We start from the raw sequence: 53,417 nt of genomic DNA on the forward strand, positions 1-53,417 counted from the left end.
TCGGTCGACGCAGCCTGCGCCTGCTCGTGGAAGGCGTCCAGATGGCCGCGCAACTGCTAGCCGATTAACGCCCAAAAAAAGCGCCGACCTACCGGCCAGCGCTTTTTAAGATTTGGGTAAGGACAAGAATTATACGGGGCTTTTTTATTGCTCATAAATCAGGGTCCAGCTCACGCACGCGTTCCTCCAGGGCAGCGATAATTTCCACGAGCTGATATTCGAACTTAGCCGGCGGTAGCAGTGGCTGAAGATTGTAGCGAGTAAAAATCTTGTACATCATCACGTCATCGATTGCCTTTGGCTCCACCAGGGGTGGGCCCAGCTGCCGCTCGGGCGGGCCAGCTGCCTGCTCGGTGTCGCCTGCCTCGTCGGGCATGGGCTTGCGGCCGAAGCCGATGGGGGCATCCTTTTTCTTAGCCATAGCAGCAGTCAGGCAAGCTGGGGTAATCGCCGCAAACACCTCAGGGCCGTTCGCCCGAATGTGGAGGTCACACTCCTCCTCTACACCCCAGCCGTATTTCGACGGCCGAGGGCGGACGGCATATTTTTCCCAAGGTGTTTGCTCAGCAAATATAGGGTTGCCGCAACGCAAAACAGCCCGTTTGCATTGGATGCAAACGGGCTGTAACTGCTAGCTCAGCACGGCGGGGAGCTACTACCACGATTCATGGCTGGGGCCTTTCGACTACCCACTCCATCCGCGCTAGCTGGGCAAAGTTAACTGGTGAAATGCCGCCAGAGCCACTGGCACCCAGCGAATAATAAACTTAAGGCAACTGCGCCGAGCAACGTCATCAGCATGACCCCAACTATTCGGTCGCCCAGATTGGGGTCACGGCTGGGATTATAGCGACCCACTTAGAAATCGTCTTTACCAGTGGCTGCATTCATCATTGCCTTCTGCAAGGAGGCCACGATTCCCTTTACCTGCGCGTCCATGCCCTGAAGCACTTTAAGATTGTACTTGGTGCGCTTATCAGCCTTCAAATCAAGGTAGCACTGGTTGTAATCCAGGATGCGTAGCTGCGTAGCATTCGCGCCGCCCAACATGCTGGTATTGACGTTATCGCCCTCAAAATTGTACATGCGGTAGCGGTATTTGCCATCCTTCACATCGAGCGCCAGCGTGAAGCGCATAAGCACTTGCGAAATATTAATGCCGTTTACGAACGAGTATTTATAACGGCCTTTGCCCATCATTTTGCCGTCGGCTTTGTCGTCGAGTTGGAGCACCTCCTTCGCATCGACATAGGTATCGACGAACCAGGTGCGGCCGGTGCGGTACAAGTCAAGCTGCTTAGCGGTCGGGGCGGCGTCCACTACGCCTTCGTAGTAGAGTTTATCCTCCTTGATGGGGAAATCGGTGACCGCAACGTCAGCTGACTTCTGGGCCAGGGCTGAGAAGGAGCAGAAAAGGGTAGTGAGTAAAAGAAGAAGTTTGCTCATATTGAGTATTTGGGGAAAATTAGACATCAAACCTACACAAAAAAGGCTCCTAAATAGGAGCCTTTTGCATGATTGTCAAGTGGATTAGACACTTATTTTTAGTGCCTTAATCAGTCGCGCTCGAAAGCGATAAGCTAGGCCAAGAAGTAATAGTATCAGCACGAGGAGTCCACCGCCAACTAGTGCCCAGATTGGCACGCCGGTGCGGGTAGTGGCCCCGGCTGAGGCACCAGGCGCGGTGGCCAGGGCCCCACCGTGCTGGCCGGCTTTGGTGTAGTCCTGCGCCTGGCTCGTGCCGGTGGCCACCGGCGCCTGGGACTTGGGGGCGTTGACGTTACCGGCGCCTATTTGGATGGTGACGTTGCCTTTAAACTTGACCTTACCCATATGGCGCGCCACCTGACGCTGAATGGTGGTGTCGAGGGGCTGACTGAGCGAGTTAGTTATTGCAGCTGACGTGGCGCAACTGGGCAGCGTGCCCGCCACGAGGGCGGCGCCGGCTAGTAGGGCGAGGAGGCGAATCAGGAAGTTCACTAATTCCAGGGGAGAAAAGGTTGCGGCGCGCGGCGGCGCTCGTGGGCGTGCCGGCGTTGCTGGTGCTGGTAGTAATGGCGCGCCCGGCGCGGGGCCTGGGCACTGGGTTCGAAGGCAGTAGTAGCGCAGCCCGTAAGCAGCGTAGTTAAGAGCAGAAAAATCAAGGCTTTCATGGCAGGTCTCCGTGGGTATAGTGAGGGTTATCGACGACGTTGGCCACGGCGGCTACCAGGCGCTTGAGTCGCCAGTTTTGGTACACGCCCTCGCCTTCGCGCTTCAGGGCGCCGCCGCCCCCGGTGTTGCCGCCCAGCGCGCGCACGCTCGGGCCGGTGCCCCAGGGGCCTACCTGCGTCTCGACGTGGCAGATGTGGGGGTAGCCCCAGGTATAGCCCAGCAGGTCGCCCAGTTGGGGAGGCGGCCGGCCGGCCACTTGCTGGCCGGCCCGCCACACCACGTGGGCCGGGTCGAACCAGCTCTTGGCCTTGCCGAAGCGCGGCACCATAATGCCCGCCTTGCGCAGGATGTAAACTGCTGTCCAGGAGCAGTAGGCATCGCCCACTTTGCCACCGGCATAGTTGATGATGTGCTCGACGGCGGCCCCCGCATTGCGGCCCAGTTCGCGGATGCCCTCCAGGCTCAAGGCGACCCTTACAACCCGGGCGCGGCGGCTGGCACTGCTGTCAGCGCGGCCGTCAGCGCGTGATTGGCCAGCAGCAAGAAGAACAAAAAGGGCGACAAGGCAAAAACGAAGCGAACGCATCTGATAAGAAATTGAAATTGAGCAATGTGACGTTTTTCGGCAACGGCCCGCAAGTCGCAGCTCCGGTCGTTGAATAAGTTTTTAAGCTCGTCCGTAAGATTCGCCAGCAGCTTGTCCGACATGCAGTCGATGGCGTAGGCGTAGAGGTCGGGGAAAATCCAGCGCCAGCTGACGTAAGCCATGCTCAGGGCGGCGAAGTAGTGGAAAGCGCCCAGGGCGGCGGCGTTCACCGTATCGGGGGCAAAGCCGCCCGCGGTGGGGTCAAACCAGCGCAGCACGTGGGGCAGCACGAAGAAGATGGACGAGGCCACCACGGCGAACACGGCGATGCGCCCGCCGGTGGGTAGCGCCGGCAGGGCCGGCAGGGCCGGCAGGTTGAGGGGCGGCACCAGGGGCGAGGTAGCAGCGTCGCCGTAGTAAAAGCGGGCCCCGAAGCCAACGATTCCACTCACCCAGAGCCCGGCTTGCAGGGCAAAGGAGAGGCTGAACAGGTGGCACGAGGAGGCCAGGATGCTGCCGGCAAAGCAGAGCAGCCAGAGGGCCACGGCTGCTCGAACCAAACGAAGAGGGGTAAACATGGGGGAAGTGATTGGGGAAAAAGTGAAGTAGTTGTTAATCGACCAGGGTGGTTTCGGGGGGGGCAGCCTTGAAATTTGGCGGGTGGGGCAGCTTGCCGAGCATGGCCTGGCCGTAGAGCCACTTATCCATCGCGGTGAAGGCCCGCTCCAGGGCGGCGTAGGCTTGCTTGAGCACGCCGGTTTCTTCCTTCAGGTGCTGCACCAGGCCCGCGTAGTCCTTCAACTCACTTTTTACCACGCCTAATTCGGCGCGCAGCAGGGTCGTTTCGGCTTTGCTCGACTGGATAGCATCCTCGATTTGCTTGAGCGTGCGCACCAGAAACCAGGCGAGCAGCAGGAAGAGGCAGGGGCAGACGGTGATGGCCAGCCAGAGCATCAGGGACTGGCCACCCACGGGGGCCGGGGAAGTGGGATAAGGCATGGCTTAGCAGAATTTATACACCTTAGAAATGAGGGTATTGACGACCAAGGCGGGCTGGTCGGGGGCGGTGTAGGCGCTGGAAGCGAAGTAGGTGGGGAAGCGCAGGGCCGAGGCCGTGCGGTCGAGGTAGCTGGTGAGCTGGCGCAGGTAGCGGGACCCACTGATAAGCGCCTCGCTCACTTTGCTTTGCAGCAGCTGGTCGAGGCCGGCGTCGGCCTCCTTGGCGTTGCTGTCGTCGAGGCGGGCAATGGTCAGGTCGATGCCGCCCCCGTTCAGGCTCAGGCCCAGTTCGGGCACCGCGTGGCCGATGGTCAGGCAGGCCAGGGCCGGGTAGACGTAGGTGCGCAGCAGGTTCTCGTTGTCGCTGGTGAGCGCGCGGCTGCGCACCTGGTCTCGCAGTTCGGCCAGGAACTCGGGGCTGAGCACCGGGCCCAGCTCGAAGTTTTCCAGGCGGCGGCGCATGGGGCCGAGGGCCTCGAAGGCCAGGCGCGACGAGCTGATGTTCTCGTACTCCTGGAAGTCGGCCGTGCTGATGAACAGTTCGCGGCGGTGGCGCTGGCCGGCGGGCGAGGCGGCCCAGGCCTGCAACTCGGGCGAGGCCTCGGCGTGGGCTTCCAGCCAGGCTACCAGCGCATCCAACCCGCTGAAGCCGCGTTTGAGAAACTGGGCCTGCACGCGGTCGAGCTGCCACTGAAAGGCCGTTTTGCTGGTGTCGGTGCTGGTGATGTGCACGCCCGTTTCGTCGATGCTCACCTGGTGCACCGTGGTGGCGGTGGCGGTGGCCAGGCGGGCCAACGGGGCCTGCACGGCGCGCAGCAGCTGGGCGGCCAGCCCAGGGCCGGCCGGGTCGAAGTCGGGCGCGTCGTAGGCCGCCTGGAGCCAGGCCAGCAGCGCCGGGCCCAGCAGCGGGGCAATCACGTCGGCCTCCGTCTGCTCCAGCTCCAGGGCGAAGCTGGGCAGGATGCCGGTGGTGTCGACGGGCACGTAGCGCTTGAGCTCGGCAATGGTTTTAAGCAGGGGCATCGGTCGAGGAGCTATTGGCGACTTCCGTGGGGGCGTCGGCCGTGTTGATTTGGGGGTTGAGGAAGCGGAATTCGAGGTCGGGGTCCCAGCCGTTGTAGTCGCGGATGAAGTAGAGCACCTCCAGAATCAGGTCCTGGTGAAAGCTGTGGGTGGCGATGAAGGCGTTGAAGGCCACCCGCTTATCGGAGCCCGAGCCGGCCCCCATGCCCTTGCCGGGGCTGATACCCGACAGGGTGGGGTCCACTTGCAGCGAGGTGTAGATGTGGCTGCTGGCCTCCTGTGAGTCCTCCACGTAGAGGCCCGACTTGATTTTGTCGTCGATGGCCGTGACGGTGAACACTTTGATGGTGCCGCCCGGGTTCTGGGGATCGGGCATGGTCACGGTCATGATGGACTTGCCCGCGCCGGCCGTGCCCGACATCGTGCGCTCGAAAGCGTCCAGCTCCTCGGCAATGATGCTCTTGCGCTCGCCCTCTTTCTTCTCCTTCCAGCTGGGGTATTTCCACTCCCAGTACCGGATATCGACCTCAATCAGGTACTTGATGCTGAGCTGATTGATGAAGAGTTGCTTCTTGAACTCGGGAATGGCCTGCGCCACGTCGAGCCAGCCCGACTTGCGGATGGGGTTCCAGGCGGCCAGCTGGTAGAGGGCCTGGCCGGGGCTGGGCAGCGAGAGCGGGTAGATGTATTTGAAGCCCCGCCGGTCGTTGCGCAGGGCCTCCACCGGGTCGTGGTAGGGGTCGAGCACCGGCACCTGGTAGGTGTAGCTGTCGCCTGGCTGGGCGGCCGGCCAGTTGGCACTGATGTACACCCACTGCGGCACGGCCTGGCCCGCCTGCTGGGCCGAGTAGCGGCAGAAGGCGGCGTCCTGAATGCAGAGGCTGGTAATCAGGCTGCGGTCGTTGCTGATAACCAGCTCCGGAAACGAGTTGGCGAAGTACATCAGCCCCTGGATGCCCTCCTTGCCGTAGCGGTGCATCTTAGAGGCCTTGAAAAAGGCCTCCACCAAGGGGTCTTTCTGACGCTGAAATATCTCCGAACCATCGGGCTTATAGCCCGTTACCTTGCCGTAGATGATACCTTTGCCGTACACGGCGCGGGTTTTCCAGTCCAGCACCGGGCCCAGGATGGTGGACTTGCCGATCTCGGCCATGATAACCTGCGGAAAATCGTTGCCCGGCCCCCAGGGGGCGAGCACGCCCGAGGCGGTCGTCTTATCGACCGGCGAGGAGGGCTGCGCCCCGCCCTGCTGGCCGCGCGGGGCGGCACTCGGGCCAGTGGCTGCGCCAAGCGCGCCGTTCAGGCGCACGGCCGCGTTGAGGCCGCGGTGGTAGGCCAGCCCGTTGCTGGAGTAAACGAGTTGTTCCATTACAGGTAGACTTTGCGGCCCGCCACGTGGGTGAGCAGGTAGATGTGGATTTTGACTAGCAGGCCCGTGCGGGTATCGACCAGGTTGCGGGTGGCGTTAAGCCAGTGGGCGGGGTCCTTCGTGCCGGTGGGCACCGGCACCTGGCCCCCGGCCGCGGCATCGGCGCGGTCGGCCGCCGTTTCCTCCCCCGCGGTGGGCAGGCGCAGGGCCGCGGTGGCCGTGCGGGTGCCGCGGCCGATGCGGCCGGCCGGCAGGTAGCCCAGCTCGCCGGCCGTTTTGCGGCGCACGTCGCACTTGACCCAGCGCACGGCGACCGGCACCGGCCCGTCGAGCAGCTCCAGGGCGTCCTTGAGCCGAAGCATGGCCGTGCTGCCCGGGGTGCTGAGCGCCGTAGGGGCCGCGGCGGCCAGGTGGTTGAAAGGGGGGTTTCGCTTTTCCATTGGTGCAGCGAAGTACCCACCCCACCGAGGCAGGCAAAAGGACACAAAAACGGCCCCCAGAGCCTGGAAAGGGCTTAAAAGTCCAATCTCACTCTAAACCCGCCCAATGCGCCCCAACGCGCTGCAAACGCCGTTTTAGGGCTGATACGACGTTTCAGAGTCTCAGAAGGCGAGGAGATTCCCCCTGCTTGCACTGTCGCCGTCTGGCAATTGCCGGGGGGTGCCTCGGGGATATCTGCCACACCCCCCGCTTCCTGGGCGAGGGGTCGGGCCAGGGGCGTGGGCAAACAAAAAGCCCCGACCAGGCGGTCGGGGCTTGCGGGTGGCTGGGTGGTCGAGGACTACGAGCTGACGATGAGCAGCTGGCTGAAGTCGACGGCCGCGTTGACTATCTCCGTGCCACAGCTAAGGAAGTGCAGGTCCACGTTGTCGGTGAAGTGGGTCGCGTTCTCCTGGGGGAAGTCCTTCTTGCCCTCGCTCTTCTTAACCTTGACGATGCGACCCTTCGAGTCCTGGCTCACGGGGGCCAGCAGCATGGCCGTCACCACGTCCTTACAGTTGACCTTGTTGATGCGAATACGCAGCAGGTTGGGGTTCCTCTCCCCGAGCAGCTCCTGGGCCAGCAGGTAGCGGGTGGGGTGCCCAGGGATGCGGCCCAGGCCGTAGCGCTGGATGCGCCAGTTCTTCTTGCGAAAGGCCGCCATTAGCGTCTCGTTGAGGGTGAACTCGTTATCGACCCGCGTGGCGTTGCCGTACTCCTCGTCGGCCAGGAACTCAATCTCCTTACGCAGGTGACACGAGTAGTAGTTGGTTACCGCCTCGACCAGGTCGTCAATGAAGGCCGGGTGCTTGACGTAGAAGCCTTTGAGCAGGCGGTACTCCTGCTTATCCAGGTGGGGCTGGCCCACGAGCATCGTGGTAATCTTGCCGCCCCAGTCTACGCTGATGCGCAGGGGCTTATGGGAGCGGCAGTCGCTATCGCCCCGGCTATCGGAGAAATCAGCATCACCCAGGAAGCGCGAGCCCCCGGCGGCAATGAGCTTCTTCAGGTTGAGGCCGCCCTTCTTCTCGTCGGTGAGGCCGAGCACGAAGTCGTCGTTGGCGCACTCCACCACGTGGCGGGCCTGGTCGAGCTTCGGGTAGAAACCGCCCTCCACCGTGGTGGGCCGGCGGTTCATCATCTCAATCTGGAACGTGAAGTCCGTCATGAAGGCGCGCTGGTCGAGCATGTACTGCAGGCCCAGGTTCTGGATATTGTCGAACGCGTTAGCCTCCGAGTAGAAGGTGCCCCGGTCGCGCTGCGAGGGGAAGTAGCGCACGGCCTTCATCATCGGCACCACCTGCTCGCGCCAGATGTAGAGCTTCTCCTCGTCGGTTTCCGCGTCCAAAAAGCGCACCTGGGCGTCAATCAGCTCATTCTGGCGCTCCTCCAGGTCCACGCCCTCCTGGGCGTAATACTTAGACTTATCCAGCAGCCAACGCCCGGTATCACCCCAGGGCATGGACGAAAACAAGAATACGCCGTGGTGCATCGGGTTTTTACCGAAATACTGGCCGTTGCCCCGATTGGTGGCCGACAAGTCGGCATCGAGCTTGGTCTTATCGAAAAGCAGGGCCTCATCGCCGATAAAGCCGTCCACGTTCAGGCCCCGCGAGGCCGAGCCACCGGCATCGAGCGACACCAGGTGAAACCCGGTGCCGTTCTTGAAAATAATGAAGTGGTCGTAGCTCAAGGGGCCTTCGAAGGGGCGCTCCCAGCCCAGGGCGGGCGGCGGCTTGCGGCCGATGTAATAATCCCGGTTTAGGCGGTAGCCCAGGCGCTCCAGACCGGCCACGGTCGAGGGCAGCGTGCGGGTAAGCACCTGCTTATAGGTCGAGCCCACAATGACCCAGCAGCTGCGGGGCATGGTCTTCACAATCTGGTGAATATCCCAGGCAATGATGCTCGACTTGCCCGTACCGCGGCCCCAGACGCTGATGCCCTGCTTCTTACCCCGCGCCGTGATGTAGCGCTGCTGCGGCTGATTGAACCGGAGCTGTTCTTGGTTGATAACGGTCATAGCTTGCCGCCTCCTTCTTTGGCCTGGCTGATGAGCAGCTGCATCTGGTCGGCGTTGACCACATTCTCGCTCACAGCCTCCTCAATCAGCTCGTAATCCGCGTCGCTGATTTCTTCGGGCCGGGTAAGGTCAAATTGCCGCGATTTACGGCCCTCCACGGTCAGATTCAGCACGTAGGACGTATTGCCCGTGCCGGTGCCCTCGTCCTCACCGTGGGCATCCGCGCGCCGGAGCCCGGTGATGTCCGCGATGAATTTCATGGCCGCCAGGGCCGATTTCACGTCGGGCGGGCGCATGGTGAGGCTCAGCTGCAGCAGCTTCTGGGCAAACTCCAGCAACACCGTCCGGCGGCCCTCCTTCTTGACCTTTTTAAAGTCGCCGAACAGGTTCTGGGCGTCGCGCAGCCGGCGGTAGCACGTGGGCCGGCTGATAGCGAACTGCTTGGCCAGCAAGGGCCAGGCCTGCTCAAAGGAGTGGTAGTTGAGAATCAGCGCGTAGGCCGCCTCCAGCTGGCTGTGCACCAACTTGTCTTTGCGGCTAAGACCGTCCAGCCCCGGGCCGTTTTCGTCTTGATAGGCCGCAAAAATGCGCTCCACGGCCGTGCTCGTGGGCAGGGGTACCTGCTCGGCCCCGGGCAGGCTACTGAGCGTAGGCAGCGAGTTGGACATCAGTGAGTTCCTCTCCGTTAAGGGTGATGGTAAAGCGGCGCTGGTTGTCGCGCATGAACTGCACGTAGCGGCGCACGTGCACGTCCACGTAGCGCGGGTCGAGCTCGATAACGCGCGCCTGGCGGCCGGTTTTCTCGCACGTGATGAGTACCGAGCCCGACCCGCCGAAGCCGTCGAACACCACCGCGGCCGGCGCGCTGGAGCACTCGACCAGGTACTCCAGGATGTCGAGGGGCTTCATCGTGGGATGGTCGGCATTGCGCCCAGGGCGGTCAAACTTGAGCACCGTGGTCTGCTTGCGGTCCGAGTACCAGGTATGGGCCGCGCCCTCCTTCCACCCGTACAAAATGGGCTCGTGCTGCCAGTGATAGTCCTGGCGGCCCATCACGAAGGCCTGCTTGACCCACACCAGGCACTGGCTCAGCTTCAGCCCGGCGTCCTTGAGGGCCAGGCGGAAGTTGGCCCCTTCCGAATCGGCGTGGAACACGTAGATGGGCGCACCAGGGCGCATAAACGCGTAGCAGTTCGTGTAATAGTCACACAGGAACTGATAGAAGTCCCCATCGCTCATACTGTCGTTTTCAATCTTGAGGGCGTCCTTCGTCTTGCCCTGGTAATCGACGTTGTAGGGCGGGTCGGTGTTGACCAGGTCGATGAGCACGCCCTCACCCACGGCCCGGGCCACCACGTCCGAGTCGGTCGAGGAGCCGCACACCAGGCGGTGGGTAAGACCCAGGCCATCCGAGCTAAACTCGTACACGTCGCCGAGCACCGACACGGGCGTGGCCGGCGGGCTGGGGTCGAACTCGGCCTCCTCGGCCGGCGGAATGACCAGCGCGCTCAGGGCGGCCAGCTGCTCCAGGCCGCCCGTGTCGAGGATGAAATCCAGGTTGAGGTGGCTGAAGTTGTCGAGCAGGGCCTGGTAGTCAAACTGGCCGGCCCCGACGTTGCTGGTCACGTTGTACTCGTCGAGCTCGTCTTTCGTGAGCTGACGATTGGGGGCGCGCACGTCGATTGTTTCGTCGCCGCGGCCGGCATCGAGCAGCATAGCCAGGCGCTGGTGGCCGGCCACGACGACGTTGTCGAGGTTAATGGCGGGTATCTCCACCAGGTTGAACTTGGCCAGCGAGTGGACCAGGCGCGCACGGCCCTCAGGGGTGAGGATGCGCGGGTTGTAGGAGAGCGGCACCAGGTCGCGCACGCGGCGCTGGGTGGTGTGCCAGGCGAGGGGGAGTAGGTCTTCAGACATGACTAAGACGTTAGTTTTGATTGGATTAGCAGGATATCAGCCTCCACAGCGGCTAGGTCGGCCGCGCGGGCGGGGTTGTTTTTGAGCTTGCTGCGCAGGCAGCGCCGGTTGGCCAGGCGGCGGCGCAGCTCCCCGGCATCGGTGAGCTCGTCGGTGGCCACCGGACCGGGTAGCTGGCCGTGGGCCCGCACGTGGGCCTCCAGGGCCTTGAGTTTGGCCTCCTCGCTGGTGAGCACCACGATGCGCAGGGCGACCACGCCGCGGGCCTTTTTGCCCACGTTCTTGCCGGTGAGTTGGGGGTGCAGGTGGCTGCGCTCGTCGCGCACGGCCTTCAGCTGCTGGCGCACCTGCTGCAGCACGGGGTGGGAGTCCAGGACCGGCCCCGCGGCCGGCGCAGCCGGAGCCGGGGCGGTGGCCACCGGCGGGGCCAGGACTACTGGCTCCGCGGCCGGCGCATCCGGCGGCGACGTGGGTACCACCACGGCTGGCTCAGGGGCGGGGGCGGGCACCAGGGCGCGCAACTCGCGCACGAGCACCGCCTGGCTGTACTCGGTGGCTCCCAGCGCGAACAGGCGCTGGTAGGTCTTGCTGGGGGTGCCGGCGTTGTAGAGGGCCGCACCCTGGGCAAAGTCCTGACCCGAGGCCAGCCAGGTGGTGATTTGTTCCGGTTTCATGCCCCGAAGTTGCCGGCAGCCGTCACGGTAAAAAAGGACGCGAAAAAGCCCACTACCGGGTGGGTAGCGGGCTTTTTCGGAACAAATGCCGGAGGGCACCTACGCCTCGCTCGCGGACGTTCTTTTGCGGGTGCGACGTGCGACGAGGTAGGTGAACTGCGGGTCTTTCACCAGCTCGTCGGCGTCGGTCAGGGTAAGCGTGCGCAGGTCAATCGTGCGGCCCAACCGTTGAATTTCGATTCTCGTGGGGACGATGCTGCACTTATACTTCGCCGCGACCTCGGGCTGGAGCTGGTGGGGAGAGGTGGCCATTGGCTAGACTGGCTTCATCAGGACGTCGCCTGCGTAGATGTAGAGACCGTTGGCGTACGCCTCGCCCTTGACGTTGAAGCCCCGGCGGCCGCTCGAGAGCTTGCCCGAGTCGTAGTCGGGGGCCAGCTCTACGGGCAAGCCCTCCGAGCCCACTTGCAGGTAGGTGCCGTCGGCATCGGGCACCAGCATGATAAGGCCCAGGTTTTTCACCACGCGGAAGAATTCCAGGGCCTCGGCCTTGTTGCCAGGGTGAAAGCCTTCGAAGCTCACCTTCAGGCCCCGCCCGTCGCGCTCGCCCGTGATGGCGGCTTTGAGCATGTTGGAGTCGAGGGTGATGTACTGCTTGGTCCAGCCCTTGCCGGGCTTGAAGGCGTGGTCGGCCGCGATGATGGCCGTGTCGCCCGCCTTAACCCCCGTTTTGGGGGCCTTGGCGATGGTAGTGAAGTCGCTCTCGCGGGCCGTGAGGATGTAGCCCAGCAAGCCGGGCGTGTTGTCGTCACCTTCGGGGCCAGCGAGGTTGTTGAGGTCAAACGTATTCATGCTGAATAGCTTAAGCAGGTGATATAATAGGTGAAATCTTCCTGGTAGCTGGCGAGCTAGTCTTTTTCGTCGACCAGCTCCAGCACGCCCGAGCGGCTATCCACGAGTTTGGCCACCAGGGCGGGGTTGCTGGCCAGGTCCGCCCCTTTCACCAGGTTGCCCTCGAAGTGGAACTGCGGCACGAGCACGCGGTAGACCTGGCTCTCGTGGGTCACCACGGTAGTGCCGCCCTGGGCCGCTACTTTCGCGGCACGCTCGCGGGACTCGTGGCCGGCGATGACGTTTTCGTTGGCCTCGGCATCCAGCTCCAACTCGCGCACGCGGGTCACTTTCTCCGACAGGTCGGTTTTGGCCTTGTCGCGGTCAGCGACCGCCTGGTCGCGGTCCTTAACTGCCTTGGCCAGGTCAGCGCCCTGGGTTTTGAGCTGGCCTTTCTGGTCGGCGATGGTGGCTTCGAGCTGGCCCGATTTGGTCTTCAGGTCGGTTACCTGCTTGGTGAGCGCTTCGTTCTGCTGCTCGGGGGTGAGGGCTTCTGCCACGGTAGTAGAGGGTAAATAATTAGAAATGAGAGGATTGGCACCGCCAAAGCCGGCCCCCCAACGGAGAGCCGGCCTTGGCCGAGGTGGGGGTGGCTAGGTGACGGTGTTGCCCAGGTCCAGCTCGTTGGCGAAGACGGCCTCCAGGAGCGGGAAACCCACGCCCTTGTAGTAGTCGGTGAAAATGGCCACTTCGCGCTTGGCGCTTTCCACGCGCACCATTTTCTCGTTTACCGACTTCTTCGAGAGCTTCTTGCGGTTGTCGTCGGGCGTGGCCCAGACTTTCGAGCTGGTGCCCATCGACACCAGGCCGACTACCGTGTGCAAGGTGAACTCAATCGGAATCTGCACGATGGCGTCGCCGTTGCCGGCAAGCAGGGGCTTGGACGTCATGAAATTCATGTCCCGGCCATACTTGATTTGGCGACCACGGGCGTAGCGCTCAGCCAGCGTCGGGTTCATGCACACCTTCATCGGGCGGCCTTTGTAGCGGATGCTGAAGGCGCGGCAGAACGCCTCCACGTACTCGCAGAAGGCAACCGCGTCGCTGGGCAGCGCGCCCAGCGAGATGGGCGTAATCTGCGAGTTGGCAATGCCCTGGTTGATGATGGTGCGGATGCCGTCCATCGCCGTGCCGGCCGCCGAGGGCACGCCCTTGGTGGGGGCCACGAACTTGCCCAGGTACACCTCGTTAAGCTCGAAATCCTCCTGAATCTGGGGCAGAATGTGCGCCTCAATCAACCAGCGGATAACCGGCCACTTGGCGCGGTCGAGGTCGTTGTCGGCCAGGAAGCCGAGCCAGGAAGCCTCGATTTGGTCAGGCGTCAACTCCAGGTCCACCTTCATCGGGAACTGGCTCAGCACCACGGGCGTAACCGCTACCGTGCCCAGGGGCGTCCAGCCGGGCTGGAAGGCCTGCAGGATGCGGCCCAGGTCGGTCTTGGCCATGCGGTACTGCGTGTCGTCGGTCACAATGGAGCCGAAGAGCGACTCCGTCACGCCCGCGATGAAGGCGCGCTGCACCAGACGGGTAGCGTTCTGGCCGGCAGCGATGTAGTAGCTGCCGTACTCGGCCAGCAGGGATTCAATGGTCAAGTCTGCCATCGGTAAGGGAAATTTTTAGAAGTGAAAAGCGGGAGAAAAGCGGGGCGAGCAGGGGCGGGCCCTAGTCTTTGATGCGGGGCCCGAAAAGCGGATTGCCGGCCAGCGCCTGGTTGTGGGGCAGCGCGTCGATGGCCTTCTGGTGCGCGCTGGGCTCACCCAGCTCCACATCGGTCCTGCCAGCTTCCAGGGCCGTGCCGGTGTGGGCCGCGCCGGGGGCCTTATCGAACTTGTCGGCCTTTACCTTGAAGCCGTCGCGCTGGGCAACCAGGGCGGCGATGTCGGTGGCACCGGCAGCAGCCAGGGCAGTGGTCACGAGCTGAAGGCTTGCCTCAGCTGCGGTGGCTCGGCCGGCCGTGGTGGTGAGGTCCTCGAAGGCGGCCTCGGTGATGAGCTGCGCGCCGGTTACCCCGGCGGCCGTGAGTTCGGCATTAGCCGCGGTGGCCTGCTCGGGGGTGATGGCTACGGCGGAAACCAGGGCGTGCGCGGCAGCACCCAGCGTCAGCTTCTTGGCGAAGAGAGACATGGAAGTAGTTGAAGAAGAAGGAGATGAATCAGTAGTGTCGGCCTCGTTGGCGAGTTGCTCAGCCAGGGCGATGGCCTCGTCGAGCGAGCCCATCAGGTCGGCCAGGCCGTTGGCGAGGCAGGCTTCCCCCACGAAGACCATTCCCGAGGTCACGAGCTTGAGCTGCTTGGCGGGAATCTTGTCGCCCCGGTTGGTGCTCACGGTGCTCAGGAACACCTCGTTAAGGGGGTCGAGGATTTCAGCGCGCAGGGGCTCGGGGTCGCCGTCGATGGCGGCCTGGAACGAGGCGTTTTTGTTGGTGCTCTTGGTGGCGTTGACGCGTACCGTCTTGATGCCTAGCTGCTCGAAGTAGCCCGTAAAGTCCAGAAACTCGGCCATCGTGCCGATGGAGCCGCACATGGCCGTGCGGCCGGCCAGCATCACCGCGTTGCCGCCACTGGCGCCCCAGTAGCCGGCCGAGCAGGCCTGCTGCACGTAGCTCACGAAGGGCTTCTGGGTGCCGGCGATGATGCCCGCGAAGTTTTCCAGGCCCATCGTGCTGCCGCCGGGCGTGTTGAACACGCCCACGTGGCCAATGAAGCTGGGGTGGGCATCGGCCTGCTGCACGCGCTGGCCGATGGTGCCGGTGCCGACCGCGTACCACGAGTCAAAGGGCATCATCACCCCGGCGATGCTGTGCACGGCAACCGAGCCGGCGGGCACCTCGTCGAGGGTGGCGTAGCTCTGCACGCCCAGGGCTGCGGCGTGCGGGGTGAAGGCCGAGAAGCCGAGCTGCATTACTGGCCGCTCCTGCTCACTGGCCCCGCCCGAGCGGCCGGCCAGTAGCTGGGCCACCTGGGCGTAAAGCATCTGTACCCCCTGGCCTTCAAGAAGGACCGGGGCTTGCAGCATCGTGGCGAGGGTGGCGTAGGTAAGCATCGACTTTGGGTAAGAATCGATGCAAAGCTGGCCGGCCGCCTAGCGCGCAAAAAGGACAGCAAAAAGCCCCGCCGGGTGGGGCGGGGCTCGGGGTGCTCAGGGGCGCAGGGCCTTGTAAGTGATGCGGGCCAGGGCCAGCTAGTAAGTTATTGGCTTTTCTATCACGCTGTGGTGAGGGTAATACATTGCAGAATGGGCGGCCCGCTGCCCGTGCTGGCAAGAGATAGCGTTATGCCATTGCCGCCGGTTGCCGAAATGATTGCTTGGCTCGCGTAGCTAGCAATATTACTCCCTGCTGTGTACGTATTCACGTTGGCAAGAATGAGCGGCCCGCTAGCATCTAGCCGCACGTCGAAAGTACGCGCACCCCGCAAAGGGCCGTAAGGTTCGCTAAACACCAGACCTAGCCGGTAATTTCCATTGGCTACTGGCAAATTAATGGAAAAATCACTGCCAGTATAGAACACTATATTGTACAACTCCGCATCTACCGTAGCTAGCGGCGGGTACCCAGCTCCGTTATAGTCGAAACGGGGCTGCGAAGCCGGTAGCGGCTGCCAGCTTTTGCCGTTCACGTCAATGTGGGTTTCTGCACCTGCGTAGAAGCGCAACACGTCCGGCAAGGCAAAAGCAACCGCATTAAACAGCGTATCGGACGGGGCACGGCCATACCCTGGCCCCACTTGCCAGCCTAGCTGGCCGATTGGAGAACCGGCCGGGGCGGCTAAGCTAAACACATCGCCAGCCCGTTGCGCGGCCACGGCTGCGCTATAAGACGCGCCGCCGTTCGTGGTGTATCTAACATCAGCCGTTCGTATGTATTGCGGTGCGGTAGCCTTGTATAATTGGCTGCCTAAGTCGCTGACCGGACTGGTGAAACTAGGCCACTTGCCGGCCGGCCCAGCTACGGAATCTGAACGCCTTACGGTTGTGCCGTCTGCTGCAATCTGGCCCGGCAACGGGTCGGCCGAAATGCCATTAAGCAGAAAAGTCCCGCCGCCGGAGAACCGCACAAAGTCAGGCGCATCGTTATATAGTACGTTGGTATGTAGCACCAATGCGTTTGGTGGCGCAATATGCAGCACACTGCCAAACCGCCCGCCTACAAATTCGGTCGGGTTTTGGTCGCTCGGAAACTTGCACTGCATTGTCCCCGATTCCGCCGCGAAATTAAAAAAGCGGCCGGCCTGGTTGTACGAAATCGTTTTTCCATCTAGCCTAATTATGTAGTTATTTCCATTTACTACCGTGCCCGTTGGCAGGGTAATGTTGCGCGCAAGTATGGCAGGCTGACGGTATATGTCAATAAAGGCGTACACGCCGCCGCCGCCCTTCGCGGTTAGCGCGTCGCCGGCATCTGCCAGACTTGCCCCCGTATAAATTACTGGTGCTAAGGCGTTTACAACCACGTTCTGGCGCACCAAAACGCCCGGCAATTGTACTGCGTTATCTACGTAATCTTTTCCGACTAGCAGCAGGTAATTAGTTGCATCCAGCGCCGGGCGCGGCTGGGGCTGCTGGCTCGAAACAGCGCGCAACACAAGATACACCTGGCCTAGGTCCGAAACGAACGTAAGGCCATCCCGTGCCCCCTGCGCCCATTGCGGTGCGCCACCGATACTGCCCCCGCCCACCAGCTTAAAGCCGGCCGGATAGCCAGCCGGCGCGGCATTGGACACCTGAATATCGAGCCGCACCAGGTACACTGATTCGGTGTAGGTAACGAATTGCCCCTTCTTGTAGGCGCTGCCCTGCGTCCATTCCACCGCGCCGCCCGGGCCACCACCCTGCTCAAAGGCCGTAGTGGTATCGGTGGCCAGGTCGTAGTTTACCAGCACTGGCGGCTCCTGCATCAGCCAGCCGGTGGGCTCCAACCTATCGGTACTCAGGGCGCGGATGCGCAGCTCGTCCAGCAATCCATTACTTGCATCGACCCGGTTGAAGACGATGTAGAGGCGCTGGGCTTTGAATCTGCCCCGCAGGGCGAGCAACTCGCTGGCCAGGATGTACTGCGAGGTAGCGTACTCTAACGTCACGGCCGTGCTCAGCCGCCAGGTATCGTCACCGATGGGCGAGCTGGGCGGGGGCAGCAGGCCACTACGCTGAGCCACGAACTGCTGGGTAGGCCCGTAGGTGTACTGTATCAGGTCATTGAGGTGATATTCAGTACCCTCGTCGTAGAATGGCACGTTGGGCGGGCCCTGGGCTACGAAGGTTTGGCGCGCATCCTCGGCAAAGTCCCGAAAGGAGGCCTCCGTAATGTTCTGAAACTCGTTGTCGGCGAAGCGTATGTTAGCGCGCTGGGCAAATTGCTGGGGGGTAAGCACGGGGCGTAGAGGCTAAATAATGGAGTAAGCCACGCGGAACCCCGAGCGCAGTACCACCGTGCGGCCGGCGGGCACAATGGCCAGGAGGTTGCCGCGGGCGTCGCGGATTTCAATGCTGCCGCCACTGCCACCCCCCAGCTCGATGCTGCCCACAAGGCCCACGCCGCTCACCAGCCAGGTGCCCAGGTAGGGCCGGGCCCGGCGCGGCGTTTCGCCCGAGAGGGTCCAGTCGTAGTTGTTGCGGGCAGCCTGGTCGCCCGAGTCGTAGGCGTCGCTCCAGGCCAGGGGCTGCTCGGGCGTGCCCAGCAGCTGCACCTGCCCGTTGTAGTCGCGGTAGAGCACCACGAGCTGCTGGCGCTCCAGGGCTTCGAGGCCCCGCGCCAGCTCGGCCGTGTGCCGGGCCAGCGTGCCCACCACCTTCTGGGTGTGGCTGTCGCCGTGGCGGCCCAGGGCTTTGGGGGTCTGCTTGTAGCGCACGGTGCCGCGGGTGCTCACCAGCTGGTACCAGAACGCGCCGGGCACCAGCTCAAGCTGGGCGATGGGCAAGTCACTGAGCGGATCGAAGTAGAGCAGGTCGGCCGCGCGGGCATACCAGAGCGCCTCCACCCCGCCCAGGTTGTCATCGGGCTCCTGCGCCAGGTTGCGGAAGTCGAAGGCGCTAGGCTGCATTATGAAAGAAGCGTGATTCAAAAAGCGGCAAGGGTAGTTTACTAAGTTCTTGACGCACAGCCTCAAAGGTGGCCTTATGGGACAAAACGCTTGTTTTTTGGGACAAAGCGCTTGTTTTTTGGGACAAAGCGCTTGTTTTTTGGGACACATTCATAGAAAAATTCCCGGTTTTTGGGCCTTTTTCCTTGATTTTTTTTCGCGAAGGCAGTCCGCCATTGCGCTGCACGTTCTTGCGCAGGGTCTCGTAAGCGATGTCCTCCTCGCAGATATCGTAGAAGGCCATGTAGGAGCGGATGGCATCTTTGATGGTGGCTCGGCGCTCGCGGTGCTGACGCACCCACCAGTAGAGCTCCTTCTTGAAGATTTCGTCAACGAGTTGGTTGAATTCGAAAATGGCGTAGGGCGTCAGGTGATTCTGCGCCAGCTCGTAGTAGGAGAAGTTGTAGTTGCGCAAATCGACGCCTAGCATGGCCGTGCACTCCTCGTTGCTACCCTCGTGGCGCGCGCTTTTAACCGACTTGCGTAGCAGCCAGCTTAGGGGCAGGCCGAACTGCTTGTTGGCGCTGCTCAGCACGAAGTCCTCCAGCTTAAGCGGGTCGGTCTCCAGGCGCTTAAGTTCGAGGTGCACCTCCAGATATTTGAGCAGGTAGGGCTTGATAGGGAAGTCGATTCGTTTCACGGGCGCGGGGAGCTTAGGATGCTCAAACCTAGCGGCAGTACCCAGCAGGGGAAAGGACGGGGAAGGTGATGAAAGCAGCGAAGTAGAAGGGGTAGGGGTTAGGGCGGGGTATGTCTTCAGCATGCAGAAAAGGGCAGGGTAAAAAGTCTATTAATCAGTCAGCTAAGCAGGGTAGTAAAGCTAATCTATAAAATAGACATTATCGTTCAGAATGCTGGGCATATTTGTCCAGTAAAATAGCACTCTGGGATAGCGGGAGCGTGTTTTTCGATTAGATAGCAGTGGTCCGGAATCGCGCCGATTCGGGGGGCGTGCGTTGGGAGTGGTCAGCAGTCCCAGCCAGATTTTAGCGGCAGCTCTGTGGAAACACCTTTCCCTTTTCCCATGCTAGCATATACACCATGCTGACAATCAAATCAATACCTCTTAGGGAGTAGGGGAGAAGCGGGGAAAAAGGGGGAAACGGAGGGATTCTTTGGGCCATTTCCCCCCCCCTTATTTGGGGCGTTTCCCCAACTTTCCCCCTCTTTCCCCTTTTTTCCCCGGTACTTTACCGATGTTATAAAATATAAAACAATTGTTTACAGTGTGTTATAAAAAATGAAATTTGTATTAGGGGAAAGAGGAAAGAAATTATTTTATCTACTTAGTTGGCTGAAGAGGTCGGTGCGGCTGAGCACGAAAAAAGGCGCACTAGGCGCCTTTTGACTTTTATTACTATTTCCTCCTTTCCCTGGCTAGAACGGTGTCTTCAGCCGGAAGCGCTGGGCGTCGCTGCTAAACTCCAGCTCGTGCACGGTGCCCACCTCCACATACTGGCGCAGGTGGGCGCGGAAAGCCGGCTCCGACAGGCCTGGCTCCTTATCCTCATTGAACTGGCGCAGGGCGGCCGACACGGCCAGTGTGGTCTCGCTGGCCTGCGCGTCGAGCCAGGCGTGCACCAGCTGCTCGGCATCGTCGCCCAGGCGCACCTTGTGGGCGATGCGCCGGCTGGCGTCGTCTTCGGCAATCATCTCATCGAGCTTCTCGGTGGTGGATAGCTCCACGCCGTCCTCGCGCATGCGGTCGTAGTTGAAGACCATCGCGCTGGTGGCGTTGGGCTCGTCCTTGAACCGCACACCCTTGGTGCGGTCTTCCAGGAAGAAGCGGCTCTTGGTGAGGTAGCTGCGGATAGTAGCGGCCGAGAGCGGCTCCACGCCCTGCCGGGCGGCTGCCTGCAGGTAAAGCGGGTGTACCTGCCGGATGCGCAGGAAGAGCTTGGTGATGCCGTCGTCTTCCTTCCAGAGCTTAAAGTGGCGGCCCTCAAAAATGTCGCGGCCAATCATCGACGAGAGCACCATGAAATACTGCTCCACATCGTCGCTGGTGTGCTGAATCTGAATGACTTCCTGGATGCGCTCCATCAGCTTGCCGAACAGGTCGTCGAGCGCGAAGGGTAGCTTCAGGCCCGCCTCGCTCAGAATCTCGGTGGTGCAGTAGAGGGTGGCGGCGTTCTGCACGGTGCGGTCCTCGGGGTCTTCGATGCCCAGCTGCTCCTGGCAGTAGAGCCGGATGCGCCGGGTCACGTCGGGCTCCCGGCGACGGTAGGTACCCATCACGTCGCGGTACTTCAGCACCTCCTTGGTTACGTGCACCGTAGCCCCACTTTCCTGAAAAGTACGAAGTTCTTCGTAGGAAGTGCGGTCGTTGTGGCGCTTCATTTCTTCCGAGAATTCTAACACTACACTCCTCGAAAGCAGCGCTGGGTCTTTTGTAGGCAGGTCTTGGCCACACACTACGGCCGACGATAATGGCCGCAGGCTCTTGGTTTCGTTGCCGCCAGTAGCCCGGCCCATCAGCTTGCCGGTGCCGTTGGCAATACCCTTGAGCAGCTCGATGGTAGGCATGGGCAGGTAGTTCTTGTACTCGTCGAGCATCATGAGCGAGTTACGGGCCGTGCTCATGTAGCGCTGGATACCGGTGGCGGTGGCCCCGCCGGCCAGGCGCACGGCCGTTTCCTCCGAAAACTGGCCGAAGCACGATATCAGCGCCTCGGCTGCCTTGCTCTTACCCGAGCCCCGCAGGCCGTACATGTGCAGCAGGGGGAAGTAGTTGCCGTTGGCCTTGTAGAGGATATCGCGGAACACCGCGGCCAGGTAAAAGCTAATCATCACCATGCTGTTGCTGCCGTAGGCCTTGGCCAGCAGCGTGCTCCAGTCCTCGAAGCTGATGGCCGCGACCTTAGTAGGCAGCCGGAAGCGGCGCTCGTTTTCGTAGTTGTCGTCGTCGTCGTCGGTCAGTTTGAGGGTGCTGGCGAAGGGTAGGAAGTAGTGCGCCTGGTGCGTTATCTCGCCCTGCTCTACCAGCGCCTCCAGTTTTTCCAGGTCGCCGACCTTCTTGGCCAGCTTCTCTACCGAGTGCAGCACGTGCACGTCTTCGCCCACGCCCACGTGCGCCTCACTGCGCAGCTCGGCCAGCTCCTCCATCGTGGCCACCGCGCGCTCGAGGCGAACGATGCCGTAGCGGTCGGCCGGGAAGAAGCGGTCCTTATAGAGCAGGCCGTTGGCGAAAGTGGTAAAGTCGCCGTTGGGGTTGTAGAGCATCGTGCGGGGCTGCACGGCCTCGGCCACCCCGTTGAAGAGCTTAATCTTCAGCATGTTCAATTGCTCGTCGTTGCCCTCGAATATGAAATTGCCCAACCTGGCTACGCATTTTTTGAACGTGGCCACGCTGGTAAAGTCGTCGGTGGTAACGGCCATCGTACGCGACGTGCCGAACATGTTGGTGAAGTGGCAGACGTACTTCGGCTCGTTGGAGCTGAGCACGAAGTATTGAATGTTGAAGGTGAAGTTGCAAATCCGCACCTCCAGGTTCTTGGCAAAGCAGTAGAAGCAGCCGTTTTTCTCGAAAAAACCAAAGTCGAAGTAGTCGGCCCGGTTGTCGCCCAGGTTGTCGAGGGCCTTCTTATCCAGCCCGTCATTGCCCCGCTTGGTCAGTTTGTAGCTGCGCTTAAAGTCGGGCCAGCGCTCGGCGACGTCGCCGTAGTACACCTGGCGTAGGGTGTCGTTCTCGATTAGCTCCAGCACCTCGCCCAGGCGGCCAATGGCGCCGGCTTTGTCGTGGCCACCGAGGCTGGCATCCTTCTCGCATTCGTCGAGCAGCACGCCGGTGATGTAGGGGGCGGTTTTGCGCTGCCAGGCCTCCAGCTCCTCCTGGGTCTTCACCTTGCGCTTCAGCATGTCGTCGGGGTCGAGGCCCGGCTCCGGCAGCAGCACATCCACGCGGAAGCCCGCGGCTATCAGGTGCTGGGCGTTTTTGTGCAGGGCCTTCATGCCGGCCGGGTCGTTGTCGGGCACCACCACCACGTGCTCGGTGTAGCGCTTCAATAGCTTGATTTGGTGGTCGGTGAGGGCCGTGCCGCAGGGGGCCACGGCGTTGGCCAGGCCCCACTGGTGAAACTGCATCACGTCGATGTTGCCCTCCATCAGGTAAGCCACCTTGGTTTTGCGGATGGCATCGGCTGCCAGGTCGAGGCCGTAGAGGTGGTCGCCCTTCACCCAGACCGTGTCGGGGCTGTTGACGTACTTCCCAGGCTTGTAGGCGGCATCCGGCGCGGGCTCCGTTATCAGCCTGCCAGTGAAGGCGATAACGCGACCCCGCACGTCGCGGATGGGGAACATAATCCGGTCCTGGAAGAAGTCGTAGTACTTCGGCTCCTGGCCCTCCTGCTCTACCTGCCGCACCAGGCCAGCGCGCACCAGCACCTCGGCCGAGTAGCCGTTTTTGATGGCATCCTGGTAGAAGCCGTCTTTGCGCTGCTCGGCGTGGCCCAGCTGGAAGGCCTGCTGCACGGGCTGTTTCAGCTTGCGGGTTTCGGCCCAGCGCTCGGGCAGGGGTGTGCCAGCGAAGTAGCTCAGGGCATACTGGAGCGCAATCAGCACGGCTTCACGCTGGCGCTGCTCCTCCTCGGCCTTGGCCGCGGCTTCGGGCGTTAGCTGCTCGAAGTCCAGCACGATGCTGTGGGCGGCCGCAATTTCCTTCACGGCTTCGATGAAGGTCAGGTTCTGGTGCTTCATCACGAAGCCGATGCCGTCGCCGGCAGCGCCGCACCCGAAGCACTTAAAAATCTGCTTGCCAGGGCTTACGGAAAACGATGGCGTGTTTTCGTTGTGGAAGGGGCAGCAGGCTTCGTGCTTGTGGCCCCGAGATTTCAGCTTAACGTAGGGCTCAACGACGGTGAGGATATCGAGCTGGCGTACTTGGTCAATCGTTGAATCGGATAGTAGCATGAGGTCGGTGGGGTAGCAGAAATTAGGAGCGCGTTTGCCTATGGAGCTATGCAGTGAGGCTACTCTCCGTATTCAGCCTTTAAAAGGGCCAGCGCTTTTTGAGGGCTCCCAATGATGTATTCAATCGCTTGAACGAAGGCTTCAGAATCGGCCTGGGTGCCTCCAATGCCAGTATTTAAGATTTTCTTGCCGTCAGCTTTGACTTTGACTTCTATGCAGACAACGTCGGTATTTTGTGAGGTAGCCATTGAAATTGGTCGTTAGAATTGGATGGGATATTGTCTTTTGCGCCAACTGTAGCGTCGGCTTTGGGCGCGTTGGCGAGCGGTGGCCGGGCGGTCATGATTGAGGTGGCAGCGCTGGCAGAGGGCAGCCAGATTGGTGTCGCTGTGGTCAATCAAACGGTGGTCCAGGTGTGCCACTGTGAGCACTATTTGGTAAGGATTCGGCTTCTTCTTCAACACCTTAGCTAGTGCTGCTTCATCGGCCGGGGCGATGTAGTTGCCTTCCCAATCAGCGATGGTATAAAACTGGCCGCTCGGCACCCGCCATCCCTCCAGGCGGTCGGCTACCCCGCAGAACTTGCAGCAGTGGCCATCGCGCTTGAGGATGCGGGGCCGGATTTCACTGAGCCAGTTCTGCGGGTAGTTGCGGTAGTCAATTGGCATTACTCTTCCTCGTCATCTCCATAACCAGCAGTTACATAGCCACTGCCGCCGCATTCGTCGCAGGTGCCAGAGTCACTACCATAGGACTCCCCACCATATCCACCACAAACCGGGCAGTAGACTTCGCCGTCGTCATCCTCCTCGTCGTAGTCGAGGCGAGCTTCTTCACCGGCTTCCTGCCCCGCCAGTACATCCTCATCGCTCATGCCGTGAGAGTTGCCTTGGCCTGTGCATTCTGGGCAACACCGCATCGGCATATCGGGCATCCATTTCGCCGCAGGCGTGTAGCCAATGCCTTCAGGCACTGCTACTTCAGGATTGAATCGGCGAAGCAGCGTCTGGCCATCCCCTACTACTTCGCAAGCCTTGGCGTACAAATCCAGCGTAGCCTGGTCAGTAGCTGCGTCATAAGGTTTATGACGGGAAATGTTTGTCGAGATATCAGCTAGGTGAGCAGTCAGGTGGCTGAGCTTGGTCAGCACATCCAGTAGGTCTTCTTGTTGGCGCGTAGTCATAGTGTTGATTATTAGGCTAACAGTTTGACGTTGCCAGTTTTCACGCTGTCGTAGAAGGTGGCCCCCGTGTCCTGGCTGTAGTTGAAGGGCAGGAAAACTTGCAGGGCCTCCACCTGCTGAAGCTGAATCATGGCCACCTGTAGCTGCACCCACTCGTGGAGGGTGCGCCAGGCGGTGCGGGCGGCCTGGGCGCGGATACTGATGCGTTTCTCGGTGCTAGGGTTGGCCTTGCCGAGCTTGCTGAGCATGAGCTTGTACACCAGCTCCTCGTTGGCCGGCAGCCGGAATACCAAGCGGGCCGCGCCCACCGGAATCTCAAACATGAAGCCGACCAGGCTCTTTTCGGCATACCACTTGCTCACGGCCGTAGCTCCAGCCTCCACGAGTAGGGCTTCGATAGCGGCCGATGAAAGCATTGACGGCACCGTGGAGGTATAGTTTTTGATGTTCATGGGGGTCAGAGTGAGGGGTTGGCGCTCATTGTATTCGTACTGGCTAGCCGTGCTCCGAGGCCTGGGCAGGCTAGAAAGTCCTCTTCTGAGGGGTCTAGGCACGATACAGGGCTCCTCTCTCAGTCTTCGTGGCGTAGTAGTGCAGCGCCATCAGCAAGCCCAGCTCGAACTGGTCGTCGCCGCTCTCGAGCGAAATCGTGTAGTAGGTAGTGCTGTAGATGTGCCCCATGCAGCCCAGCGATGGCCGGGTGCTCACCACGGCCCCGCCTTTATCAGCCATAGCTGCGAAAAAGGCCTCCAGCATGTAGTGGCCCACGGGCACCTCCACCACGTAGCGCGCGCCCCCCACGGCGCTGGGGGGCGCGGGGTATAAGGGCAGCACGCCCTCCCGCAGTAGCTCCTGCTCCGCGATAGTCCAGCTGGCTTCCGCGAAGGCCAGCGCGCCAGCCAGGGGCACCCGGGGCGATATGGCCAGCAACTGGCGCTCCTTGCTGCTGAAGGTCTCGTGCAGCTCATCCCAGGCCCGGCGGGTTTGGTCCCAGGTAGGTGAGTCTTGAGGGATAGCGTACTGCTGATGAATCAGTTTGCTTAGTTCGTGGCCCAGGTGGTGAATGTCATCGACCAGGCGCTCGGCTTGCTGCTGCTTACCCACGAGCCGAGTCTCCTTCCAAAATAGCCAGCTCCTCAGGCGACAAGCCAACAACTGAAATAACTGCTTCCAGGGCGGCCGCGATGCGCTCCTGGGCTTCGGCTATGCGCAGCTGGATGCTGAGCGCGATAAGGTCGCGGTCGTAGCGGGCGCCACCTTCCGTGAAAACGTAGGCGGGTGGGGTGCCCACCTGCAGGAGCTGGCGCGAAACGTCGGCCAACGGGGTGAATTGGGAATCCATAAATCGTTTAGTAGTAGGGTGGTTAGTTCTGGTGCATCGTGGCCAGGGTCGTGGCCAGGCCCGGGCTGATGCTCACCGATTGCTTTTTGCGCTGCTTGATATCGCCGAGAGGCTTGAGAATCACGAAAATGCCCAGGGCCATCAGCTGAGCGATGGTGGTGCGGAATTGCCCTGAGTCAGAGTTGCTCGTGTAGAGCGTGACGACGCCAGTGATTATCATAGCGCAACTGCCTCCTGCCGCTCCAGTAATTCGATATCGTCGGGCTGCTGGTGGGTAAGGGTGGCCAGCCACTGTTTGAGCAGGCCGACTTCCAGCAGCGATAGCTCCTTCTTGCTATCGTTCGCCATTATCTGGTTGAAGCGGTGGATGGTCATGCCATCGAGCTGCCGCAGCAGGTCATCGGTGGGAACCATCGATTTAATGCCGGCTTCCTGGAGCAGCATTTTTAATCTATTCCGGATTCTCATGAGGGTGGTTTTTGGAGTTGCTGGCCTACTATTTGTCTAGTGCCTGTCTAACTCTAACGAGTTGACTGTACAAAAGTGTCAAATAATATGGACAAAACCTACGCCACCCTACTCAATATTGTCGCGCTACCTGGACAAAAGACTGTACAATTTTGTCATACTATGGCCTCACGCGGTGAACTAGTCAAGAAAGTGGTGCAGGAAAGTGGACTTTCCATATCTCGTCTTGCCCAAAAAATAAATATTTCCCGGGCCCAGCTTTACCTCGATTTTGCCAATCCGGAAATGTCGTGGGATAGAATCCTAGCAATTGGGAAGGTGCTCAAGCACGATTTCTCCGAAGAATTCAAAGACTTATCCGGTGCCCTGGTTAGTCTCGTTAACGAGGAGCCGGCCCCCTACAAACGCCAATTCGATGATTGCCAGGACCGTCTGGTTTCGGTGCAGCACCAATTGATTGCTGCCCTCCAAACCCTCGACCTCTACAAGCAGCGCTATGGCCCCGACCCTACCAACTGATTTGCTCCAGCGCCTGCTCGATGCCGAGTCCACCGGTGCCGTGCGCCTGGTGGATGAGCAAGCCCGCCCGGTCGCGCTCCTTGATGTCCTGGATGCGCGCACCTGGGCGCACCTCACCGATGCGGCTGATGGGTGTGTGTATGTGCACGAGCTGCGAGGCAGCCGCGACTTGTTGCAGGCCAGCTACCAGGAGCTACTCGGCCTGAATGTTTAACATTTGTTTACCACGGCGATGCTAAGTGCTTGTATAATAAGCCTGTTTTGTAGCCCCGTCTCTGGTACAATAACCGACAACCGGAAGACCCGGAAAACAGCTTCTCGCGTCGCAGAAGCTGTTTTCCGGGTTTTTTGCGTTCGGGCCAACCGGTAGGCACGGCGCTTCATGTGGGATGTGCTACGCGAGTAGCGCCCCCCTATACGCCCCCTTCCACCAATGACTACTCAGTTTGTGTTAAGGACTGACAAGAAGGACAGCTCGGGACGCTGCCCGGTCCACCTCATCGCCTACTTCGACGGGCTACGGCTCAAATGCGCAACCGGCGAAAAATGTAAGCCCGCCGAATGGAACGAGAGTCGGCAACGGTTTCGAAGCTCCTTTACCGGAGCCGAAGAAGCTAATGACTTTCTGGATTTGCGTGCTACTCAGGTAAGCGACTGGTGGCGCAAGGTGCGGGCCGCGGGCGGCACGCCCACGCTGGCGGGGCTGAAAGCCGCGCTACGGCCGGTAGTCGAGCCGGTGGCGGTGGTGCCGGTGAGGCGGTCCATTACGGTGCTGAACGACGAGCACCGGGAGGCCTTGCGGGCGCGGGGCTACGCCGATCACACGCTACGCCAGCGCAAGATGCTGGGCAGCTGGCTGGCCGCCTATGAACAGGAGCGGGGCGAGCTGCTGGACCCGACTACCTACGACCTGGCGACCCATGACCGGGTGCTGCACTTTCTGCGCTTTGACCGGAATCTAGCCCAGAACACCATCGCCTCGGTGGTGCGCGGGCTGAAAGTGCTGCTGCGTTGGTGCCGGGAAGAACGGGGGATGGCGGTGCCGGTTGAACTGCGGAAGCTGCAAGGCAAGCACGCCGATATTCTGAAAATGTGGCTCACGGCCGAAGACCTAACAGCGCTGGCCACGGCCGTGCTGCCTTCGCACCTCGTGCGGGTGCGAGATGTGCTGTTGTTCTGCTGCTACACTGGACTGCGTTACTCGGACGTGTGGGCCTTGCAGCCAGGCCACATACATGAATGGGATGGGGCACGGGTGCTACGGCTAGTGCAAACCAAGACGCGCACGGGCGTGAGTATCTATCTGACCGATGCGGCTTCGGCCATCCTCGACAAGTATGCTGGGGACGGGGAGCGAGCGCGGCTACTGCCAGTACTGGCTAATCAGGTAATGAACCGCCATCTAAAACAGGTGGGTAAGTATGCGGGGCTTACTGCGCCAGTGGTAGTATCTGAGCGGGTGGCCGGGGTGATGGTGAAAAAGTCGGTGCCGAAATACGAGCTGCTGACTTCGCACACGGCTCGCCACACCTTCGCCACGCAAAGCTTGCTACGTGGGATGCCGGTGGAAGTGCTGCAAAAGGTAATGGGCCACGCTAAGATTCAAACGACCTTGATTTACGCCAAAGTTGTTGAGGATTTGCAGCACCAAACCATGCGGCGAGTGTGGGAAGGGCAGCCGGCCAGCCACGACGGAAAAGCGAACGGAGCGGTGTGCCAAGTGCTGCCGGGCGCGGCGTAGGCTATCATTCATGCACGGCCGGGCGGGGCCGCGCATTGGGGCTGGGACGGGCAATAACGCGTAACAGATACTATGTGCTACCTCCCTTGTCCACCCGCTATATTCGGCCAAAAAAGCGCTGCCTTATGCACCCGGAGGATATTGCCGACGACCCCGAATTTCAACGCTATGCTGCGCTGGTAGAGGATTTTACTAACGGGCCGAATATCAAAGAAGTAGAGCACCTGCGCGATTTGCTGGGGCAACTGCTGAAGTTGCAGGCGCAGGAGGCTCTACTGAACTGGCAGCGCATTCAGCCCTGGATGCTGTCGAATGACGAGCGCCAGGGTGATTCTACCCACTTGAACCGGGAGGCTACTCATGCAATGTGGCGGCGTGTACGGGCAGTAGGCAACCGACTAACGGCCGAATTTAGAAGCGAGGCGTTGGCGCTGTTCGGGCCGCTGGGAATGGAGCCGAGCGACTATGAGGCCGGGCTGCGGACGGACTTCGCACCGATACGGCAGTTGGTGCTGGCCTACCCGGAAGGGGTGAGCGGTGAGGGTAGTGACTACAATGGGCTGACGCAGTTTTATGATGAACTGCTGTGCAAGGTGCCGCCCGAGTTGGAAGTGGTGCTGCTGGTGAAGTCGCGGGCGGTGATGCTGCGGCTACTGCCTAGGCAACTGCACCCGCGCCTGCGCTACGTAGTGCAGAGCGAGTTGCAGACTATCTGGCTGCGCGACGCGGTGGGTTTCAATTGCGGGGGAAAGCTTGTGAAGCCGCGCTACTCGCCGCTGACTATTGGGGAGAGTATGCTGCTGGTGCCGGCGGTGTTGGGAATGGATGTAGAACGCCTGCCGTGGTGGTGGGACGGGGGCAACTTGGTGAGCGACGGGCGGGTAGCCCTGATAGGCGAACTGATGCTGAAGCACAACGGAGTGGCCGTCGGCTCGCTCGAATACATACAGCTAGTATGGGATATTCGGAAAGCGCTGGGCGTAGAAATAGTGGAGTGGGTAGCGTTGCCGAGGGCTGACAAGCTGGGGCATACGGATGGCTACGTGGCCTTCGTAGGGGAGAATCGGGCCGTGGTCGCCACCTACCCGACGGAATGGGCACCCGACCAACGGTGCGCCGATGAGCTGGCGGAGCGGCTACGAGCGCATGGTGTAGAGGTGACGCGGCTACCAGAGAACCCTACTACCAAACCCGGCGCCTCGTCGCTGGATAGTGCGGTGGGTATCTACGTTAATTTTCTGCAACTTAACTCGACCTGGTTGGTGCCAACCTATGGGCTGGATAGCGATGAGGCCGCGCTAGACTGCCTGCGGCGATTGAATCCCCAGGGCCAGGTAGTGCCGGTGAACTGTACTCGACTGGCTGAACTGGGCGGAGTGCTGCACTGCATAAGCTTTACTAATTAACTTCTGGCTGTATGGATACCGCGCTGCAACACGACACGATTGCCTTGATACGACAGGGATGCCGAGCGGCGGCGGGGCCGCTGCAACGGGTGGCTGAGGTAGGGGTGAAGGCGGTGCATCGTTTCCGCTTCGATATCGGAGGAATGCGCGACTTCTCAGAGGAAAAGATTCGAAAATCAGTAGAGCACCGGGCTGATTTCCAACAGTTGGCAGCGGTACGGGGACCGGCCGTATATGTGTTCGAGATATGTCCACCCGGCAACTCGGTCAATGTGCTGGCAGCAGCTAAGCTTTACGCTGATACCAAGACACGGGCTGTACCGGCGCGGCGCATCAATATCGACAACACTTCGTCGGTGCTTTACGTGGGTAAAGTGTCGTCGGTACCGCTAAGTATGCGGGTAATTCAGCATTTAGGCTTCTCGCGTTCGGCAGCTACGCAAGGGTTACAGCTTTACCATTGGGCGCGCGAGTTGAGCTTAATACTGGATATGACAGTTTTCGAGTTTGAAGACGATATGGCTGCGCCGCTGCCGTTGGTAGAGCGAGCAGTGGCGCAGCAGCTCCGGCCGCTGCTGGGTAAGCACGAGTAAGGTGGTATAGTATGCTTTATCCATACTTAAGCTACGCTCCAGCTACGGGCTAGCTACGGTTCAGGGCGCGGGAGACTTCGGCCTCGGGCAGGCCGGTGAACTGGCAGAACTCGCCTATGCTGACGTAGGAGCCGGCCGGTTTACCCAGCTTGGTGCGGATGCGCTGCAAGAGGCGCTTGCCGGCGGTGTATTGGTTGCCGGTGAGCTGAGCTGCCTGCTTGGGGTAGATGCAGACCTGAAGCATTATGGGGGCTTTTGGGGTATAGTTGGCAAGGCGAATATACAACCGCCAAAACCGGGCCGTAGGTTCGGGTCATGGTTCGCAAACGGGTTATTTCGGTAATGGCGGGGGTAGGGCTGGCGGGGGCGCTGGCGGTGGGGTGCGTGGGTATGCGCTCGGACGACTTGCCGGTTTCGTCCTTCACCGCCCGCGCCGCGGTGGCCGCCGAGGCGGCCCGCGTGGTGCGCGTCGTCGACGCGGATACCTACATCATGCTGTCGGGCGGGAGTACCTACCGGCTGCGGCTGCTGGGCGTGGACGCGCCCGAGCACGACCAGGCGTTCGGGCCCCAGGCCACCGACTCGGTGGCGCGGCTGCTGGCACCGGGGCGCGTGGTGCTGGTGGCGCGGGCTGGGCTGGACCTGTACGGCCGCACGCTGGGCGCGGTGCTGCTGCCCACGGCGACGGTGGCCGCGGCGGGCCGGCCGGTGCCCTTGGATTCGCTACTGGTGGCGCGGGGCTGGGCCTGGGCTTACGACCCGAACCACACGGTAGCGGGCCGGGCGCCACAGCAGCTGGCCGCGCAGCGGGCGGGGCTCGGGCTGTGGAAATGCGGCGTAGCTAAGGCCGTGCCGCCCAAGCTGTGGCGCTCCTTCAATTCGGAAATCAAGCGGCGCTATCAGGGTACTTGCCCCTGGTAGCAGCGCCGCGTAAATGAAAGCAAGAGGTTACTTCTCTCACCTTTTTTCTGTACTTCCCTATGGCCTCTCAAACTGGCATTCTGGGCTTGCAAGGCACGGTAGGCGGCCTTGTATTCGCCAAAGACGGCTCGGTCCGTCAAAAACCCGCCTCCAATAAGGCGGCCTTCACTTCGTCGGCTTCGCTGGCACGTACTCGTGAAAACGCCTCCGAGTTTGGCCGCGCCGCCTCGGGCGGCAAGCTGATTCGGGACTCGCTGCGCGCCCTCATCGCGGCGGCTTCGGACCGCCGCATGGTGAGCCGCCTCACGCAGAAGGTGCGCGCCGTGATTGCGATGGACACGGTGAACGGCCGTGGTACCCGCCTCGTGCAGGGCGATAACGTGGCCAGCCTGCTGGGCTTCAACTTCAACCTGGGCGCGGGCATCGGCCAGAACGTGTTTTTTCAGTACACGGTGGCCGGCAGCGGCGCGAACGTGACGCTGCACATTCCGTCGCTGGCTCCGATTAGCGACATCGCGCCGCCCCAAGGCGCGACGCACTTCGAGCTGTTGTTCGGGGCCTCGCTGATGAACTTCGCCACCGGCACCTACACGCAGGCCACGGTGGCCGCGCCCCTAGGGGTGCTGGCACTGAACTCGGCGACCATCAGCAACCGCGATGTGGTGGCGGCCTTCCCGGCCGCGCCGACGGTCGACGAGGTGGTGGTCGGCGTGCTGGGCATCAACTTCTACCAGCAGCTCAACGGGCAGTACTACCCGCTGAACAACAACTCGACCAACCCGCTGGCAATCGAGTACATCGCGGGCTCGGGCTCGGTGGGCGGCGGCTCGGGCAACGTGGCCTACAACACGAACCTGACCGGTCCGAATGACAACGCTCAGGGCGTGACGCTGGCCGCCTCGGCGGGCGACGGCTTCGGCTTCGACGCGCTGACGACGGGCGGCAGCGCCCCGGCCAACATGGACATCAACGTGGGCGGCGCGCAGGTGGCCTCGGTGGCGTACCTGGACCGCTACAACGGCAAGGCGTTCAGCTTCACGCACGCCGGCGTGGCCCACACGGGCGCGTTCGCGGCCACGGTGAACTTCTAGGCCTAGCGGCCTAGCCAACGAATGGGCCGGCCCTGGTGCGATGCCGGGGCCGGCCTGTTTTTTAGCCTCATGCGCGATGAATAGCCTTCTTACTACTACGGTCGGGCTAGGCCAGGTACAGATTACGGCCTTGGAGCCGATGGTGGGCCTCGACACGGTGCGGGCGCAAGTGGCGCTCGCGCATTGGTTGGTGGCGGTGGTGCAGGCCCCGGCCGGCCAGTACTACGCCGACCTGCAAACGGCTTTCGAGGTCGGGGCGGCGTGGCCGCCGGCTCCTTTTCCGGTGGGCTACGTGCTACTGGGCTACCTCGACCCGCGCGACCTGGCGGCCGGCTGATTCTTTTCTCTCAACTTTTTACTACTCCATACTTATGAGTACGATAAGCAAAAAACTGGTGGGCTTCCTCTACGGCGGGGCGGCCCAGGCGCTGGCCTCGGCGGCCTGGAAAACCAACGCGAACGCCGTGTACGGCATCACCAGCGACGGTACCGCCTACCAGGTGTTCAAGCCGGGCAATACCTTCAACTCGCTCACCCAGCTCGTGCCCGATGGCATATACATTCTGGACGCCAACAAGCTGGGCTTTGACCTGCCGGGGGCCGTGCTGGCGGCGAGCGCCGCCGTGGGGCCGTCGGCCGGGGCCCTGACGCTGACGAGCTTCCTGCACAGCTTTTCGGGCGGTTACGACAACCTCACGCTGCAAGTCTCCTCGCCGGTGGCGACGGATACGGAGTACCTGCTGGTGTTCGACTCGCTGGGGGCCTACTCCTATAAGCTGGCTTTGAACGACACGATTAGCTTATCGGTGCCGAGTGTGGCGGCCGGGCAGGTCGTCACGATGACAGCGGTGGCCCCGTCCGGGGCGCGGCTGACCCACACGTTTACGGTAGGTGAGCAAGCTGATGCAGCGGCTTTATAGCGGCCATTACTATAAAATGCAGGAGCCGGCCCCTGTATGGGGGTCGGCTTTTTTGTGTCGGTAAGGCTTGGCTACACCTGTTGCTGATTCGCGCAACCATCAGGCTACGCGGCGGATACAGCGGTATTACTACCGAGGTAGAATATTTTTTCGGCTGGTTATCAGCTGGAAATGCCAAGTTTATTAGTTGACGAATGAGCTAATTAGTTTAGTAGTCGTTTAATTTGACTTACCGCTCTGCTGGCGGTAAGCCGATTCTCAACCTACTTCATCTGCTACGCAATGGCTTTTCCGATACCACCCGCCCATCTGCCAGGGGCCCTACCCGACTACCCCGTTTCCAATAGCGCCGTGGTGCGGCGGCTGCGCAACCGGCGCATTACGATGGTAGCGCTGCCTAACGGGGACTGCTACACGCATTTTGCGGTGGCGCTGCGCCCCGGCGAGGCGGAGGAGCTGCGGCGCAACGGGCACATGGACACGGTGATAAACTATATTCTGCGGGACCGGGTGCGCTACTGGGTACTGGTGTTGAAGGGCGAAACCTTCGAGGCGATGATTGGCGGCTGGGGCGACTTGCAGGCGCGGGAGCAGCAGCGGAAGGGGCGCAAGCGGGTGTGAGTCCGAGCCAGTAAGCCGGGGCCTCGGCGGCCGAGAATCGGGTTTTGAGGTACCGGTGGGTTGCCGGGCCTCCGTTTTTACTTTTCTACTATTCTTTATGCCATATTTCCTCCCGGATGCTGCATCCATTACCGATTACTGCGGCGCCTACGAAGCCCGCGGGTGCCAGTTTGAAATCGTGCGGGTCGACGTGATGGGCGGGTACGGGCTGCGCATGAACTTCGGTCCCGGTAGTACCGTGTCGCCCATTTTCCCATTGCCGGCCGATGAGATGCAGACCGTGGAAGCTGCGCAGCATTGGATGGAACACCTGCGCGACACGCATTTGAGCCAGTTTGATTATATGCTGCGGGGGCGCTAGCTAGGGCTGGAACGTTAGCGAGTGGGGGCTCGATTGGTAGATTCTAAGTAAGCGCATGTATTGGGCAAAATCATTATTTTGGAGGCTATTTGCAAATCTGCTGATGTCGCACAAGTGCCCAAATATTAGGCTATCATCGGCACTTTCGAGGATAGCAAAGACGGGGCTGAGCTGCCGGGTCTGGTTGCTGGCGAGTACGTGGCCCCAGTGGCTGAGAAGCCTGCAAAGGCCAAGAAATTGGGCATTTAGAAGCCTGACGAGACTCCGGCACTTGCTGGTGAGATGTAGGGATTCGTTAATTCCGGTCAGGTCCCTACCAAAAAGCCGGCCCTCTGATTAAGGGTCGGCTTTTTGGTGTTTGCAATACATTCTGTTACTTGCCCGGTGCTACCAAGGAGTTGCTTGCAAAATTGACAAACGTGCTAATTAGCATTTTTGCTACGGTAAGCTTAAAAGGGTGCAGAAAACAATATTCTTTTTAATTCTATCACTGGTAGTATTTCCAGTGTAAAAATTACCACTTATAGGCACTGCTGCAACGCCCACTGGGAAATTATCCACTTTTAGTGTCCTGCCCCGCTTCACTAAATGAGTTGTTTCACATGTTTGGACTGAAGCAGCATTTACATAAAAGTACTGACAGTTCGCTGGGTTGTTGCATTTTACACCTGTTGGTATCTTTGTCTTATCGACTTGTCGACCCGTTATTGTTGATATTGCCAAAGTGGTGGAATTGTATTCGTATCGTTCTTCATTGGACATGCTTGGGCTTATACCCATAAAGCTAATAGAGGCGGATGTACTTTTGTCGATTAGCTTGTATTCAATTTCAGGTAGCGATGGCGGAACAACTCTATTTTTGGTAGTGTCTGCTTTTATATTATTTAAAACCTGGGTGATTGTTGCGTTTCCGTCAGGAGATATCTCAATTAGGACAATGCTTCCTACAAAATCCTGCAAATGATTAGCCCATAATGTGCTCTCAAACGCGATTGAACTAACTGGGGAAAAGGGCGCCCCACCTGGATTAACAAGTGACTGCATTAAGGTGGGGCTAATTAAGTCTGTTTTTACGACTTTTGCCTTGATAGGCGGCTTTGGTTGAACTTGTGCAGTACAAAAATAAGGGACTGCAAGAGTGAGGGTTAGTAATGCTGCTTTCATTAGATTTAGTTTGAAGGTGAATGCCTCTTGTGTTGATTCATCGTGAGCCTTTGCCTCTATGGTCAACGAAAGGTGATCTAAGGTCTAATTTGTGGATTCCTTCAGTATCATTATTGGCAAAAATGTATTTTGAAATAATGACTGAGCTATCATCCTTGAAAGTTATTTTCGCTTCACACATAAAGTTTCCCCATACTTTTGTTAGTATTATGTGATAATTATTAGACCCATCATTACTTGTCATAGGATTGAATGTTTCCCTATGAAAATAATAATCTACTTTTGATATATTATTTAATAATTCTTGTTTACCTAATATAGTAATTGATACCTGTTTTGCTATTATTTTTAAACCACTGTATTCATAAGACCTTTGTTCTTGATAAGTTGGTTTTTTTTTGGTTCGTTTGTCTCTTTTTGTAAACAAGGTTTTCTTGTTGGTTGCGGAGTAATTTATACGAAGAGTATCTACTTGATTGTTATTTGGTTTCGGATAAAATTCTTGTAATTTTATTATGTCCAAAGAGCTTAAATATCCTTCGTTTAAATAAATATCATTGCAATAGTTCATGACTGACCGTGCATTGCACGGAACGACAGTAAGGGTGCTGTCACTCGGGTTCATCTTCTCAAAATTGATGCAATCTTTCTGAGAACAGTCGTTTCGGCTTTGTTCATGACTGAAACCGATAGAATGACCGAACTCATGGACTGCCTGAGCTTCAATAAATAATTTCTTGAGCTTAGGATTTGAAGGCCATACTCTCTCACTAGGTACGTCACTGTAATAATTCGATGCTATCGGCAGGAAAATGGGCGTATCCTTAAAGGAAAAATTAAGTCTCATTGCAACACTGTCTGAATCAGCTGCTTTGCCTATTCTGCTTTCCGGAGGTACATCTTCGATTTTTATTCTAATTCCGTTGCTGCCTTTAGGATTATAATCCTGGCATTGGCACCATCCTACAAATTCTAAACTTGAAGCAGATTCCCAAGTGCGTTTAATAGCATTTTGAACCCATTCCCTTTCTATTTTATTACTCTGACTTGGATTAAGCCAGCATACAGGGATAGAATTGGTGTTCCATATTACAGCTGGATTTTTACCTTTCTTTGGCTTTGAAGTGAACGAAGGGAGCAATAATATGCTAAACAGCACAAGTGCAACTATTAAAGTTAGTGTTAGTACGCGCATATTTTAAGCAATTTCAATCGACCAAAATTACTTTTTGCTTAGTAGCTCTGCATCAGTGCTACCACTGAATTTTGTAGCTGATTGAGTAATTTATTTGCTCTTGAACAACATATGCTCTATTCATATCATTTTTAAGTATATTCAAGATTTTCAGCTGGTTAGATATTGGCATAATAGTTTTGCACCCAGACGTGAAAAGCCTCAACGTCCGGGCGGGGCGCTGGGGCTTTTCACGTCTGGGTGCACGTTGGTACTGGCGGTATCAACTCAGGGAAGCGGGTGCTGAGTGACGGCCCGAGTCATCGAAAACGAATTACTAGCTCACCAGATAGGTCTATTGCAAATAATCTAGGGCCGCATCGGGAGTCGGGACCGGTCCCGCCATCGTCATGCCGCCTTCGGGCAGCTCGGCTCTGGTGTAAAACTGCTGGTCGCGGGCGCGGAAGATTTCTCGGTGTAGCTGCTGGGCTGTGCTCATGGCTGGCTGGCAGCGGGTTGGGAGTGGAAAATTACGGAGTAGCAGGGCGGGAAACAGCGGCGGTATCAGAATGGCGGTTCCTCGTCGTCTGGACTGCGGCTGCCGGGTGATGCGAACCTGAACAACGGCGCGGGCGCATGTGCTGCACGCTCGCCGGCTTCGGTGGTGGTGGCCACGAGGCGGGGGGGCGGCCGGGTATGGTTCAATCGACTGGCCGTTGTGGCCGGGGCCTTCCCAGCGATGCGGCAGGTTGGGGGCTCCGGTTAATACGGTATCGCCGGCGGCTGCGGCGGGCTGAGCGGCGCGGCGGGCGGCGGCTTTCTGGTGGTCGCGGGTGAATTCGGCCAGCAGTTCGGTAAAGTGGGCCAGGGCTCCGGCGTGGGTCTGGTGCGTGGTGCTGACGGTGTACCCGCGCTGGTCCTGGATGATGTTTAGCTGGGTAAGCATGGGCTTTATATCGTAGTTCTCGGACACGGTCTACGCCCGGTTGAAGGCCTGGGCCCAGGCCCGCGTAGGCACTGCCGGTACCGTGGGTAGGGTGGGCTGCGGCTGTTGCTGGGCGCAGAGTTTCAGCAGGCGCTCGTACTTCTTGCGGCCTTGCTCGATGAGGCCGGGGGCGGCGCTCACCTCGAACTGCCACACCTCGGAGGGGGCTTTTTTCTGCACGCCGATGATGATGAACCGGGCCGCGCCCAGCAGGTCGGTGTAGAGGGCGGCTTGGCGGTCATAGTCGTACTTCTCAATGGTGGCGCAAAAGCTGGCGTAGTCGGGGCAGCTTGTGGTTTTGAAATCGACTAGCACCCGCCGTCCGGTTTTGGGGCTGGTGATGAGTAGGTCGGGGCGCACTTTTACCGTGAGGCCGGTGGCCTCGTGGGTGGCGGTGTGGGTCTGCTCGGCCTGGCCCCGGTAAAGCAGGTCACGACAAAACCGCTGGCGGCGCACGGCCGCGGCCAGGTCCTCAATCTGCTGCCAGGGCACGCGCTGGGCGGTGCGCTGGTATTGGGCGGGCTCCAGCACGGCGGTATGGAAGTGGCTGCCGAAGGCCAGCGCCTGCGGGTTGGGCTGGCGGGTGATGCCTAGGGCGCGGTTTTTAGTTTCGGTCAGGTCGGTATTGGAAACGAAGGGTAGGGCCCGGTGGGCTTCCTGAGATAGGCCGGGGTGGTGGCGGTGGTCGGTGAACATGGCGGGGCGAATAAGTGGCGGTGAGGGCTATTGGTGGTGGTCGATGATGCAAGCGAGGCGGCCGGCCTCGGCGGCCCGGTGCAGCCAGATGTGGGAGCCGCCGCAGCCTACCAGGTAGGCCGGTTCGGGAAAGAGCTGGCGCACGGCGGGCGCGAGGTCGCGCAGGTCGGCCAGCGGGGCGGTGATAGCGAGGAGTTGGGCCAGCTCGGTCAGGCGGGCGGCCTCGTCAGGGGAATTTGGAATTTGCTCTTGGCGGAGTTCGGGAAGTTGCAGCATGAGAGTGAGGCGGGAAGGAGTGAGCTGGGCGCGGGTGGCGGCCCGTTGGTTTCGGCGGTGTCGTCAAGGCGGCCCGCCGCTTCGGGCGGGGCCAGCTGTGGCGTGGCTGGCCCCGCCCGGTGGCTATTCGGCGGTGGCCGGGGCGGCTTCGGCGGCTTCGAGCTGAGCGGGCTGCTCGTCGGCCTGGGGCACGGCGTAGGCGTGGCAGGTTTTCAGGTCGGCCAGCCCGGTGTAGGTTTCTTCGCGCCAGATGGCGAAGTCCTCGGCGAACTCGCGCAGGGCCTGCACCTCGGCCGGGTCGGCTTTGGAGTAGCTAAAGCCCGCGATGTAGTAGGTGGCCGTTTTGCCTTCTTTCGTGGTTTGCTTCTTCTCGGGCGTGACTTTCACCTTCACGTCGGCCAGGGTCAGGTCGTCGTAGAAAAGCGGCTCGATGAGGCGGTACAGGTTTTCCACACTGTAGCCGTGGAAAAGCACGGCGCACACGGCGCCCTTCTCATCAATGAAGAACAGCTCGGCCCAGGTCTTGCGGCCCATGTTCAGGATGTTGTCGGAGAAGATGCGCCAGGCCAGGGGCACGAATTCGAGCGAGTTGCCCAGCGGCACGGTGCCGCCGATGTTGAACTGGCCGGCCTTGGCGTCGAACCGGACCTGGCGCGGGTGGCCGGGCAGGTAGCGGAAACGGCTGGTTTCGGCGACTTCGCCGCTGTCCTCGTCCACGGTGGCCGTGAGGTAGGCGCGGCTGGGCTTCGGGGCGGTGTCGATGGCGGCGGGGGCGGCTTCTGCGGCACCTGCGGCGGTTTTGGTGGTGGTTGCCATTGGGGCGGTTGTGGGGAGTAAAAAAGCGGGGCCAGTCGTCGGCCGGCCCCTACGCCGTTTATAGGTTAGGCCCGGTGCGGGTCGGGGTGCTCGTGTATGTCCTGGAAGTGGCGGCAGTCGCGGATGATGTCGCGGATGGCCCCGGCGCGGGTCGGGCTGTCGTTGTTGGCAGTGGTGGCGCTGAATGGCTGGCGGGCCTGCCAGATGTAGCCGCCGGCGGGCCAGCGGCGGATGTAGGCGCGGAAAATCGGGGCTTTCATGGCGGGATTGGTATGCGGGGCCGGCATCGGGTAGCCGGCCCCTAGGTGGCTAGCGGAATTGCTTGTCGTGGCAGAGAATGGCGCGGCCCACGATGGCATCGACGCCGCGGGCGGCGGGCTGGTGCTGGTGCCAGAGGTAGGTAGCCAGCAGGTTGAGGTAGGCCGGTTCGCGGAACTTGCCTTCGTCGTCGATTATCAAAATCAGCTCATCGGTGAGGCGCACCACATCGACGGTGCGGCAGTTGAGCATGGCGTACAACTCGGCCAGTTTGAAGCTCTTGCCGTTGGCGGGGCTGACGGGCTGGGGCTCGGCGCTGTGCGGGTCGAGCAAATGGGGCTGGTAGTTGGTGCGGGGCATTTTGGGGCAAGGGATGCGGGGCCGGCGCGCTGAGGGCGGCCCCCGGTTGATGGGTTGGGATGGGGATGGGGGCGGCTAGCGCGGCGCGTAGCTGCCGGGGTAGCGTGGGGCCGGGCGCCGGGGTAGGCGTGGGCGCTGTCGTTGAAAAGGCCGACGACTGCGGCCAGCGCCTCCCACCGGCAGGCCCCGGTGGCGCGGTACTCGCGGGGGCAAGCCAGCCCGGCCGGAGTGCTCACGACGATGGTAAAGCGGCGGCCGTGGGCGAACGAGTAGCCACCGATGGTGCAGCCGGGGAGCGGAAACAGCGCCGCCGCGACCTGGGCGAAGCTGGGAGCAAGCAAGGCGGGCATGGGCTGGGCGACTTACAGGTTGGTGCCGTAGCGGGCGTTATAGTCGGCGCGGACGGCGGCCTCGGCGCGGCCCCTGGGGCTGGCGTGGTAGGCCTGCGCGGCGGCGGCGTAGCGGGCGCGGGCGGCGGCCTGGGCCAGCCGGGCTGCTTGCTTGCGCCGCTTGCGGCCGGGGCCGTGGTAGTGGTCGCGCACCTCCCAGAATGCCCGGTCGGCCTCATACTTGGCCGACTGCGCCCGGCATAGCTCGAAGTAGGCGGCCTGGCTCTTGGAGTCGGGCGGCGGCCCGGCGGCGGGCGCGGCCGGGCGGCTGGTAGCTGGGCGGGCCAGCGCGGCATCGAGGCGGGCCAGCGTTTCGCGGAGTCGCTGGCTGGTGGCCCCCACTGCGGGAGCCACTGCCTGCTGCACGGTGCTAAGCATGGGCCCCGACGCTTTGGTGCATGGCCAGCCACACGCAATCGCAGCCCACGCCGAAGGGGTCGGTAGTGCTATCGCACTTGCAAGCCGCGCACTGGATAAGGGCGGGCGCTGCCGGCGCAAGCTGGGCGGGAGCCCGAACCCCCGCGAATATTGTTTCGGCCTGCGCGACTACCTGGCGGCCCTGCTCATACTCGAAAACGCCCAGCGCGCCAGCACGGTAGGCGGTAAAAAGTGCCTGCTCGACGGCCTGAAACGGGCAGCCGACGCAAGCCACGGAGTAGAAGCCGCTGGCGGGCTGCTGCGCGGTGGCCTGCTGCCAGCCCAGCGAGAAGTAGCTGACCTGGTAGGAGAAATGGCCTGGCTGGCCGGAAGTGCCGACGTGGCAAGCTGCGAGCGGGGCACCGGCCCAGGCGGCAGCGGCCAAAGCATGAAATTGAACGGGGGTAAACATGGCCTGTATGGGTTAGGCGTGAAATGCGCTGCGGTGCTGGCCGGGCCCAGCTAGCGCCGCGGGCGCGAAGCGCCGGGGGCCTCCCCCCCGACTACATAACAAATATACGTACTAAAGTAGGAAAAGATACACCAAAGTGATAAAATAGTTTGTCATAATATGTACCAGAATACACCGGGGTATTGTATCTTAGTGATATGAAAAATGTGCAAAATGCAAAGGCGGTAACGCTGGGCCTGGTGGTGGCGGTAGTGGGCAGCCGGGGACTGATGACGTGCGCGGCGCTGCTGGCCCGGCTGGCTGAGCTGGCCCCCGCTGAGGTGGTGAGCGGCGGCGCTGCTGGCCCCGACACGCTGGGCGCGGAATGGGCGCGGGCCAATGGGGTGTCGCTGCGGGTGCTGCGGCCCGATTACCGCACCCACGGCCCGGCCGCCCCTCATGTGCGCAATGCCGCAATAGTGGCCTTCGCCGATGTGGTGCTGGTAGTATGGGACGGGAAAAGCCGGGGGACGCTGAGCACCGCCCGCGCCGCTGCCCGGCTGGGCCGACGCTGCGAGTGGCTGGCTGCCCCGGCACCTGGCGCGGGCCCAGTGGCGGGCGGGCTGGGCCTGTGAGGCTTGCACCGCTGGGGCCACTGGGGGCCGCTGGCGCGGTCCCGCCTGCCACAACACACTGAGAGCCCTCGGCCAGGGGGGTTGGGGGCCGGCCGTGAGGCCCCCGGTGCGCGCCACAGGCCGCACACTCTCCGCGAAGCGGGCCTTGTGAGGGTGTAGCGGCCTTTTCTGGCTGCGGAAACCGAGGAAGATGACCGGGCGCTAGCCTGGGCATAGATGCCGGGGGCCTGGGGGCTGCCCCCAGACAAACCCTCCGCGAAGCGGGCCTTGTGTTTTAGCCAGGGGCCGCTGTGGCCGCCGCCGGAACCTTTGCCGCTCTGAGCCGCGCCCTGGCCTCGTTTCCGCCGCATCTGGCGCTACTCTAGTCTGCTCGCGAGCGGTGCGTGGGCTACGGCCAGTGCCCCAGAGGGGTCCTCCGCGCATGGGAGGTGCCGACCAACGGGAGGCGGCGACCTTGCGCATTGGAAACCTGGGCCGGTGTGGGGGGCTGGCGTCAGGATGCGGGGCGACGGTAAGCGGAGGCTGAACCCGAATGCAGCAGAGCGGAGCGAGTGGCTCAGCCGAAGCGCTGGGCGCGCTTGGGTACTGAAACTGCGGCTGGCTGACAGCTGAGCGCGGGCCGCTTTTTCTAGCGGCTGGCGCGGTGCGGCTGGCTTGCGGCTGGCTGTATCACCGGTGCCGTGGCCACTGCTGCCTGACGCGCGGCGTGGGCTATGGTGGGTTGGCGGCGGGCTGCGGTGGGCGGCTTCTGCTGTTGCGGTGCGTGAGAAAGAGGCTGGCCGCCCAACGGAAGGCGGGCCGAGGCGGTGGGTTTCGGTAGGGGCGGCGGGCTGACTTTTGGAAGCTGGCCGGCCCGTAGGCGGTGGTGCTGCAGCTTCTTAGGCATCAGCAGTAGGTGGGGAGGTAGAGGCTGGCACGGTGCCGCAATGACCAGAGCGACTGGAGCCTAGCAAGCGTAGTGAGTGAGGAGCGGAGGAACGAAGCGACGAATCGAACGTAGCGCAGCGTGGCGCAGGGAGTGGCGGGAATGCAGGCGACGGGCGGGCCGGGGGTGGGTTTCGGTAGGGGCCGGCTGCGCCTCTTTCCGGCGCTGCCGGGCCCGCTGGCGGGTCGTCACTACCGGGTCACTGAGCTGCTGCTGGAGTGTGCAAGGGATGGGAAGGGAGCGACCAACGGGAGCTGTGCGCAGCACCGCAGCGAAGCGGAGCCCTGGACAGCCCGACCCCCGGAGCGACCAACGGAAGCGGAGGGGGATGCACCCAGAATAATGCAATCATAATACGCCCGCGGATTGATGGCTTACTTATTATCAATTGCGTAAGTTTGTACTAAAGTGCATCTTTTGACTTCTACTTTAGTAAGCCATGTTATTTAGCAGCTCAAAACTGGGCCATATCGGCCATATTCTCAGTACCGGTGCGGTTTGGGAAATAGGAACCTCGGCTTTTACGCCGCCCACAGCTAACGAAATAGAAACTTTCGTGCACGTTGTAATTCAGGTGGTGGTGGGCATCGTGACTATCTATGCCACTGTCCGCAAGATGTTTCAGCGGCCGGAATCAGTGGTTAAGCTGCCCGCTGTCGGGGTGGTTGCGGCTCCTGTGGCTTCACCTGCTGCTGTTGCTACCCCTCCCGCTGCCGCTGATGCTGCCCATGTCGCCGAATAAGCCCGCCGCACCTGAGCTTCCATCGGCGGTTAGGCCGGCCCGCATCGCGCCGGTGCTTTCTGCGGCTCAGGTTGGGAGGCAGGCTGCCCGGCTGGCTGAGGCGGTGCCCTGTCTGGCCGCGGCCTACTCGCACGCGCTGGGGCGTTGGCTAGGTGACCCGGTGCTGCGGCTCCTGGGGCGACCTATCGTGACGGAAAGCTACCGGAGCCCCGAGCGGCAGGATGAGCTTTATAGGCATGGCCGTACGGCTCCCGGCCCCGTGGTGACATACAAGCGGGGCGGTGAGTCGAACCACAACAAGCTGCCCGCGCCGGCGCTAGACGTGGCTTTTCTGCTGGCCGACGGGTCGGTGGTGTGGTCGGGGCTGCTTCTCTCCAAGTTCGCCCGGCTGATGAAGGCCGCCGATGCGCGGGTGCATTGGGGCGGCGACTGGCCGGGGTTCAAGGACCGGCCGCATTTCGAAGTGCTGAGCTGAGCCGCGAGCCAGCCGCAACCCTTTCTTTTCCTTCACCCTTTTACCCCATTTTTCACCGATGAAGCTCTGGCAACTACTCGTTCACGCTGTGGTTAGCGTCATTTTGCAGCTCGTGGACAAGAAGCGCGACCAGGCCGGTAAGTAGCCGGCTCCTGCACCACCACCGCAAACAACGGGGCCAGCTGGCCGGGCGTGCTACTCGGTTAGCTGGCCCCGTCAGTATTAGGTTAACGTTGGATAAATATAAAAAAAACTCGCCCTGGTATGCTATCACGACGGGGAGCGTAGTAGCGAGTGCAAGTAAGGTTTACTGACCTAAGCGGCTATGAGCTTACGTAAGTAAGGGGAAAGAAATGGTTTGCTAGATGGTCAAAATCCTTGTCGGCCGTAGCTAGGGCCGCCCCATAGAGGTTGGCAGTAGCCGCAATCCAGAGGTCGTTTTTACCCATATGGCGGGCGGTAGTTGCTCGCAAGGGGTTAGGATTCTTCTGCCCAAACTCGTCTATTTGAGCATACGCTTCAAAGAGCGGCTCGGAATCTACTCGCACCTGCAAGTAGCTATTGAGCAACTCATTCATTTTGTCGGTCTTGGATGGCCCCCAGTTATTGCAACGGGCCAGCACATACATTTCTGCTCGGGTTACAACACTGATAATATAATCGTATTGCTGAGGAGGATAAGCGGCCTCAAAGACTTGCATGACGGGTTGATGCCCACGCACGTAGGCAAGCACAATATTGGTGTCCAAAACGACGTAGGGCATGCTAATCAGGCGTTGTCACGTAGTTGTTGGAGCAATTCTTCATACGATTCCTCAATGTTCATCTCTCGTGCCAACTGACGCACTTTGGCGACATCATTGCCTCTGTACTTCTGCTCTTTGCGCAACTGCTCCAGACTCGGAGCTATGCTCATGGAGCGAGGTAGTTGCTGGAACAGTGTGAACTGTTGAGGAGTAGCTTCGGTGATGGTTTTGGCTTCAATGGCAGTTATCTGCCCGGCGGCGTTGTAATTAGCCAAGCCCTGTACCAAGACGTTCTGACCAAAGAACTGGCCTAGGCCCCTTAGCAGGGCGGGTGGAATAAAGATGCGAATTTTGCGGTTGTCGACGATTACTCGTGCGTCGGCGGCGGAAAACTGCATGGCTTCCAACTGGCCGCTTACTTGTACTCGCTCAGGTGCCTGAATTTGAACGCCAGAGGTTCGTAGCTCGCGCAATACTTTGCGGTTTATAACTACCCGGCTAGCCTCCTGCTGGTTGTGGATTAATAAGCTAGCTTGGTCGTTGCCAACAGGAAAGAGGTCGGCCATATTTTGGAGCTGGCGTAGGATACCCCGGTCTACTAGACCACTGCCGGCGGGAGCTACTACCTGGCCTGTGGCTTGTTGAATAGCCTGAATGGTAAGTCCCAGCGCCGATTCGCGGGCTATATCACCGGTGCCGAGGGGTTCCTGAAAAAAGCCTTGGTAGGCCCCACCAACTAATACGTCGCCGAGTTGGGGAGCTTCGAGGGCTAATCCAGTTTGACCGTTGGGTGCAGATTCGAGGGCTGTGTAATTAATGTCGGTAGCCGTTTGTACCCATTCTGGTTGCTTACCGGGCCGGTCGCTGCGGCCTTCAAAATTGAGGCGTACTACTCCTACAGCTAACTTCAGAAGTTGCTCGCTTAGCGGTCCCACTACCCGCATTGGTAGCTTACCAGGTGCGACTGGGAAATTTTGAAGAATGACGTGGTATTCGTTGGGTCGCATCATGACAAGGAAACTAGGAGCCAGACCATGAACGTGCGACGAAGAATTTACGCTCCCCAACTTAATGCCTTGGCGCTATTAAGGCTGGTGAAGTTACGCTGCCTGCGTAGCTACTTAAACCAGCCGGGTAATTGGAGACCCCATTGGTGATTTGAGTAATTGTGCTTTGCTTAAGCGGGAACTCTGGTTGCCAGGATGGGCTGCTCGGTGAGACGGCCCAGGGCCAAGCTTAGGTATTCGGGGGTGAGGACGCGCTGCTTGCGGGGGTTCCACTGGCCCACGGCGTGAATGAGACTGTCGAGGTCCTGGGCTTCGCGGGCATCGAGCAGGTAGTCGACGGTGGCCAGTAGCTCCATGCCCAAGGGCGACTCGAAGCCTTCGATGAGGTGGGTGAGGTGGGAGACTTGCTGCTTCTGCTTGGGGGTGAGCTGCTGCGCGATGTAGTCGTCAACTTCGGAAAACTTATCCTCCATCAGGGTCAACTCTTCGAACGGCCGGGCTTCTTTGTAGTGCATGCCACGCAGGTAGGCCCCATCCATGCGCTGCAGGACGTGACTGAGGTTGTCGGCATAAGGGCCGTATTGGGCTTTCTGGAAGTTGAGCTTTAGCGGCTCGCCGAGGCGCTGGAGGAAGTAGGCCAGCTTCTGCACTTCGATAAGGGTAAGGCTGTAGCCGAGCGACGAATAGGCGCGCATGGCAGCCAGCAGCATGGCCCGGGCGGGCGTCAGCTTTTGAGCCGCGGCTTCGGGCTTGCGCTCCCGCTTGGAAATGGTAGCGGAGGGCTCGTAGAGCTGGACAGGCACGGCCACATCGGCCATAGCCTGCACAATGAGGGGGCGCACCTGCTGCCAGTCGAGGCCACCGTTGCCGCAGCCGAGGGGGGGCATGGCTACTGACGTAATGCCGCACTCGGTGATAACGCGCTTCAAGTCCTGTAGGCCGTCGGTGATGTATTCGACGCGGGACTTCTCCTTCCAATGGCGCTTGGTGGGGAAGTTGATAATGAAGCGCGGGCCGACCAGCTCGTGGGTTTCGGTGACGAACATCTCACCGACGCGGACGCGCTGCTCCTTGCAGGCCTGGCGGTAGAGGCGGTAGTTGAGGTCGAAGGCTTCCTTGAACTGCAGGGCAATGCCTTTGCCCATGACACCCTCGGTATTGACGGTGTTGATGAGGGCATCGGCGGGGGCCTGGAGCAGGTTGCCTTCGGCAGTGGTAATCATGGGGAGTGGGGTGGGCAAGGCGGCTTAATAGTACCAAGCGGGCCATTCGCGAACGGGTAGCGCGAGGCCGGCCTGCTGCACAATCTGCTCAACCTGGGTGCGAATATGGGTATTTTGAACAGCAATTCCTACCAAAGCATTCACGGGTACGAACTGGTGAACGAGAAACTCGGCCTGTTTGTGACGCTGCAAATTAGGGTTTTGCAGGGTCGGCTTCCACTGGTCGGCGTAGATATCAGCCCAAGCTAAGTTGGCTAGGTCGGTGGGGCTTTGGTGGAAGGAAGTGAGGATTTCAAAGGCGTGGCCGTCGGTGAACACGTAGGGCAGGCCTAGCTGCTGGATGCGCTGCACGTTGCTGAGCAGGTAGATAATCTCGGACTGGGGCGCGTGCTTGCTGATGCGGTAGAGCATGGGGCTGCGCGGGCCGAGGTAGAAGGGCACGTAGTCGTTGAGAAAACCGCCGGGCGGGAGCGTGACGGCGATACGGTTGCGCCGGTCGGTCAGGCTGGCATCGCCGATGTTGCGGTAGGTAATGGTGGCCGGGGTAGGGTGGTTGCGGCAGAAAATGCCCTGCTGCAGCGTGGCCAGGAGGTTATCGAGGTGGGTTATGCGGTAGATGCGGGTGGGAAGGGGTTGGAGCATAGTTAAGCAAACGCTGCGGCTATGGCATGGGCAAAAATAAATACTTGTACACGCGTCCGTTAGTATGTTTTTGCAACTCTTTCATAAGAAGCGTGACAGTGCAAGTAGATAGCCGGTTCCGGCACTACCGTAACCAACGGGGGCAGTCAGCCGAGCGTGATGTCCGAATGGCTGTCCCCGTTGCTTTTGTGGATTATTTTAGATTTCAGTTGCTGAAGTAGTAACCGCAAAATCAACATTTAGAGCGTCAAAATGAGCTTGGCCACACTGGATTTTAGCCCATTCTGACCCGCGAAGCTTCATTTCCTCCTTATTCGATTTAGTCTCACGCACCAAATACAGTTTTTCGTCTTCCTCTTTCACAATGGCCCAGTCAGGGTTGTATGTGCCGATGGGGGTTTCGATTTTAAACCAAGCCGGCAGTTTCACGAATAGCTTGATATCAGTGCGTTCGCTCAGGGCTTTGGCAAAGCTGCGCTCCACTTCAGAATCAAACAGCACCGCATCGTAGATACTATGGTTTACGGGCAGCAGGCTTGTGAGAGCACCACTCAATTCGCGCTGCCCGAAAAGCAGCATTTCGTAGTCCTGGTTTTCAATCCGCTCGTACTTGATGCCGGCTACCATCAGTTCCTTCAACTCGGTATCGATGGCCTTGTGGGCCTGTTCCAAAAACTGCTGCGGGTTGCGTACAGCATCGTCGAGGCGGCCCGACTGAATCAGAATTTCGGCCAGCGTCTTGCGGGTCAACTCGGTTTTGGCTTGTAGGTAGGCCAACAAGTCGGGCATGGGCACTGCGGCCTGGTAACCGGCACTGGCTTCGCGTACACTCAGCAATTGTGTGTCAACACCTGCACCGCTAATTTTTATCTCTGTTTTTTCGATGTTGATGCGGGCGGCGGTTACTTTGGGGCCTGCGGCCAGACGCTTGGCTGCCTGCCGAATCAAATCGGCGGTGCTGTACTGCACGGCGTAGCGCGTTTGGGGCTTGATGCGGTTCCAGAGTTCCAAAAAATCGGCGTTGAACTGCCAGCCGGGCACCAGACGGACGGTTTCAACCTCGCGCTTGTTCACGATGCGGCCCGTGAAATTTATGCCAAAGTCGTCGGCCATTTCCTGCTGCAGCTGCCGCGCAAACTCGTCGTAGTGCTCGTTGGCAACTACGGTCAGCTTGTTGATGCTTTCGTCGAAACACCGCTCACCGGTAGCCAGTACCGGCAGGCGCAATCCACGGCCTATTTCCTGCCGCTTTTTAACCTCCGATTTCGTTTCGTTCAGCGTGCAAATCTGGAACACGTTCGGATTGTCCCAGCCCTCGCGCAGGGCCGAGTGGCTGAAAATGAAACGTAGCGGCACTTCCGGCGACAACAATTCTTCTTTGGCCTGCATGATGAGGCGGTAGGCTTCATCGTCGGCCGCGGTATCGCCACGGGTGTCCTTGGGCACGTTTTTATAGGCTGAAAAATAGCCATTGTGGACCTTGTCTACAGGCGGTAGGGCTAGGCTTTTGTACTTCGGTAGTGCGGCTAGCTCCTCGTAGGCACTGATAAACCAGTAACGGATTTTACCATCTTCGGCCGCGTAGTTGGCCACCCGGTCGATAAAGAAAAGCGACAGTACTTTGAGCTGTGCCGCCGCACCTAGGGCCGCAGGTGGCAGTATCCGAGCCACTTGTAACTCTTTGTCGAGGTGCTCCTTTACGGTTTCCCGAATCTGCACACGCATCACGTCGTCGGTGCGGCCACCGTGACTTTGGCCCACAAATAGCTGTAACCCATTTGTGAAGCTCACGAACCCATCGGCGGCGTTAATTTCATCGATGATGTAGCCGTTGTAGTTTTCGCGCCCGTTGGTCTTTTCCAGCAAATCAATGCCCCCCGCGCCAATCGTGACGGGCTTGCGCTTGGGGCCAGCTTTGTCGTTCACATCGAGCAGCAGCTTGGCCGATACCTGCGTTTTGGTGGCGCTGATACCCTGTACCTGAATGTAGGGCTGGTTGAAATCGGGGTCGTCGAGGACGGAGCTGACCTGGATGCGCTTCACCAGTTTCAGGTCGTAGGCACGCACCGGGTCGAGCTTGTACACCAGATTGTAGGCGTGGCGGTGCGTGGCCGAGTAACGCAGCGTGCACAGCGGATTTAGGCTGGCAATGGCTTGCCGGGCCGGGCCGCTCTCCATATTCTGCGGCTCGTCAAGGATGACAATGGGTTGGGATGCTTGCACAAACTCAATCGGCCGGCGGCCCGAAAGTTGGTCCTTCTCCTGATAAATGACGTTGTTGGCTTGCTTGTTAAACGAGTCAATGTTCATCACCATAATTTGCAGGGCCGTGCTTTGGGCAAACTGCCGAAGCCGCGCAAACTGTCGCGAATCATACACCCACCGGTCGTAGGCTACGTTGTCGTAGAGGGTGCGAAAATGCGTTTCCATCAGCCCCAGGCTTGATAACACACCCTCCCGAATAGCTACGCTGGGCACTACAATAATGAACTTGGCAAAGCCGTAGCGCTGGTACAGCTCAAAAATGCTTCGCAAATACACGTAGGTTTTGCCGGTGCCAGTTTCCATCTCTACCGAAAAGTTGCGTCCGTCCAAGACTTCACTTTCGGGTAGCTCGTTAGCTGCTTGCACCTGGCGCAGGTTGGCCAGCAGCGCCGCATCGTCAAGAGCTAGGTGGTTGGCCAGCCCTAACTCGCCAATCAACTCGGTTGGGCTGGCTAGGCTGAATGAAAAAGCGCCCTCGCGCAAAGGCTGGCCCTCGAACAGGTTAACCACCGCGTCAATGGCGTGGCGTTGGTAAGGCTGGTTGCTGTCGAATTTGATTTTCATAGCTCCCAACATCAGTTAGCGTGTTCCTCTACCTCGGGCTTCTTCATTGCCAGCCAATCATTTATCTCAGCTATGTATGTTGGCCAAGCTGGAGATTTTGCAGCCACTGAAATCATCATATCTACACCTCGCAGGAAATCAACGCCCAGACGCTCTACTACTTTGTTTACAAAATTGTGTTTATCTCTCACAACACTCACAGCTTGTGCAGCGCGTATGATTTCATCATCCCCTGCATTGCTGCCAGTGAGAAGAGATTTTACCATCTCATGGATTGCCTTTTCGGGGTTTACACCGTTAGAAGGACGCAATTGAATGATTCGGTCAATTGCTTTTTGCTGCCTTTCCGCAATATCGATTTCAGTTCCGTTGAGGACTTTGGAAACTCCGCGCCTGCGTGCTGCGGCATCGCAGTTGACGTCTCCATCCAGAACCAAGAGGTGATTGGTAAGCTTTGGCTCCTTATTCATGACAAGGGCGGCGGCCAAGGTATAACAATTCTCAGCCGAGCCGTAAGTCAATACCTCAACGTGGCGGAGCATTCCTAAGTCATTGGCAACCTTCGTGATAATTGCTTTAGCAATAATGTCTTCACCCGATATTCGGAGTGGGCGAGTAGAAATGCCAGTTAATCGAAAAAGAGCATCAGGCTTGGTTGTGTCGAATACTAAGGTTTGATAAGGAGGTTGCTGACTGCGGTATAAATGTCGAACCGCAATAATGTCGGTAAGGGCAGCTATTTGTTCGCGGTGAGTAGTAAAAATAATTTGGGTGTCTTTGTCTTGTGCGATTTTATGCAGTTCCGCCAAAAAACGATTAAGGGCCTCCGTGTGAAACAACAAGTCAATCTCGTCGATTAGAATAAGGGCGTTTGGACCAGCTGCCAAGACCTTTTCCAAGATGCGAATCGCACGCTGCTCACCGGCACCCATTGCCAGAGACGAATAAGACGTTTGTTCATAAGTAAGGCCAATCAAAGGCCTCTCTCGTCCGGCTTCGTGACTATTCAAACTGGTGTAGCTCCGATTGAAAACGGTGCTGAGAATTTCTAGTATTTTTTTTGCTGTCTTCGTTCCAACGACGCTGGTTTGAAACGGTACTTGCTCACCGCCACCGAGAGTCTCAATGTCAGGCGAAGCGGTTGAAACGCCAATAAAATAGGTTTCTCGCGGCGGTCTACTGGCTGGTTGAGGAGTCCAGCCCGCTGTCTTCTTCCGAATTTTAAGTACCGCACGAGAAGGTTTAGAAGCCCCCTCTTTAGTAAACTTATGAATAATTTCAGCGCTAGTGCCTGACCATGTCGCGTGCGGAGTACCAGCAAAAAAACTTGAAAAAAGACGAGTTTCTCCTTGCTCCTGACCAGTATTCCCTGCCTTTACATACGACTGATTGAAAGACGCAGCCAGCAAATGTAATAAAGTGGATTTTCCACAGCCATTAGGCCCAAGAAGGGCAGTCAGATGTTTAGTGGGGTCAAATACGATAGTGACATCACGCAGATTTTTAAGTTGAGTAATCTTAATCTGCTCGATTACCTGTTGCGTTACTTTCATCTCCTATACCGTCTTAAAAGTTACCCCTGCCGTCTGGGCTTCCAGCACGGCGTTTGTTTTTAGCGCATCGTTGCCGTCGAACGACGCATCGAGGCATAGCACCAGGCGCGGCGCGGGCCGGCCAGTTTTGGGGGCCGGGGCGAACAACTCGCGCAGAGCTTCGCGGGTGAGGTGCGGCGCCAGGCAGATAACCACCGAGCCATCGGCCACGGCTACGGCGGGCAGCCCGGCCGCTTTAAATCCCTGCATGGTGCTGGACAGCGGCAGGCCGGTTTTGAGCATCAGCTCGTAGCGCACATCATCTTCGCTGCGGTCGGGCATCAGGTGGTCGGCATAAAGGCTCAGTTGCTTGGCCAGGTTAGCACTGTCAGAGCCAGCAGCTTCATCCGGTTGCCAGAGCTTGAAATTGCTGGTGTCGTAGTGGAAGGCCCGAAAGCCAAGGTCGGTAGGTGGCTGGGGGTACAGGGCCAGTTTGCTTGCGTCGTTATTCTGGAGTACCGCCCCCACCCGGCGTACCCGTTCGCGGGTGATGTGCGCGATGGTCGGGTACTTGGTGTGGGAAGTAGCTTCGTCGAGCTGAACTAGCAAAAAACGACGGGTGCCCCCGTCTTCCTGGTTCAGGCGCAGCACGGCTTCGGCAGTGGTGCCCGACCCACCAAAAAAGTCGAGCACGAGCCCCGTGGTGTCGCTACCCATTACGTACTGAAACAGCTTGGCCAGCTCTTCGTGGTCTTTGGGGTTGTCGAAGAGCTTACCGCCCAGCAGTTTTCGCAGGGCTTTCACGGCTACCTGCGACTGCTTGTAGAAATAGCTGCCCCGAACCTGGGTGGCGAAGCCTTCGGTCAGGTCATCGTCATCAGTAGCGTCGTTGGTTTCGTCGTCGGAGCCAGTAGCTTCTTCGGCCAGCAACTCGGCCGCGACGGGCCGGATATGCGCCTTGCGGAAAGGCGGCTGGGTGTGGTCGTCGCGAAACACGACCAGCCCTGCCTGAATCTGCCGCTCCATTTCTTCTGGCTTAGCATAAATCCAGCCTCGCTCCGGGACGGCGCAGGGCAGCCCGGTTATGGGATGAATCACATCGTAGCGGGGGCCATTGCCGCCGGGCCACGAAATGTCGCGGTCGCGCCAGGGGCCGTGTTCGTCCACCCGCTTGTAGCGGCTCCACTTCTTGGCCGGGTGGCTGCGGGGCAAGGCACTGTACCAGGCGCTCATGCCTTGTTCGATGGCGGCATCGTCGGGGCCGTGGGCGGCCCGCAGTGCGGTGTATTTATCCCAAATGTCGCGGGCACCAGGTTTTTCTTCGCGCCACACCGTGTTTTTCTCGCGTAGAAACTGTTGCGAGCGGGCATAAACCAAGAGATATTCGTGGCCGACCGAAATCAGCTTGGCATCGTTTTTCCGGCCTTTTTCCCAAACCATGCAGGCCACAAAATTCTCCTCCCCGAACACC

63 protein-coding genes (1 of these 63 running past the window's edge) are annotated in these 53,417 nt (G+C 59.9%); 14 read left to right on the forward strand and 49 right to left on the reverse strand.

Annotated elements, in window-relative coordinates; genetic code table 11:
• Window positions 1-151: 151 nt before the first annotated feature.
• From QMK33_RS19195 to QMK33_RS19345, 31 genes are all read right to left on the reverse strand, one after another.
• Window positions 152-421: a hypothetical protein gene (locus QMK33_RS19195; RefSeq protein WP_283566239.1), complete on the reverse strand. Its 270-nt coding sequence runs from the start codon at window positions 419-421 to the stop codon at window positions 152-154.
• 437 nt (window positions 422-858) lie between these two features.
• Window positions 859-1,446, reverse strand: coding sequence for a DUF4468 domain-containing protein (locus QMK33_RS19200; protein WP_283566240.1), 588 nt, complete (start codon window positions 1,444-1,446; stop codon window positions 859-861).
• Window positions 1,447-1,530: 84 nt separating this feature from the next.
• On the reverse strand, window positions 1,531-1,980 hold the full coding sequence (locus QMK33_RS19205) for a hypothetical protein (RefSeq protein ID WP_283566241.1): 450 nt from the start codon (window positions 1,978-1,980) through the stop codon (window positions 1,531-1,533).
• Window positions 1,980-2,153: a hypothetical protein gene (locus tag QMK33_RS19210; RefSeq protein WP_283566242.1), complete on the reverse strand. Its 174-nt coding sequence runs from the start codon at window positions 2,151-2,153 to the stop codon at window positions 1,980-1,982. The genes QMK33_RS19205 and QMK33_RS19210 overlap by 1 nt, the downstream gene beginning before the upstream one ends.
• Window positions 2,150-2,620 (reverse strand): hypothetical protein, encoded by a 471-nt coding sequence (locus tag QMK33_RS19215; protein WP_283566243.1) that lies wholly within the window; start codon window positions 2,618-2,620, stop codon window positions 2,150-2,152. Before QMK33_RS19215 ends, QMK33_RS19210 begins: the two co-directional genes overlap by 4 nt.
• 8 nt (window positions 2,621-2,628) lie before the next feature.
• The gene (locus QMK33_RS19220) at window positions 2,629-3,318 is read right to left on the reverse strand and encodes a hypothetical protein (protein WP_283566244.1); all 690 of its coding nucleotides are present in this window, start codon (window positions 3,316-3,318) and stop codon (window positions 2,629-2,631) included.
• Between the two features lie 34 nt (window positions 3,319-3,352).
• Complete coding sequence (locus QMK33_RS19225; RefSeq protein WP_283566245.1) at window positions 3,353-3,739, reverse strand: hypothetical protein; 387 nt, start codon at window positions 3,737-3,739, stop codon at window positions 3,353-3,355.
• Window positions 3,740-3,742: 3 nt separating this feature from the next.
• Entirely contained in the window at window positions 3,743-4,762 is a 1,020-nt protein-coding gene (locus tag QMK33_RS19230; protein ID WP_283566246.1) for a DUF6712 family protein, read from the reverse strand.
• The gene (locus QMK33_RS19235; protein WP_283566247.1) at window positions 4,749-6,131 is read right to left on the reverse strand and encodes a hypothetical protein; all 1,383 of its coding nucleotides are present in this window, start codon (window positions 6,129-6,131) and stop codon (window positions 4,749-4,751) included. Before QMK33_RS19235 ends, QMK33_RS19230 begins: the two co-directional genes overlap by 14 nt.
• Window positions 6,131-6,571, reverse strand: coding sequence for a hypothetical protein (locus QMK33_RS19240; RefSeq protein ID WP_283566248.1), 441 nt, complete (start codon window positions 6,569-6,571; stop codon window positions 6,131-6,133). Before QMK33_RS19240 ends, QMK33_RS19235 begins: the two co-directional genes overlap by 1 nt.
• Window positions 6,572-6,912: 341 nt before the next feature.
• Window positions 6,913-8,631, reverse strand: coding sequence for a hypothetical protein (locus QMK33_RS19245; protein WP_283566249.1), 1,719 nt, complete (start codon window positions 8,629-8,631; stop codon window positions 6,913-6,915).
• Complete coding sequence (locus QMK33_RS19250; protein WP_283566250.1) at window positions 8,628-9,299, reverse strand: hypothetical protein; 672 nt, start codon at window positions 9,297-9,299, stop codon at window positions 8,628-8,630. The genes QMK33_RS19245 and QMK33_RS19250 overlap by 4 nt, the downstream gene beginning before the upstream one ends.
• Window positions 9,271-10,548 (reverse strand): DNA modification methylase, encoded by a 1,278-nt coding sequence (locus QMK33_RS19255; protein WP_283566251.1) that lies wholly within the window; start codon window positions 10,546-10,548, stop codon window positions 9,271-9,273. The genes QMK33_RS19250 and QMK33_RS19255 overlap by 29 nt, the downstream gene beginning before the upstream one ends.
• Window positions 10,549-10,550: 2 nt before the next feature.
• Entirely contained in the window at window positions 10,551-11,222 is a 672-nt protein-coding gene (locus QMK33_RS19260; protein WP_283566252.1) for a hypothetical protein, read from the reverse strand.
• Window positions 11,223-11,321: 99 nt separating this feature from the next.
• Window positions 11,322-11,534 (reverse strand): hypothetical protein, encoded by a 213-nt coding sequence (locus QMK33_RS19265; protein WP_283566253.1) that lies wholly within the window; start codon window positions 11,532-11,534, stop codon window positions 11,322-11,324.
• A gap of 3 nt (window positions 11,535-11,537) precedes the next feature.
• Window positions 11,538-12,074: a hypothetical protein gene (locus QMK33_RS19270; protein WP_283566254.1), complete on the reverse strand. Its 537-nt coding sequence runs from the start codon at window positions 12,072-12,074 to the stop codon at window positions 11,538-11,540.
• Between the two features lie 56 nt (window positions 12,075-12,130).
• A complete protein-coding gene (locus tag QMK33_RS19275) occupies window positions 12,131-12,613 on the reverse strand; it encodes a hypothetical protein (RefSeq protein ID WP_283566255.1) in 483 nt (160 codons plus the stop codon).
• A gap of 93 nt (window positions 12,614-12,706) precedes the next feature.
• Window positions 12,707-13,705, reverse strand: a complete 999-nt coding sequence (locus QMK33_RS19280; RefSeq protein ID WP_283566256.1) for a hypothetical protein — start codon at window positions 13,703-13,705, stop codon at window positions 12,707-12,709.
• Window positions 13,706-13,775: 70 nt separating this feature from the next.
• Window positions 13,776-15,155 (reverse strand): S49 family peptidase, encoded by a 1,380-nt coding sequence (locus QMK33_RS19285; RefSeq protein WP_283566257.1) that lies wholly within the window; start codon window positions 15,153-15,155, stop codon window positions 13,776-13,778.
• Window positions 15,156-15,316: 161 nt separating this feature from the next.
• The gene (locus tag QMK33_RS19290) at window positions 15,317-17,482 is read right to left on the reverse strand and encodes a malectin domain-containing carbohydrate-binding protein (RefSeq protein ID WP_283566258.1); all 2,166 of its coding nucleotides are present in this window, start codon (window positions 17,480-17,482) and stop codon (window positions 15,317-15,319) included.
• Window positions 17,483-17,494: 12 nt separating this feature from the next.
• A complete protein-coding gene (locus tag QMK33_RS19295; RefSeq protein WP_283566259.1) occupies window positions 17,495-18,151 on the reverse strand; it encodes a hypothetical protein in 657 nt (218 codons plus the stop codon).
• Complete coding sequence (locus QMK33_RS19300; RefSeq protein ID WP_283566260.1) at window positions 18,141-18,830, reverse strand: hypothetical protein; 690 nt, start codon at window positions 18,828-18,830, stop codon at window positions 18,141-18,143. The genes QMK33_RS19295 and QMK33_RS19300 overlap by 11 nt, the downstream gene beginning before the upstream one ends.
• A 737-nt stretch (window positions 18,831-19,567) precedes the next feature.
• On the reverse strand, window positions 19,568-23,098 hold the full coding sequence (gene dnaG, locus QMK33_RS19305; RefSeq protein WP_283566261.1) for a DNA primase: 3,531 nt from the start codon (window positions 23,096-23,098) through the stop codon (window positions 19,568-19,570).
• A gap of 59 nt (window positions 23,099-23,157) precedes the next feature.
• Window positions 23,158-23,346 carry a hypothetical protein gene (locus tag QMK33_RS19310; RefSeq protein WP_283566262.1) on the reverse strand — a complete coding sequence of 63 codons (189 nt, stop codon included), beginning with the start codon at window positions 23,344-23,346 and terminating at the stop codon, window positions 23,158-23,160.
• A 12-nt stretch (window positions 23,347-23,358) separates the two neighbouring features.
• Entirely contained in the window at window positions 23,359-23,766 is a 408-nt protein-coding gene (locus tag QMK33_RS19315) for a hypothetical protein (RefSeq protein WP_283566263.1), read from the reverse strand.
• The gene (locus tag QMK33_RS19320) at window positions 23,766-24,281 is read right to left on the reverse strand and encodes a hypothetical protein (protein WP_283566264.1); all 516 of its coding nucleotides are present in this window, start codon (window positions 24,279-24,281) and stop codon (window positions 23,766-23,768) included. Before QMK33_RS19320 ends, QMK33_RS19315 begins: the two co-directional genes overlap by 1 nt.
• An 11-nt stretch (window positions 24,282-24,292) precedes the next feature.
• The gene (locus QMK33_RS19325) at window positions 24,293-24,733 is read right to left on the reverse strand and encodes a hypothetical protein (RefSeq protein WP_283566265.1); all 441 of its coding nucleotides are present in this window, start codon (window positions 24,731-24,733) and stop codon (window positions 24,293-24,295) included.
• A 94-nt stretch (window positions 24,734-24,827) separates the two neighbouring features.
• Window positions 24,828-25,385 carry a hypothetical protein gene (locus tag QMK33_RS19330; RefSeq protein ID WP_283566266.1) on the reverse strand — a complete coding sequence of 186 codons (558 nt, stop codon included), beginning with the start codon at window positions 25,383-25,385 and terminating at the stop codon, window positions 24,828-24,830.
• Window positions 25,378-25,623: a hypothetical protein gene (locus QMK33_RS19335; RefSeq protein ID WP_283566267.1), complete on the reverse strand. Its 246-nt coding sequence runs from the start codon at window positions 25,621-25,623 to the stop codon at window positions 25,378-25,380. Before QMK33_RS19335 ends, QMK33_RS19330 begins: the two co-directional genes overlap by 8 nt.
• Window positions 25,624-25,645: 22 nt before the next feature.
• Window positions 25,646-25,843, reverse strand: a complete 198-nt coding sequence (locus tag QMK33_RS19340; protein ID WP_283566268.1) for a hypothetical protein — start codon at window positions 25,841-25,843, stop codon at window positions 25,646-25,648.
• Window positions 25,840-26,067 carry a hypothetical protein gene (locus QMK33_RS19345; protein ID WP_283566269.1) on the reverse strand — a complete coding sequence of 76 codons (228 nt, stop codon included), beginning with the start codon at window positions 26,065-26,067 and terminating at the stop codon, window positions 25,840-25,842. The genes QMK33_RS19340 and QMK33_RS19345 overlap by 4 nt, the downstream gene beginning before the upstream one ends.
• Window positions 26,068-26,376: 309 nt before the next feature.
• On the opposite strand from QMK33_RS19345, the gene QMK33_RS19350 reads away from it, so the two are divergent.
• From QMK33_RS19350 to QMK33_RS19370, 5 genes are all read left to right on the forward strand, one after another.
• Complete coding sequence (locus tag QMK33_RS19350) at window positions 26,377-26,610, forward strand: hypothetical protein (protein ID WP_283566270.1); 234 nt, start codon at window positions 26,377-26,379, stop codon at window positions 26,608-26,610.
• On the forward strand, window positions 26,588-26,824 hold the full coding sequence (locus QMK33_RS19355; RefSeq protein ID WP_283566271.1) for a hypothetical protein: 237 nt from the start codon (window positions 26,588-26,590) through the stop codon (window positions 26,822-26,824). Before QMK33_RS19350 ends, QMK33_RS19355 begins: the two co-directional genes overlap by 23 nt.
• Window positions 26,825-27,043: 219 nt before the next feature.
• Entirely contained in the window at window positions 27,044-28,351 is a 1,308-nt protein-coding gene (locus QMK33_RS19360; protein ID WP_283566272.1) for a site-specific integrase, read from the forward strand.
• Between the two features lie 125 nt (window positions 28,352-28,476).
• Window positions 28,477-29,757 carry an agmatine deiminase family protein gene (locus tag QMK33_RS19365; protein ID WP_283566273.1) on the forward strand — a complete coding sequence of 427 codons (1,281 nt, stop codon included), beginning with the start codon at window positions 28,477-28,479 and terminating at the stop codon, window positions 29,755-29,757.
• Between the two features lie 11 nt (window positions 29,758-29,768).
• On the forward strand, window positions 29,769-30,350 hold the full coding sequence (locus QMK33_RS19370; RefSeq protein ID WP_283566274.1) for a hypothetical protein: 582 nt from the start codon (window positions 29,769-29,771) through the stop codon (window positions 30,348-30,350).
• Between the two features lie 49 nt (window positions 30,351-30,399).
• On the opposite strand, the gene QMK33_RS19375 is transcribed toward QMK33_RS19370, so the two are convergent.
• The gene (locus QMK33_RS19375; protein ID WP_283566275.1) at window positions 30,400-30,594 is read right to left on the reverse strand and encodes a hypothetical protein; all 195 of its coding nucleotides are present in this window, start codon (window positions 30,592-30,594) and stop codon (window positions 30,400-30,402) included.
• 71 nt (window positions 30,595-30,665) lie between these two features.
• Here QMK33_RS19375 and QMK33_RS19380 point away from each other — a divergent pair, with 71 nt between their 5' ends.
• The 6 genes from QMK33_RS19380 to QMK33_RS19405 all read left to right on the forward strand — a co-directional run bounded on the left by QMK33_RS19380 (window position 30,666) and on the right by QMK33_RS19405 (window position 34,264).
• Window positions 30,666-31,271 carry a thermonuclease family protein gene (locus tag QMK33_RS19380; RefSeq protein WP_283566276.1) on the forward strand — a complete coding sequence of 202 codons (606 nt, stop codon included), beginning with the start codon at window positions 30,666-30,668 and terminating at the stop codon, window positions 31,269-31,271.
• A 59-nt stretch (window positions 31,272-31,330) separates the two neighbouring features.
• Window positions 31,331-32,362, forward strand: a complete 1,032-nt coding sequence (locus QMK33_RS19385) for a hypothetical protein (RefSeq protein WP_283566277.1) — start codon at window positions 31,331-31,333, stop codon at window positions 32,360-32,362.
• 76 nt (window positions 32,363-32,438) lie between these two features.
• Window positions 32,439-32,699 (forward strand): hypothetical protein, encoded by a 261-nt coding sequence (locus QMK33_RS19390; protein WP_283566278.1) that lies wholly within the window; start codon window positions 32,439-32,441, stop codon window positions 32,697-32,699.
• 34 nt (window positions 32,700-32,733) lie between these two features.
• A complete protein-coding gene (locus QMK33_RS19395; protein WP_283566279.1) occupies window positions 32,734-33,282 on the forward strand; it encodes a hypothetical protein in 549 nt (182 codons plus the stop codon).
• A 282-nt stretch (window positions 33,283-33,564) separates the two neighbouring features.
• Complete coding sequence (locus QMK33_RS19400; protein WP_283566280.1) at window positions 33,565-33,903, forward strand: MmcQ/YjbR family DNA-binding protein; 339 nt, start codon at window positions 33,565-33,567, stop codon at window positions 33,901-33,903.
• Between the two features lie 97 nt (window positions 33,904-34,000).
• Window positions 34,001-34,264 carry a hypothetical protein gene (locus tag QMK33_RS19405; protein ID WP_283566281.1) on the forward strand — a complete coding sequence of 88 codons (264 nt, stop codon included), beginning with the start codon at window positions 34,001-34,003 and terminating at the stop codon, window positions 34,262-34,264.
• A gap of 438 nt (window positions 34,265-34,702) precedes the next feature.
• On the opposite strand, the gene QMK33_RS19410 is transcribed toward QMK33_RS19405, so the two are convergent.
• The 10 genes from QMK33_RS19410 to QMK33_RS19455 all read right to left on the reverse strand — a co-directional run bounded on the left by QMK33_RS19410 (window position 34,703) and on the right by QMK33_RS19455 (window position 41,184).
• Window positions 34,703-35,428, reverse strand: coding sequence for a hypothetical protein (locus QMK33_RS19410; protein ID WP_283566282.1), 726 nt, complete (start codon window positions 35,426-35,428; stop codon window positions 34,703-34,705).
• A 37-nt stretch (window positions 35,429-35,465) separates the two neighbouring features.
• The gene (locus tag QMK33_RS19415) at window positions 35,466-36,623 is read right to left on the reverse strand and encodes a pYEATS domain-containing protein (protein WP_283566283.1); all 1,158 of its coding nucleotides are present in this window, start codon (window positions 36,621-36,623) and stop codon (window positions 35,466-35,468) included.
• 334 nt (window positions 36,624-36,957) lie between these two features.
• Complete coding sequence (locus QMK33_RS19420) at window positions 36,958-37,548, reverse strand: hypothetical protein (protein ID WP_283566284.1); 591 nt, start codon at window positions 37,546-37,548, stop codon at window positions 36,958-36,960.
• Between the two features lie 30 nt (window positions 37,549-37,578).
• The gene (locus tag QMK33_RS19425; RefSeq protein ID WP_283566285.1) at window positions 37,579-38,283 is read right to left on the reverse strand and encodes a PD-(D/E)XK nuclease-like domain-containing protein; all 705 of its coding nucleotides are present in this window, start codon (window positions 38,281-38,283) and stop codon (window positions 37,579-37,581) included.
• Between the two features lie 27 nt (window positions 38,284-38,310).
• Window positions 38,311-38,559: a hypothetical protein gene (locus QMK33_RS19430; RefSeq protein ID WP_283566286.1), complete on the reverse strand. Its 249-nt coding sequence runs from the start codon at window positions 38,557-38,559 to the stop codon at window positions 38,311-38,313.
• A gap of 123 nt (window positions 38,560-38,682) precedes the next feature.
• Window positions 38,683-39,375, reverse strand: coding sequence for a hypothetical protein (locus QMK33_RS19435; protein WP_283566287.1), 693 nt, complete (start codon window positions 39,373-39,375; stop codon window positions 38,683-38,685).
• 65 nt (window positions 39,376-39,440) lie between these two features.
• Window positions 39,441-39,635, reverse strand: coding sequence for a hypothetical protein (locus QMK33_RS19440; protein ID WP_283566288.1), 195 nt, complete (start codon window positions 39,633-39,635; stop codon window positions 39,441-39,443).
• A 49-nt stretch (window positions 39,636-39,684) separates the two neighbouring features.
• Window positions 39,685-39,993, reverse strand: a complete 309-nt coding sequence (locus QMK33_RS19445) for a DUF3846 domain-containing protein (RefSeq protein WP_283566289.1) — start codon at window positions 39,991-39,993, stop codon at window positions 39,685-39,687.
• 362 nt (window positions 39,994-40,355) lie between these two features.
• Window positions 40,356-40,760: a hypothetical protein gene (locus QMK33_RS19450; protein WP_283566290.1), complete on the reverse strand. Its 405-nt coding sequence runs from the start codon at window positions 40,758-40,760 to the stop codon at window positions 40,356-40,358.
• Entirely contained in the window at window positions 40,753-41,184 is a 432-nt protein-coding gene (locus QMK33_RS19455) for a hypothetical protein (RefSeq protein ID WP_283566291.1), read from the reverse strand. The genes QMK33_RS19450 and QMK33_RS19455 overlap by 8 nt, the downstream gene beginning before the upstream one ends.
• Window positions 41,185-41,408: 224 nt before the next feature.
• On the opposite strand from QMK33_RS19455, the gene QMK33_RS19460 reads away from it, so the two are divergent.
• From QMK33_RS19460 to QMK33_RS19470, 3 genes are all read left to right on the forward strand, one after another.
• Complete coding sequence (locus QMK33_RS19460) at window positions 41,409-41,825, forward strand: SLOG family protein (RefSeq protein WP_283566292.1); 417 nt, start codon at window positions 41,409-41,411, stop codon at window positions 41,823-41,825.
• A 1,364-nt stretch (window positions 41,826-43,189) separates the two neighbouring features.
• Window positions 43,190-43,492 carry a hypothetical protein gene (locus tag QMK33_RS19465; RefSeq protein ID WP_283566293.1) on the forward strand — a complete coding sequence of 101 codons (303 nt, stop codon included), beginning with the start codon at window positions 43,190-43,192 and terminating at the stop codon, window positions 43,490-43,492.
• 259 nt (window positions 43,493-43,751) lie between these two features.
• Window positions 43,752-43,967 (forward strand): M15 family metallopeptidase, encoded by a 216-nt coding sequence (locus QMK33_RS19470; RefSeq protein WP_283566294.1) that lies wholly within the window; start codon window positions 43,752-43,754, stop codon window positions 43,965-43,967.
• Between the two features lie 323 nt (window positions 43,968-44,290).
• Here the strand turns inward: QMK33_RS19470 and QMK33_RS19475 are convergent, their stop codons facing one another.
• The 7 genes from QMK33_RS19475 to QMK33_RS19505 all read right to left on the reverse strand — a co-directional run.
• A complete protein-coding gene (locus QMK33_RS19475) occupies window positions 44,291-44,731 on the reverse strand; it encodes a type II toxin-antitoxin system VapC family toxin (RefSeq protein ID WP_283566295.1) in 441 nt (146 codons plus the stop codon).
• 5 nt (window positions 44,732-44,736) lie between these two features.
• Window positions 44,737-45,723, reverse strand: coding sequence for a hypothetical protein (locus tag QMK33_RS19480; RefSeq protein ID WP_283566296.1), 987 nt, complete (start codon window positions 45,721-45,723; stop codon window positions 44,737-44,739).
• Between the two features lie 167 nt (window positions 45,724-45,890).
• The gene (gene darG, locus QMK33_RS19485) at window positions 45,891-46,943 is read right to left on the reverse strand and encodes a type II toxin-antitoxin system antitoxin DNA ADP-ribosyl glycohydrolase DarG (RefSeq protein ID WP_283566297.1); all 1,053 of its coding nucleotides are present in this window, start codon (window positions 46,941-46,943) and stop codon (window positions 45,891-45,893) included.
• Between the two features lie 24 nt (window positions 46,944-46,967).
• Window positions 46,968-47,585: a type II toxin-antitoxin system toxin DNA ADP-ribosyl transferase DarT gene (gene darT, locus QMK33_RS19490; RefSeq protein WP_283566298.1), complete on the reverse strand. Its 618-nt coding sequence runs from the start codon at window positions 47,583-47,585 to the stop codon at window positions 46,968-46,970.
• A 198-nt stretch (window positions 47,586-47,783) separates the two neighbouring features.
• Window positions 47,784-50,414, reverse strand: coding sequence for a restriction endonuclease (locus QMK33_RS19495; protein WP_283566299.1), 2,631 nt, complete (start codon window positions 50,412-50,414; stop codon window positions 47,784-47,786).
• 11 nt (window positions 50,415-50,425) lie between these two features.
• A complete protein-coding gene (locus QMK33_RS19500) occupies window positions 50,426-51,967 on the reverse strand; it encodes an AAA family ATPase (RefSeq protein WP_283566300.1) in 1,542 nt (513 codons plus the stop codon).
• Window positions 51,968-51,970: 3 nt separating this feature from the next.
• Window positions 51,971-53,417: the 3' portion of a site-specific DNA-methyltransferase gene (locus QMK33_RS19505; protein ID WP_283566301.1), read on the reverse strand. 635 nt of this gene lie beyond the right edge of the window; 1,447 of the gene's 2,082 nt are visible here — the last part of the coding sequence; its start codon lies beyond the right edge, outside the window; its stop codon occupies window positions 51,971-51,973.

The organism is Hymenobacter sp. H14-R3 (assembly GCF_030063445.1).
Taxonomy (GTDB): Bacteria; Bacteroidota; Bacteroidia; order Cytophagales; family Hymenobacteraceae; genus Hymenobacter.

What these genes read in the sequence shown, in the direction of transcription:
- dnaG (WP_283566261.1), bottom strand. Translation starts at nt 23,098, where the DNA reads ATGCTACTATCCGATTCAACGATTGACCAAGTACGCCAGCTCGATATC.
- QMK33_RS19220 (WP_283566244.1), bottom strand. Translation starts at nt 3,318, where the DNA reads ATGTTTACCCCTCTTCGTTTGGTTCGAGCAGCCGTGGCCCTCTGGCTG.
- QMK33_RS19410 (WP_283566282.1), bottom strand. Translation starts at nt 35,428, where the DNA reads ATGAAAGCAGCATTACTAACCCTCACTCTTGCAGTCCCTTATTTTTGT.
- QMK33_RS19370 (WP_283566274.1), top strand. Translation starts at nt 29,769, where the DNA reads ATGGATACCGCGCTGCAACACGACACGATTGCCTTGATACGACAGGGA.
- QMK33_RS19475 (WP_283566295.1), bottom strand. Translation starts at nt 44,731, where the DNA reads ATGCCCTACGTCGTTTTGGACACCAATATTGTGCTTGCCTACGTGCGT.
- QMK33_RS19240 (WP_283566248.1), bottom strand. Translation starts at nt 6,571, where the DNA reads ATGGAAAAGCGAAACCCCCCTTTCAACCACCTGGCCGCCGCGGCCCCT.
- QMK33_RS19415 (WP_283566283.1), bottom strand. Translation starts at nt 36,623, where the DNA reads ATGCGCGTACTAACACTAACTTTAATAGTTGCACTTGTGCTGTTTAGC.
- QMK33_RS19315 (WP_283566263.1), bottom strand. Translation starts at nt 23,766, where the DNA reads ATGCCAATTGACTACCGCAACTACCCGCAGAACTGGCTCAGTGAAATC.
- QMK33_RS19445 (WP_283566289.1), bottom strand. Translation starts at nt 39,993, where the DNA reads ATGCCCCGCACCAACTACCAGCCCCATTTGCTCGACCCGCACAGCGCC.
- QMK33_RS19435 (WP_283566287.1), bottom strand. Translation starts at nt 39,375, where the DNA reads ATGGCAACCACCACCAAAACCGCCGCAGGTGCCGCAGAAGCCGCCCCC.
- QMK33_RS19265 (WP_283566253.1), bottom strand. Translation starts at nt 11,534, where the DNA reads ATGGCCACCTCTCCCCACCAGCTCCAGCCCGAGGTCGCGGCGAAGTAT.
- QMK33_RS19440 (WP_283566288.1), bottom strand. Translation starts at nt 39,635, where the DNA reads ATGAAAGCCCCGATTTTCCGCGCCTACATCCGCCGCTGGCCCGCCGGC.
- QMK33_RS19335 (WP_283566267.1), bottom strand. Translation starts at nt 25,623, where the DNA reads ATGGATTCCCAATTCACCCCGTTGGCCGACGTTTCGCGCCAGCTCCTG.
- QMK33_RS19295 (WP_283566259.1), bottom strand. Translation starts at nt 18,151, where the DNA reads ATGCAGCCTAGCGCCTTCGACTTCCGCAACCTGGCGCAGGAGCCCGAT.
- QMK33_RS19255 (WP_283566251.1), bottom strand. Translation starts at nt 10,548, where the DNA reads ATGTCTGAAGACCTACTCCCCCTCGCCTGGCACACCACCCAGCGCCGC.
- QMK33_RS19285 (WP_283566257.1), bottom strand. Translation starts at nt 15,155, where the DNA reads ATGCTTACCTACGCCACCCTCGCCACGATGCTGCAAGCCCCGGTCCTT.
- QMK33_RS19320 (WP_283566264.1), bottom strand. Translation starts at nt 24,281, where the DNA reads ATGACTACGCGCCAACAAGAAGACCTACTGGATGTGCTGACCAAGCTC.
- QMK33_RS19450 (WP_283566290.1), bottom strand. Translation starts at nt 40,760, where the DNA reads ATGCTTAGCACCGTGCAGCAGGCAGTGGCTCCCGCAGTGGGGGCCACC.
- QMK33_RS19250 (WP_283566250.1), bottom strand. Translation starts at nt 9,299, where the DNA reads ATGTCCAACTCGCTGCCTACGCTCAGTAGCCTGCCCGGGGCCGAGCAG.
- QMK33_RS19270 (WP_283566254.1), bottom strand. Translation starts at nt 12,074, where the DNA reads ATGAATACGTTTGACCTCAACAACCTCGCTGGCCCCGAAGGTGACGAC.
- QMK33_RS19345 (WP_283566269.1), bottom strand. Translation starts at nt 26,067, where the DNA reads ATGCTGCTCCAGGAAGCCGGCATTAAATCGATGGTTCCCACCGATGAC.
- QMK33_RS19495 (WP_283566299.1), bottom strand. Translation starts at nt 50,414, where the DNA reads ATGAAAATCAAATTCGACAGCAACCAGCCTTACCAACGCCACGCCATT.
- QMK33_RS19380 (WP_283566276.1), top strand. Translation starts at nt 30,666, where the DNA reads ATGGTTCGCAAACGGGTTATTTCGGTAATGGCGGGGGTAGGGCTGGCG.
- QMK33_RS19500 (WP_283566300.1), bottom strand. Translation starts at nt 51,967, where the DNA reads ATGAAAGTAACGCAACAGGTAATCGAGCAGATTAAGATTACTCAACTT.
- QMK33_RS19235 (WP_283566247.1), bottom strand. Translation starts at nt 6,131, where the DNA reads ATGGAACAACTCGTTTACTCCAGCAACGGGCTGGCCTACCACCGCGGC.
- QMK33_RS19325 (WP_283566265.1), bottom strand. Translation starts at nt 24,733, where the DNA reads ATGAACATCAAAAACTATACCTCCACGGTGCCGTCAATGCTTTCATCG.
- QMK33_RS19365 (WP_283566273.1), top strand. Translation starts at nt 28,477, where the DNA reads ATGCACCCGGAGGATATTGCCGACGACCCCGAATTTCAACGCTATGCT.
- QMK33_RS19480 (WP_283566296.1), bottom strand. Translation starts at nt 45,723, where the DNA reads ATGATGCGACCCAACGAATACCACGTCATTCTTCAAAATTTCCCAGTC.
- QMK33_RS19400 (WP_283566280.1), top strand. Translation starts at nt 33,565, where the DNA reads ATGGCTTTTCCGATACCACCCGCCCATCTGCCAGGGGCCCTACCCGAC.
- QMK33_RS19355 (WP_283566271.1), top strand. Translation starts at nt 26,588, where the DNA reads ATGGCCCCGACCCTACCAACTGATTTGCTCCAGCGCCTGCTCGATGCC.
- QMK33_RS19195 (WP_283566239.1), bottom strand. Translation starts at nt 421, where the DNA reads ATGGCTAAGAAAAAGGATGCCCCCATCGGCTTCGGCCGCAAGCCCATG.
- QMK33_RS19430 (WP_283566286.1), bottom strand. Translation starts at nt 38,559, where the DNA reads ATGCTGCAACTTCCCGAACTCCGCCAAGAGCAAATTCCAAATTCCCCT.
- QMK33_RS19230 (WP_283566246.1), bottom strand. Translation starts at nt 4,762, where the DNA reads ATGCCCCTGCTTAAAACCATTGCCGAGCTCAAGCGCTACGTGCCCGTC.
- QMK33_RS19385 (WP_283566277.1), top strand. Translation starts at nt 31,331, where the DNA reads ATGGCCTCTCAAACTGGCATTCTGGGCTTGCAAGGCACGGTAGGCGGC.
- QMK33_RS19425 (WP_283566285.1), bottom strand. Translation starts at nt 38,283, where the DNA reads ATGTTCACCGACCACCGCCACCACCCCGGCCTATCTCAGGAAGCCCAC.
- darT (WP_283566298.1), bottom strand. Translation starts at nt 47,585, where the DNA reads ATGCTCCAACCCCTTCCCACCCGCATCTACCGCATAACCCACCTCGAT.
- QMK33_RS19405 (WP_283566281.1), top strand. Translation starts at nt 34,001, where the DNA reads ATGCCATATTTCCTCCCGGATGCTGCATCCATTACCGATTACTGCGGC.
- QMK33_RS19245 (WP_283566249.1), bottom strand. Translation starts at nt 8,631, where the DNA reads ATGACCGTTATCAACCAAGAACAGCTCCGGTTCAATCAGCCGCAGCAG.
- darG (WP_283566297.1), bottom strand. Translation starts at nt 46,943, where the DNA reads ATGATTACCACTGCCGAAGGCAACCTGCTCCAGGCCCCCGCCGATGCC.
- QMK33_RS19260 (WP_283566252.1), bottom strand. Translation starts at nt 11,222, where the DNA reads ATGAAACCGGAACAAATCACCACCTGGCTGGCCTCGGGTCAGGACTTT.
- QMK33_RS19465 (WP_283566293.1), top strand. Translation starts at nt 43,190, where the DNA reads ATGTTATTTAGCAGCTCAAAACTGGGCCATATCGGCCATATTCTCAGT.
- QMK33_RS19395 (WP_283566279.1), top strand. Translation starts at nt 32,734, where the DNA reads ATGAGTACGATAAGCAAAAAACTGGTGGGCTTCCTCTACGGCGGGGCG.
- QMK33_RS19360 (WP_283566272.1), top strand. Translation starts at nt 27,044, where the DNA reads ATGACTACTCAGTTTGTGTTAAGGACTGACAAGAAGGACAGCTCGGGA.
- QMK33_RS19420 (WP_283566284.1), bottom strand. Translation starts at nt 37,548, where the DNA reads ATGCTTACCCAGCTAAACATCATCCAGGACCAGCGCGGGTACACCGTC.
- QMK33_RS19340 (WP_283566268.1), bottom strand. Translation starts at nt 25,843, where the DNA reads ATGATAATCACTGGCGTCGTCACGCTCTACACGAGCAACTCTGACTCA.
- QMK33_RS19375 (WP_283566275.1), bottom strand. Translation starts at nt 30,594, where the DNA reads ATGCTTCAGGTCTGCATCTACCCCAAGCAGGCAGCTCAGCTCACCGGC.
- QMK33_RS19310 (WP_283566262.1), bottom strand. Translation starts at nt 23,346, where the DNA reads ATGGCTACCTCACAAAATACCGACGTTGTCTGCATAGAAGTCAAAGTC.
- QMK33_RS19350 (WP_283566270.1), top strand. Translation starts at nt 26,377, where the DNA reads ATGTCGTGGGATAGAATCCTAGCAATTGGGAAGGTGCTCAAGCACGAT.
- QMK33_RS19460 (WP_283566292.1), top strand. Translation starts at nt 41,409, where the DNA reads ATGAAAAATGTGCAAAATGCAAAGGCGGTAACGCTGGGCCTGGTGGTG.
- QMK33_RS19210 (WP_283566242.1), bottom strand. Translation starts at nt 2,153, where the DNA reads ATGAAAGCCTTGATTTTTCTGCTCTTAACTACGCTGCTTACGGGCTGC.
- QMK33_RS19225 (WP_283566245.1), bottom strand. Translation starts at nt 3,739, where the DNA reads ATGCCTTATCCCACTTCCCCGGCCCCCGTGGGTGGCCAGTCCCTGATG.
- QMK33_RS19200 (WP_283566240.1), bottom strand. Translation starts at nt 1,446, where the DNA reads ATGAGCAAACTTCTTCTTTTACTCACTACCCTTTTCTGCTCCTTCTCA.
- QMK33_RS19390 (WP_283566278.1), top strand. Translation starts at nt 32,439, where the DNA reads ATGAATAGCCTTCTTACTACTACGGTCGGGCTAGGCCAGGTACAGATT.